At 65.1% G+C, this 57,671-nt stretch carries 47 protein-coding genes and 3 pseudogenes (1 of these 50 running past the window's edge); 31 read left to right on the top strand and 19 right to left on the bottom strand.

Annotation, left to right across the window (positions count from 1 at the left end; all coding sequences use genetic code 11):
- Together ACV22Z_RS33220 and ACV22Z_RS33225 are read left to right on the top strand one after the other, a co-directional pair.
- Nucleotides 1-211, top strand: a 211-nt coding sequence (locus tag ACV22Z_RS33220) for a hypothetical protein (RefSeq protein ID WP_448080488.1), incomplete at its 5' end; no start/stop codon positions are given.
- Nucleotides 212-303: 92 nt separating this feature from the next.
- Nucleotides 304-1,236 (top strand): LysR family transcriptional regulator, encoded by a 933-nt coding sequence (locus ACV22Z_RS33225; RefSeq protein WP_448080489.1) that lies wholly within the window; start codon nt 304-306, stop codon nt 1,234-1,236.
- A 23-nt stretch (nt 1,237-1,259) separates the two neighbouring features.
- Here ACV22Z_RS33225 and ACV22Z_RS33230 read toward each other — a convergent pair whose 3' ends face one another.
- From ACV22Z_RS33230 to ACV22Z_RS33245, 4 genes are all read right to left on the bottom strand, one after another.
- Nucleotides 1,260-2,351 (bottom strand): porin, encoded by a 1,092-nt coding sequence (locus ACV22Z_RS33230; RefSeq protein ID WP_448080490.1) that lies wholly within the window; start codon nt 2,349-2,351, stop codon nt 1,260-1,262.
- A 50-nt stretch (nt 2,352-2,401) separates the two neighbouring features.
- Nucleotides 2,402-3,718 carry an MFS transporter gene (locus ACV22Z_RS33235; protein WP_448080491.1) on the bottom strand — a complete coding sequence of 439 codons (1,317 nt, stop codon included), beginning with the start codon at nt 3,716-3,718 and terminating at the stop codon, nt 2,402-2,404.
- A gap of 134 nt (nt 3,719-3,852) precedes the next feature.
- Nucleotides 3,853-5,244, bottom strand: coding sequence for an amidase (locus ACV22Z_RS33240; RefSeq protein ID WP_448080492.1), 1,392 nt, complete (start codon nt 5,242-5,244; stop codon nt 3,853-3,855).
- Nucleotides 5,245-5,642: 398 nt separating this feature from the next.
- On the bottom strand, nt 5,643-6,347 hold the full coding sequence (locus ACV22Z_RS33245; protein ID WP_448080493.1) for an IclR family transcriptional regulator: 705 nt from the start codon (nt 6,345-6,347) through the stop codon (nt 5,643-5,645).
- Between ACV22Z_RS33245 and ACV22Z_RS33250 the strand changes: the two genes are divergently transcribed.
- From ACV22Z_RS33250 to ACV22Z_RS33290, 9 genes are all read left to right on the top strand, one after another.
- Nucleotides 6,279-7,361, top strand: a complete 1,083-nt coding sequence (locus tag ACV22Z_RS33250) for an enoyl-CoA hydratase/isomerase family protein (protein ID WP_448080494.1) — start codon at nt 6,279-6,281, stop codon at nt 7,359-7,361. The two genes, ACV22Z_RS33245 and ACV22Z_RS33250, sit on opposite strands and share 69 nt — an antisense overlap.
- Nucleotides 7,358-8,998, top strand: coding sequence for an acyl-CoA mutase large subunit family protein (locus tag ACV22Z_RS33255; protein WP_448080495.1), 1,641 nt, complete (start codon nt 7,358-7,360; stop codon nt 8,996-8,998). The genes ACV22Z_RS33250 and ACV22Z_RS33255 overlap by 4 nt, the downstream gene beginning before the upstream one ends.
- Entirely contained in the window at nt 8,995-9,411 is a 417-nt protein-coding gene (locus ACV22Z_RS33260; protein ID WP_448080496.1) for a cobalamin B12-binding domain-containing protein, read from the top strand. Before ACV22Z_RS33255 ends, ACV22Z_RS33260 begins: the two co-directional genes overlap by 4 nt.
- The gene (locus ACV22Z_RS33265; protein WP_448080497.1) at nt 9,408-10,535 is read left to right on the top strand and encodes a CaiB/BaiF CoA transferase family protein; all 1,128 of its coding nucleotides are present in this window, start codon (nt 9,408-9,410) and stop codon (nt 10,533-10,535) included. Before ACV22Z_RS33260 ends, ACV22Z_RS33265 begins: the two co-directional genes overlap by 4 nt.
- Nucleotides 10,536-10,606: 71 nt before the next feature.
- Nucleotides 10,607-11,497, top strand: coding sequence for an ArgK/MeaB family GTPase (locus ACV22Z_RS33270; RefSeq protein WP_448080549.1), 891 nt, complete (start codon nt 10,607-10,609; stop codon nt 11,495-11,497).
- A gap of 40 nt (nt 11,498-11,537) precedes the next feature.
- On the top strand, nt 11,538-11,807 hold the full coding sequence (locus ACV22Z_RS33275; RefSeq protein ID WP_448080498.1) for a hypothetical protein: 270 nt from the start codon (nt 11,538-11,540) through the stop codon (nt 11,805-11,807).
- A 112-nt stretch (nt 11,808-11,919) separates the two neighbouring features.
- Nucleotides 11,920-13,020: an isopenicillin N synthase family dioxygenase gene (locus tag ACV22Z_RS33280; RefSeq protein WP_448080499.1), complete on the top strand. Its 1,101-nt coding sequence runs from the start codon at nt 11,920-11,922 to the stop codon at nt 13,018-13,020.
- A 38-nt stretch (nt 13,021-13,058) separates the two neighbouring features.
- Nucleotides 13,059-14,492 (top strand): aldehyde dehydrogenase family protein, encoded by a 1,434-nt coding sequence (locus tag ACV22Z_RS33285; RefSeq protein WP_448080500.1) that lies wholly within the window; start codon nt 13,059-13,061, stop codon nt 14,490-14,492.
- Between the two features lie 9 nt (nt 14,493-14,501).
- Complete coding sequence (locus ACV22Z_RS33290) at nt 14,502-15,254, top strand: SDR family oxidoreductase (protein WP_448080501.1); 753 nt, start codon at nt 14,502-14,504, stop codon at nt 15,252-15,254.
- Nucleotides 15,255-15,309: 55 nt separating this feature from the next.
- On the opposite strand, the gene ACV22Z_RS33295 is transcribed toward ACV22Z_RS33290, so the two are convergent.
- On the bottom strand, nt 15,310-16,008 hold the full coding sequence (locus tag ACV22Z_RS33295) for a TetR family transcriptional regulator C-terminal domain-containing protein (RefSeq protein ID WP_448080502.1): 699 nt from the start codon (nt 16,006-16,008) through the stop codon (nt 15,310-15,312).
- Between the two features lie 354 nt (nt 16,009-16,362).
- Between ACV22Z_RS33295 and ACV22Z_RS33300 the strand changes: the two genes are divergently transcribed.
- The 5 genes from ACV22Z_RS33300 (at nt 16,363) to hydA (ending at nt 23,505) form a co-directional block, all read left to right on the top strand.
- Nucleotides 16,363-17,643 (top strand): allantoate amidohydrolase, encoded by a 1,281-nt coding sequence (locus ACV22Z_RS33300; RefSeq protein ID WP_448080503.1) that lies wholly within the window; start codon nt 16,363-16,365, stop codon nt 17,641-17,643.
- 126 nt (nt 17,644-17,769) lie between these two features.
- Nucleotides 17,770-19,107: an NAD(P)-dependent oxidoreductase gene (locus ACV22Z_RS33305; protein WP_448080504.1), complete on the top strand. Its 1,338-nt coding sequence runs from the start codon at nt 17,770-17,772 to the stop codon at nt 19,105-19,107.
- Between the two features lie 83 nt (nt 19,108-19,190).
- Nucleotides 19,191-20,492 carry an NAD-dependent dihydropyrimidine dehydrogenase subunit PreA gene (gene preA / locus ACV22Z_RS33310; protein ID WP_448080505.1) on the top strand — a complete coding sequence of 434 codons (1,302 nt, stop codon included), beginning with the start codon at nt 19,191-19,193 and terminating at the stop codon, nt 20,490-20,492.
- Entirely contained in the window at nt 20,489-21,997 is a 1,509-nt protein-coding gene (locus ACV22Z_RS33315) for an NCS1 family nucleobase:cation symporter-1 (RefSeq protein ID WP_448080506.1), read from the top strand. Before preA ends, ACV22Z_RS33315 begins: the two co-directional genes overlap by 4 nt.
- 50 nt (nt 21,998-22,047) lie before the next feature.
- Complete coding sequence (gene hydA, locus ACV22Z_RS33320) at nt 22,048-23,505, top strand: dihydropyrimidinase (protein WP_448080507.1); 1,458 nt, start codon at nt 22,048-22,050, stop codon at nt 23,503-23,505.
- A gap of 160 nt (nt 23,506-23,665) precedes the next feature.
- On the opposite strand, the gene ACV22Z_RS33325 is transcribed toward hydA, so the two are convergent.
- From ACV22Z_RS33325 to msrB, 4 genes are all read right to left on the bottom strand, one after another.
- The gene (locus ACV22Z_RS33325; RefSeq protein WP_448080508.1) at nt 23,666-24,799 is read right to left on the bottom strand and encodes a Rieske 2Fe-2S domain-containing protein; all 1,134 of its coding nucleotides are present in this window, start codon (nt 24,797-24,799) and stop codon (nt 23,666-23,668) included.
- Between the two features lie 334 nt (nt 24,800-25,133).
- Nucleotides 25,134-25,877, bottom strand: coding sequence for a peptide-methionine (S)-S-oxide reductase MsrA (gene msrA, locus ACV22Z_RS33330; RefSeq protein ID WP_448080509.1), 744 nt, complete (start codon nt 25,875-25,877; stop codon nt 25,134-25,136).
- A gap of 63 nt (nt 25,878-25,940) precedes the next feature.
- Complete coding sequence (locus ACV22Z_RS33335; RefSeq protein WP_448080510.1) at nt 25,941-27,854, bottom strand: cytochrome c biogenesis protein DipZ; 1,914 nt, start codon at nt 27,852-27,854, stop codon at nt 25,941-25,943.
- Nucleotides 27,855-27,884: 30 nt separating this feature from the next.
- Nucleotides 27,885-28,400: a peptide-methionine (R)-S-oxide reductase MsrB gene (msrB, locus tag ACV22Z_RS33340; protein WP_448080511.1), complete on the bottom strand. Its 516-nt coding sequence runs from the start codon at nt 28,398-28,400 to the stop codon at nt 27,885-27,887.
- Nucleotides 28,401-28,521: 121 nt separating this feature from the next.
- Here msrB and ACV22Z_RS33345 point away from each other — a divergent pair.
- Nucleotides 28,522-28,908 (top strand): annotated as a pseudogene (locus ACV22Z_RS33345) (acyl-CoA dehydrogenase family protein); the annotation flags it as partial.
- Nucleotides 28,909-29,528: 620 nt separating this feature from the next.
- On the opposite strand, the pseudogene ACV22Z_RS33350 reads toward ACV22Z_RS33345, so the two are convergent.
- Nucleotides 29,529-29,755: pseudogene (locus ACV22Z_RS33350) on the bottom strand (IS630 family transposase); the annotation flags it as partial.
- A gap of 302 nt (nt 29,756-30,057) precedes the next feature.
- On the opposite strand from ACV22Z_RS33350, the gene ACV22Z_RS33355 reads away from it, so the two are divergent.
- From ACV22Z_RS33355 to pqqA, 3 genes are all read left to right on the top strand, one after another.
- On the top strand, nt 30,058-31,662 hold the full coding sequence (locus ACV22Z_RS33355; protein WP_448080512.1) for a Re/Si-specific NAD(P)(+) transhydrogenase subunit alpha: 1,605 nt from the start codon (nt 30,058-30,060) through the stop codon (nt 31,660-31,662).
- A 13-nt stretch (nt 31,663-31,675) separates the two neighbouring features.
- Nucleotides 31,676-33,088, top strand: a complete 1,413-nt coding sequence (gene pntB / locus ACV22Z_RS33360; RefSeq protein ID WP_448080513.1) for a Re/Si-specific NAD(P)(+) transhydrogenase subunit beta — start codon at nt 31,676-31,678, stop codon at nt 33,086-33,088.
- Nucleotides 33,089-33,454: 366 nt separating this feature from the next.
- Nucleotides 33,455-33,529: a pyrroloquinoline quinone precursor peptide PqqA gene (gene pqqA, locus ACV22Z_RS33365; RefSeq protein WP_448080550.1), complete on the top strand. Its 75-nt coding sequence runs from the start codon at nt 33,455-33,457 to the stop codon at nt 33,527-33,529.
- Nucleotides 33,530-33,666: 137 nt separating this feature from the next.
- On the opposite strand, the gene ACV22Z_RS33370 is transcribed toward pqqA, so the two are convergent.
- Both ACV22Z_RS33370 and ACV22Z_RS33375 read right to left on the bottom strand, forming a co-directional pair.
- On the bottom strand, nt 33,667-34,212 hold the full coding sequence (locus tag ACV22Z_RS33370; RefSeq protein WP_448080514.1) for a dioxygenase family protein: 546 nt from the start codon (nt 34,210-34,212) through the stop codon (nt 33,667-33,669).
- A gap of 742 nt (nt 34,213-34,954) precedes the next feature.
- Nucleotides 34,955-35,746, bottom strand: coding sequence for a hypothetical protein (locus ACV22Z_RS33375; protein WP_448080515.1), 792 nt, complete (start codon nt 35,744-35,746; stop codon nt 34,955-34,957).
- Between the two features lie 700 nt (nt 35,747-36,446).
- Between ACV22Z_RS33375 and ACV22Z_RS33380 the strand changes: the two genes are divergently transcribed.
- Together ACV22Z_RS33380 and ACV22Z_RS33385 are read left to right on the top strand one after the other, a co-directional pair.
- Nucleotides 36,447-37,271, top strand: a complete 825-nt coding sequence (locus tag ACV22Z_RS33380; protein ID WP_448080516.1) for an alpha/beta fold hydrolase — start codon at nt 36,447-36,449, stop codon at nt 37,269-37,271.
- Nucleotides 37,272-37,571: 300 nt separating this feature from the next.
- The gene (locus ACV22Z_RS33385; protein WP_448080517.1) at nt 37,572-38,813 is read left to right on the top strand and encodes a cystathionine gamma-synthase family protein; all 1,242 of its coding nucleotides are present in this window, start codon (nt 37,572-37,574) and stop codon (nt 38,811-38,813) included.
- A 186-nt stretch (nt 38,814-38,999) separates the two neighbouring features.
- On the opposite strand, the gene ACV22Z_RS33390 is transcribed toward ACV22Z_RS33385, so the two are convergent.
- The 3 genes from ACV22Z_RS33390 to ACV22Z_RS33400 form a co-directional block, all read right to left on the bottom strand.
- Nucleotides 39,000-39,404: a cupin domain-containing protein gene (locus ACV22Z_RS33390; protein ID WP_448080518.1), complete on the bottom strand. Its 405-nt coding sequence runs from the start codon at nt 39,402-39,404 to the stop codon at nt 39,000-39,002.
- A 4-nt stretch (nt 39,405-39,408) separates the two neighbouring features.
- Entirely contained in the window at nt 39,409-39,888 is a 480-nt protein-coding gene (locus tag ACV22Z_RS33395; RefSeq protein WP_448080519.1) for a carboxymuconolactone decarboxylase family protein, read from the bottom strand.
- 193 nt (nt 39,889-40,081) lie between these two features.
- On the bottom strand, nt 40,082-40,582 hold the full coding sequence (locus ACV22Z_RS33400) for an Ohr family peroxiredoxin (protein ID WP_448080520.1): 501 nt from the start codon (nt 40,580-40,582) through the stop codon (nt 40,082-40,084).
- A 623-nt stretch (nt 40,583-41,205) separates the two neighbouring features.
- On the opposite strand from ACV22Z_RS33400, the gene ACV22Z_RS33405 reads away from it, so the two are divergent.
- The 4 genes and pseudogenes from ACV22Z_RS33405 to ACV22Z_RS33420 form a co-directional block, all read left to right on the top strand.
- A complete protein-coding gene (locus ACV22Z_RS33405; protein ID WP_448080521.1) occupies nt 41,206-43,314 on the top strand; it encodes an efflux transporter outer membrane subunit in 2,109 nt (702 codons plus the stop codon).
- Between the two features lie 34 nt (nt 43,315-43,348).
- Nucleotides 43,349-44,665 carry an HlyD family secretion protein gene (locus ACV22Z_RS33410; protein ID WP_448080522.1) on the top strand — a complete coding sequence of 439 codons (1,317 nt, stop codon included), beginning with the start codon at nt 43,349-43,351 and terminating at the stop codon, nt 44,663-44,665.
- A 104-nt stretch (nt 44,666-44,769) separates the two neighbouring features.
- Complete coding sequence (locus tag ACV22Z_RS33415) at nt 44,770-46,323, top strand: DHA2 family efflux MFS transporter permease subunit (protein ID WP_448080523.1); 1,554 nt, start codon at nt 44,770-44,772, stop codon at nt 46,321-46,323.
- Nucleotides 46,324-46,518: 195 nt separating this feature from the next.
- Nucleotides 46,519-46,686, top strand: a pseudogene (locus ACV22Z_RS33420) (NAD(P)/FAD-dependent oxidoreductase); the annotation flags it as partial.
- 116 nt (nt 46,687-46,802) lie between these two features.
- Here the strand turns inward: ACV22Z_RS33420 and ACV22Z_RS33425 are convergent.
- Both ACV22Z_RS33425 and pdxR read right to left on the bottom strand, forming a co-directional pair.
- Nucleotides 46,803-47,303 carry an Ohr family peroxiredoxin gene (locus ACV22Z_RS33425; protein ID WP_448080524.1) on the bottom strand — a complete coding sequence of 167 codons (501 nt, stop codon included), beginning with the start codon at nt 47,301-47,303 and terminating at the stop codon, nt 46,803-46,805.
- A gap of 367 nt (nt 47,304-47,670) precedes the next feature.
- A complete protein-coding gene (gene pdxR, locus ACV22Z_RS33430; RefSeq protein ID WP_448080525.1) occupies nt 47,671-49,191 on the bottom strand; it encodes a MocR-like pyridoxine biosynthesis transcription factor PdxR in 1,521 nt (506 codons plus the stop codon).
- A gap of 194 nt (nt 49,192-49,385) precedes the next feature.
- On the opposite strand from pdxR, the gene ACV22Z_RS33435 reads away from it, so the two are divergent.
- The 4 genes from ACV22Z_RS33435 (at nt 49,386) to ACV22Z_RS33450 (ending at nt 53,633) form a co-directional block, all read left to right on the top strand.
- Complete coding sequence (locus tag ACV22Z_RS33435; RefSeq protein ID WP_448080526.1) at nt 49,386-50,129, top strand: SDR family oxidoreductase; 744 nt, start codon at nt 49,386-49,388, stop codon at nt 50,127-50,129.
- A gap of 83 nt (nt 50,130-50,212) precedes the next feature.
- Nucleotides 50,213-51,250 (top strand): LysR family transcriptional regulator, encoded by a 1,038-nt coding sequence (locus tag ACV22Z_RS33440; RefSeq protein WP_448080527.1) that lies wholly within the window; start codon nt 50,213-50,215, stop codon nt 51,248-51,250.
- Nucleotides 51,251-51,399: 149 nt separating this feature from the next.
- The gene (locus ACV22Z_RS33445) at nt 51,400-52,122 is read left to right on the top strand and encodes a response regulator transcription factor (RefSeq protein WP_448080528.1); all 723 of its coding nucleotides are present in this window, start codon (nt 51,400-51,402) and stop codon (nt 52,120-52,122) included.
- On the top strand, nt 52,119-53,633 hold the full coding sequence (locus ACV22Z_RS33450; protein ID WP_448080529.1) for a HAMP domain-containing sensor histidine kinase: 1,515 nt from the start codon (nt 52,119-52,121) through the stop codon (nt 53,631-53,633). Before ACV22Z_RS33445 ends, ACV22Z_RS33450 begins: the two co-directional genes overlap by 4 nt.
- Before the next feature lie 55 nt (nt 53,634-53,688).
- On the opposite strand, the gene ACV22Z_RS33455 is transcribed toward ACV22Z_RS33450, so the two are convergent.
- Nucleotides 53,689-54,795 carry an AraC family transcriptional regulator gene (locus ACV22Z_RS33455; RefSeq protein ID WP_448080530.1) on the bottom strand — a complete coding sequence of 369 codons (1,107 nt, stop codon included), beginning with the start codon at nt 54,793-54,795 and terminating at the stop codon, nt 53,689-53,691.
- Nucleotides 54,796-54,884: 89 nt separating this feature from the next.
- Complete coding sequence (gene glyA, locus ACV22Z_RS33460; RefSeq protein ID WP_448080531.1) at nt 54,885-56,132, bottom strand: serine hydroxymethyltransferase; 1,248 nt, start codon at nt 56,130-56,132, stop codon at nt 54,885-54,887.
- Between the two features lie 608 nt (nt 56,133-56,740).
- Between glyA and ACV22Z_RS33465 the strand changes: the two genes are divergently transcribed.
- On the top strand, nt 56,741-57,671 hold the 5' portion of the coding sequence (locus tag ACV22Z_RS33465) for a quaternary amine ABC transporter ATP-binding protein (protein ID WP_448080551.1). The gene runs 359 nt beyond the window's last position; 931 of the gene's 1,290 nt are visible here — the first part of the coding sequence; it begins with the start codon at nt 56,741-56,743; the stop codon falls past the right edge of the window.

A 57,671-nucleotide genomic window follows, 5' to 3' on the forward strand; every position in this document is an offset into this window, starting at 1 on the left:
CGGGAAATATATGGCGGTGTGTTCATGCGCCAACGACAGTTGGCATCCGCATGCGACGTCCATTTGCGTGCGCAAGAAAACCCAAGCTGATCATAAGTGCCGCATGGCTCTCGACACGCGAAAGCGAGGCGGATTCGGGGCGTCGATCGACACTCTGGTCATTCCTGATGGACATCCGGCGCGCCGCACGGCGATGATCGGTGGCACCTGATCCTTGCGTCAGCCGGCAATACTGTCTTCCATGCTTGTCCGGCATGCGCTCCCTCCGCTTACTTGAAATTCGAGCCGATGCAACTTCGCACCTTGCGCTACTTCAAGGAACTGGCAAACAGCACGTCGTTGCGCAAAGCGTCCGAGCGGCTTCATGTCGCGCCGACGGCGATCAGTCGGCAGATCGAATTGCTCGAACATCATTTCGGTGTGCAGCTGTTCGAACGCGGACCGCGCGGCATCCGTCTGACCGCGGAGGGGGAGTTCCTGGCAGAACGGGTCGACACGGTGCTGCAGGAGCTCGATCTCGTCAAAACTCTGATCTCGGAACGCCGTAACCTTGATGTCGGCACGGTTGCCGTGTTCACGACCGAGGGTGTCGTGTCAGGTCTCCTTGCGCCGGTGCTCGCCGCGTTCACGCGCCAATATCCACGCATTCAGTTCGATATTTCGGTGGCGACGGCGCGCGAGACGCTCGATGCGCTGAGCCAGGGGCATGCGGATCTTGCGATCGGATACTACCTGCCGCATCGCGATGACATCGAGAAGATCGCGCATGTCGACGTATGGCACCACGTGCTTGTGCGGGCGGGGCATCCTTTGTGTTCGCGATCGAGCGTCACGCTCGCCGAACTGATCAATGAGCCGCTCGTCATGCCGAATGCCGCGTTCGGTACGAGGCAGGCGCTCGATCGCGTCGCCAGGCAGTGCGGCATCACGCTCAAGCCGACGTTTACGACGGGCTCCCTCGAAACGCAGCATGCGCTCGCCCGCCAAGGCGCCGCGTTGCTGATTCGTCCCAGCTTCCCGCCGCGTGCCGACGACGCGGGCTGCGGATCTCCCGAGGCTGCGCAGCTCGACGACAGCGGGCTTTACGCCATACGCATCGCCGACGCCGAACTGCAGCAGGTGCGCGTGGAGTTGTGCGCCTACCGGTACCGCACCCAGACGCTTGCCGCGCACCGCTGCGCGGAAATGCTCAAGGCCGAAATGGCGCGCCATCGCGTGCAATCCTCCGGGCAGTGACGGCCACGCGAAGGCGGCCGGCGTCAGAATCTCACGACGAGCCCGGCGGCAGCGCCCAGTTGCGAGATATTGGCGACCGGAGTCGTCGTGTAGTTCGTTACGCCGAAGTTGCTGCCGCCGCCATTCACCATATAACCCGCCGTCGCGTATACGTTCGTTCGCTTGGATAGCCAATAGAACACGGACAGATTCGCGAGCGTCGGCCGTGCGCCGCTACCCTTGACGACGTAGCGTCCGCCTTCGGCCGCGATCTTCAGGAACGGCGTCGGCATGTATTGCGCGGCAAGCCAGTAGACGTTGCCGTCTGGCGACGCCTGCAGGTTTCCGCGAATCAGCACGACACCACCGGAGACGTTGAACGGGTCGAACGCATAGCGGGCCGCGAAGCTCGTGCGCCGGTCGACGTCGGATGACCGGTCGACGCTGCCCGATATCGTTCCGTTGACTTGTTCGTATCCCGCGCGCAGCCACAGGTCGCCCGGCTTGTACTCCGCTGCGATGCCCCAGTAGCGCCCCGCGTCGGCATGGCCGGGCAACTGCTGCCCAAAGCCGAACATGCCCTCGACCGACAGCCCGCGGAATTCCGGCGACAGGTATTTGACCGAGTTGTCGAGCCGCACGGTTGCAGGCGGGATGATGTTGAGCGAGTAGATCGAGTAATTGTTGAAAAGCGTTGGATCGTACAGCACGGTCTTGTCGTACTGCACACTGTATTGGTGGCCGAACGTCAGTGTGCCGAGCCGGTCGCTGCGCAGACCAACGAGCGCGATCCGGTTGAACATCGTATCGGCCGATGCGAGCGCGCCGGTGCTGAGCGAGAAGCCGTTTTCGAGCTGGGCGATCACCTGCATGCCGCCGCCGAGGTCTTCCGCGATCCGCAGCCCGAAGCGCGACGGATACGCTGCGTTCGCGTTGGTGGACGTGACGACGCTGTTGCCAGCCGCATTCGCCTGGGTCTTGTACTGGATGCCGGCGTCGAGCAAGCCGTACAGCGTGACGCTGCCTTGCGCCGATGCCGTGGAGCCGAAGGCGGCGCACCCGGCGGCGATGACGAATGCTGCGGCAAGCCGGTGCTCGTCCGGTTGCGTCGCACCGCACGGTACGCGGCTCTTCATGAAAGTGTCCCGCATCATGGATGGTTGTGAAGGTCGAATGGGGTGGGAGGTCAACGCGTTGCGCGATGCATCGGAGAAGTCTCCGACGCGAGGAAGCTGGCGATGATGCTGACGAGATTGGTGGCGAGCAGATATCCGGTCGGTGACATCGGATCGCCGGTGGTACCGATCAGCCAGGTCACGATGCTTTGCGCGGTGCCGCCGAATAACGACACGGCGACCGCGTAGACGATCGAGAATCCGGTCGAACGGACGCGACGCGGAAAGCTCTCGGCGATCAGCACGATGACGGCTGACGCGCTGATGCCGTGCAGTGCGGTCAGCAACGCGAGCGCGACGAGCAGTACGGCCGGCGTCGGATGAGCGACGATCAGCTTCATCGCCGGAACGATCAGGAGCAGTAGCGCGACCCGCGGCCAGATGAGCACGGGGCGACGACCGTACCTGTCGCAGAGGCGCCCGCCGATCAGCGCGAACACGGCGAGCACGGAACCGGTCGTCAGCGTGGCGAGCATGGCGACGCTTTCGGGCAGATGCAGGTCCGTCAGCGCGAACGTGGTCATGTAGTTCAGGAAGTACTGCGTGATCGTGATGCCGAAAATCATCATCAGGCCGAGTGCAATACGTCCGCGATGGCCACGGTTCAGCTCGCGCAGGATCTCCCCTGTCGATGCGTGGGCATCGTCCGTATCGACCGTGTCAGACAGCCTGCGGCGGATGTAGACGCCGATCGGCAGGACCAGCAGGCCGAACGCGAACGGCACCCGCCAGCCCCAGGCGTACAGGTCTGCCTCGGACAGCGAAACCGTCAGCAGATAGCCGCACACGCCCGCGGCGATCGTCGCGAAGCCCTGCGTCGCGAGCTGCCAGCAAGCATAGGTTCCGCGCTGGCCGGATGGTGCCGATTCGAGCATGTACGTCGTTGCGGGACCCGCTTCACCGCCCCATGCGAGCCCCTGGACGAGTCGCGTGCACACGAGCAGGATCGGAGCGGCGATGCCGATCGTCTGGTAACCCGGCAACACGGCCATCGCGGCGGTGCCGACTGCCATCATCACGAGCGTCAGCATCATCGCCGGCTTGCGGCCGACCCGGTCCGCATAGGCGCCGATCAGCACGGCGCCGAGCGGGCGGACGACGAAGCCGAGTCCGAACACGGACACCGACAGCAGCAGCCGCATGAACGCGTTCTGCGTCGGAAAGAACGTGTGGCCGATCATGACGGCGAAGGTGGCGTAGGTGCCGAAGTCAAAGTACTCGACGGCATTGCCGAGTGCGACCGCAGCAACGTTGCGGCGTATGTTCGCGGTCGGCGTGAGCGGCGTGGCGTTCGACGCGCGATACGCCGGATCCAGCATGTCTTCCATGACGGCTTCCCCGATAAGGACGAGCGATTCCCGCCGGCATGACGACGCAGTCTGGTCATGCCGGAGCAGGATGGCGGATGAGACGGATGTCGGCGTCGCGGGCCGGCATCCAGACGGACGGCGAGACGCGCCGGTCAGTGGGGGGGCGACGGCCACGACGGCATCGCACCGCGCCAGGTTTCGTAAGCCTTCCCGAGCTGCAGGACCCACCGGTCCGCAAAGCGCGGGCCGACGATCTGGAGGCCGATTGGCGCGCCGCTGGCGGTAAATCCGCAGTTGATCGAGAGCGCCGGCTGCTCGCCCATGTTCCAGCCGACGGTCAATGCAATCGGATCCAGCGCGCGTGTCGGGTCATTGGTCGGGCTTGCCCATTCCGCTGGATAGGACGCGACCGGCGTGGTCGGCGACAGCAACGCGTCGACGTTCTGGAACACACGTGCCGCCGCTGCACGCATCTCGAACGTACGCGTGAAACCGCGTACGGCCTCGACACCGGAGACGCTCGCACCCTGGCGTCCCCACGCGACGACATAAGGCAACACGCGCTCGCGCGCATCGTCAGACAGGCGCTCGAGTTCGGCCCACATGCGCGCCTGCCAGAAGCGATCGAGGCCATCGAGCATCGCCTGGTTCAGCATGGGCGGCAACGGGACGATCACGGCGCCATGCGCGCGAAACGTTTCGGCGGCCGCTTCGACCGCGCGGACGATTTCCACGTCGGGCGCCAGCCCGCAGCCCATGTCCAGCAGCAGGCCGATCCGCTTGCCGCGAACGTCGGCGGCGGCAATCGACCAGTCAATCGGATCGGGCGGCAAACTGGTCGCATCGCGCCAGTCCGGTTGCGCGATATGACGCATCAGCAGCGCGGCGTCGTCGATCGTGCGTGTCATCGGTCCGGCGCAGCGACCCGTGTAGTACGGATCGATCGGCACGCGTCCGAGCGATGGCTTGAATCCGACGAGGCCGCACAGTGCGGACGGAATGCGGATCGAGCCGCCGATGTCCGTGCCGACGTGCAGCGGACCATATCCAGCCGCGGCGGCAGCAGCTGTGCCGCTGCTCGAACCGCCCGTATTGTTGTCGACGCACCATGGGTTGCGCGTCACGCCATACAAGCTCGAAGCGCCGGACGCGAGCATGCTGTAGTCGGGTACGGTCGTCTTGCCGAGCAGCACCGCACCGGCCTCGCGCAAGCGCATCGCGATGGGGGCGTCGACGCTTGCCGGGGTCGACCGGGTCGCGGTTGTCCCCTGTCGTATCCGGTCGCCTTCGGTCGCGATCAGTTCCTTGAGCGTGACCGGCACGCCGTCGATGTCGCTGAGCGGCTGGCCGGCAGCCCAGCGTTGCGTGGATGCAGCCGCCTGCGCGCGAACGCGAGCCGGCTCGAATTGCGCAAGCGCATTGATGTGCGGTTCCCAGCGGACGACGTGATCGAGCAGCGCGTTCGCGAAGTCGGTTGGCGTCAGGCTGCGTGACCGAAAGCGTGTCGATAGTTCTGTTGCGGACAGTTCGTGAAGCTCGGGCATGGTTTGGGACCTGAGAAGGTTGGGGATACGCGAGGGCGCCCGATCCGTTCGCGCATCCCTTCGCTGGAAGCCAACATAGCAATCCAGAACCGCCGGCTGATAGCGTGATTACTGAAGTACGGTGCACACAATTTCGTTGCACCCGTGCGCATGCTTTCGTGGATGCTTGCGAGGGGCTGGCGCGAGCGGATCGTGCTCGCAGACGGTGTCGCGTGGCGCCACCGGGCGCCGGCGGATTCACGCGGACGAATCGGAGGCGCATGCTGCGATGGGAACGCCCGGTTGCCGGGCAAAGTGATGCGTTGTCGTCCGGGGCCGCCGCGCGTGCGGCCGTGAGCGCGACGATCCGTCGTTCGGCCGCGCGTTTCGGCGCGCGCCCGATACTCGATCCGATGCGCTTATGCGGGGATGCCGGTGCCGGCCAACTGGCGCGTGAGAAGACTGCACGTCGCTACGAGGACCTTCGCGCATTCGGTCACGCAGCCTTCCATGCGATTGCGCGGGCCTGCGACTGCGATCGCGAGCGTTTCGTGGTTGAGCGTGAGATAGGCCGCGACCGCCCAGACGTCGCATACGTTCTCGCCGCGCGTGACGAAATAGCCGGCACGACGGCTGTCCTGCAGTTCCCGGACAAGCGCTTCATGATCCGTTTGCGTCGCCGTCGTGATGGCCGGCAATTGTCGGCCGTCGAGCCACGCACGCAGCTCCGTCTCCTTGAGACCGCCGAGCAGTGCCTTGCCGATCGAGCTCGAATGCAGCGGCTTGAACTCACCCGGTTTCGCCGAATAGCGGATCGCATGAAGTCCTTCGACGACCTGCAGGTAAATCACGGCGTTCCCCTGGCGCTTGCCGAGGATGACGGTCTCGCGCGTCGTATCGCGCAGACGCTCGAGTACCGGCGTCGCGCGTTCGATGAACGGGTCCTTGGCGGCAATGTCGCGCGTCACGTCGTAGATGCGTCGCGTCGGATACAGCGAGCGCGGGCGCGTCAACGTATACAGATAGCCGCGCGCCATCAGCGTCTGCACGATCGCATGGCAGGTGCTTTTCGGAATGTCGACCGCTTCGGCGAGCTCAGTCAGCGACAGCGGCCGCTGGTGCACCTGGAATGCTTCGAGAATGTCGATGACCCGCTCGACCGCCGTTACCGAGATTCCGCTCATCGCTTTGTCTCCCCCTTTGCCGGAAGTTGTGTTCAGCCCGCTGAACAAACGGCGTCGCATCTCGCGAATTGCTCGATTCAGTCGCCGTTTGTTCGACATGCTGAATTCGGTTTCTTGTTCGTGAACAAGTCAGATACTAGCATCGACTCAAACACAAACCGGAGACAAAACGGCGTGCAGACAGGTAACGAAATCATCGTGGAGATGCGTGTCGACGGTGCGCTCTGGATCACGATCGATCGCGCGCACAAGCACAACGCGCTGGCGCGCCACGTGCTGTCGGCAATTGCACGGGCCGTCGATGACGCGGCTGCGCGCGTCGACTTGCGCTGCATCGTGCTGACGGGGGCAGGCGATCGATTCTTCGCTGCGGGTGGCGACCTGCGGGATTTGTCCGGCGTGCGCGATGCCGACGCGACGCTGGCGATGAGCGAGCAGGCGCGTGGCGCGCTCGATGCGCTGCGCCATTGTCCGGTGCCGGTGATCGCCATGCTCAACGGCGATGCGATCGGCGGTGGCGCCGAACTGGCGCTCGCGTGCGACATGCGGATGCAGGCGGCGCATGCGCGTATCGGATTCGTGCAGGCGAGGCTCGCGATCACTTCCGCCTGGGGCGGCGGCCCAGACCTTTGCCGCACGGTGGGCGGCGCGCGCGCGATGCGAATGATGAGCCGCTGCGAAATGGTCGATGCGGCATGCGCGCTGTCATGGGGACTCGCCGATGCCGTGATCGCGGACGGGCCGCATGGCGCCGACGTTCGAGATTTTCTTGCGCCGTTGCTCGCCTGTGCGCCGCAAGTGCTGCGCGGCATCAAGGCGCAGGTCATCGCGTGGCGCGAGGGTGCGTCCGGCGATGCTGCACGGCGTGTCGAACAGCAGCAGTTGCTGACGACATGGCTCCACGACGATCACTGGCGCGCGTCGGACACATTTCTCGACAAGGGCACGAAATGAGCAAAGGCGAGAACGCTGCGGTGGCGGATCCTTCCGGCCTCGCCGAACCCCTGCTGCGCCCGGTCAGCCCGAGCGGCATCGACGTTCCGACGAGCGTGACAGGCCCGGCCGACGGCGCGGACGGCGCGCGCATCGGCATGCCGGGCGAATTTCCGTTCACTCGCGGCATTTTCCCGGACGGCTATCAGGGAAGGTTGTGGACGATCCGCCAGTATTCCGGCTTCGGGACCGCCGAGGAATCCAACGAGCGCTACAAGTTCCTGCTTGCCCAGGGCCAGACCGGACTGTCGGTCGCACTCGACCTGCCGACGCAGTGTGGTTTCGATCCGACGCATCCGATGGCGCGGCCGGAAATCGGCAAGGTGGGTGTGTCGCTGTCGAACCTGAGCGAGGCGGAAATCCTGTTCGACGGACTCGATCTTTCGAAGATCTCGACGTCGTTCACGATCAACGGCACGGCCGCCATCATCTATGCGATGTACCTCGCGGTCGCCGACAAGCAGAACGTGCCGCGCAGCCAGCTGACAGGTACGATCCAGAACGACATCCTCAAGGAATATGTCGCACGCGGCACATGGATCTTCCCGGTGCGGCCGTCGATGCGACTCATCGCCGATACGATCCTGTACTCGAACGAAGTGTCGCCACGCTTCAATCCGATCAGTATCGCGGGTGCGCATGTGCGGGATGCCGGCGCGACGGCGGCCGAGGAAATGGCCTATACGCTGGCGAACGGCCTCGCGTATGTCGACGAGCTGCGCGCGCGTGGCGGTGACATCGAGAAGTTCGCAAAGCGCCTGTCGTTCTTTTTCTACGTGCACATGGATTTCTTCGACGAGATCGCGAAATTTCGCGCGGGACGGCGGCTGTGGGCGCGTTTCATGAAGGATCGATACGGCGCGCTGGATCCGCGCGCACAACATTTCCGGTTCGGCGTCGTGTGCGGCGGCTCGTCGCTCGTCGCACCACAGCCGTACAACAATGTGGTACGCGTGGCGGTCGAGACGATGGCGGCCGTGTTCGGCGGCGCGCAGTCGATCTTCACGTGCGCATTCGACGAGGCATTCCAGATCCCGACCGAGTTCTCGGCGGAACTTGCCGTCCGCACACAGCAGATCATTGCCTACGAGAGCGGTATCGGCCGCACGGTCGATCCGCTCGGCGGCAGCTATTTCCTCGAGCAGCACACCGACCGCATGGAGCAGCAGATCCTCGATGTCATGGCGGAGATCGACGCGTATGGCGGGGTCGTGCGCGCCATCGAGGACGGCTGGATTCAGCTCCGGCTCGCGGAGCGCGGCCTCGAGCGCAAGCTCGATACCGACGGCGGGCTCAACGTGATCGTGGGCCAGAACCACTTCAGGAAAGCCGGCGAGGAGGTCCGGGTCGGTGAAGTGTTCACGCTGGATCCGACCGTCGCGCAGCGTGCGCTCGAGAAATTTCAGCGCACGCTCGATACGCGCCGGCAGGCGGCCGTGGACCGGTCGCTCGCGCGCCTCGCCGCTGCTGCCGCCCGTGACGACGGGAACGTGATGCCCTATCTGGTCGATTGCTGTCATGCGTATGCAACGGTCGGCGAGATGGTCTCGTGCCTGAAGCAAGTGTGGGGCGAATTCAAGGAGCCCGTGAGTCTATGAGCAACGTTCAAGCGACCGCCGCGCTGGCCGGCAAGCGGATTCTGATCGGGAAGCCCGGGCTGGACGGCCACGATATCGGCGCGAAGATCATCGCGCTCACGTTACGCAACGCAGGCGCCGAAGTGATCTATACGGGGCTGCGGCGCAGCCCGCTGCAGATCGCTCAGGTTGCGGTCGACGAAGGTGTCGATGCGGTCGGTCTGAGCATCCTGTCGGGCAGCCACAAGGAGCTTGTGCGCGATGTCATTGCGCAGTTGCGGGCAAGCGGCGCACCCGATGTGAAGGTGTTCGTAGGCGGTACCATTCCGGCCGAGGATCATCCGTACCTTCGCGAACTCGGCGTGGCCGGCGTATTCACTGCCGACATGCCGCTCGAGCGGGTCGTCGCGACGCTTGCGGAGCGCCTGTCGTGAGCGCGCCGCTTGCAGGTGTCCGCGTCATCGAGGTCGCGCACATGCTCGCCGGCCCGTACTGTACGCTGATGCTCGCCGACATGGGTGCCGAGATCATCAAGATCGAGACGCCGGATGGCGACATCGGCCGCACGGTCAGTCCGCATTTCATCGGCCCGCACAACGCGTACTTTGCGAGCCTGAACCGCAACAAGAAGAGCGTGGTGCTCGATCTCGCGAGCGGCGACGGGCGCGCGGCCCTCGAGCACCTCGCGGGTTCCGCTCACGCGCTCGTGACCAATCTGCGGCCGTCTGCGATCCGCAAGCTCGGCCTCACATACGATGCGCTGCGGCGCCGGAACGAGCGTCTCGTGTGCGTCGCGCTGACCGGCTACGGGCTTGACGGCCCGTTTTCCGATAGTCCCGCGTACGACTACGTGATCCAGGCGATGACCGGGATCATGGCACTGACCGGCGACCCGAACGCGCCGCCGACCAAGGCGGGCTATTCCGCTGTCGACAACTCGGCCGGGCTGGTTGCCGCCGTCGGCCTGCTGGCGAAGCTTGTGCAGGGGGAGGGCGGGCAGGTCGACGTCGCGATGTACGACGTGATGCTGTCGCAGCTGAACTACCTGGCGAGCGCTGCGTTGAACGCCGGGGAAACCGTCGAGCGGCTCGCGCATTCGTCGCACCCGTATCTCGTGCCGGCGCAGATTTTCCCGACAGCAGACGGCTGGCTCACGCTGTTCATCAGCCACGACCGCTTCTGGCGGATTTTCTGCAACGAGATCGCGCAGCCCGCGTGGCTCACCGACCCGAGGTTTGCGACGATGGCGGCGCGGCGCGTGCACCGCGACGTGGTTGTCGCCGCGATTGCCGATGTGTTGCGAACGGCGCCGGCGGCGCAATGGGTGCGGCGGCTCACGCCGCGCGGTGTTGTCGTGTCGGAGATCGGCACGCTGAACGATGCGTTGCGCAGCGAGATCGCCGCCGCCCGCGGCCTCGTCGTGCCGCTCGGCGACGGGCGCTTGCCGCTGCGGGGCGTCGCGAGTCCGATTCGCTTCTCGGGTTTTCGTCCTGCGTACGGCCTGCCGCCGCTCCTCGACGAGCATCGCGACGACGTGCTGGGCAAGGTGGCTACATGACGCTGCCGCCGCTTGACCGACACGCGCTCGGCCGCACGCTCACGCGCATCGCGAATGCCGACGTGTGCGACATGCCAACGCCGCCGGCGACGGGCGCCACGTCGCAGCCGGCGCGCCGCATCGGTATCACGGGCGCGCCCGGCGCGGGCAAGAGCACGCTGCTCGGCCGCCTTGCGCTCGAGCGAGCCACGCGTGGCCGCATCGGCGTGCTGGCCGTCGATCCGAGCAGCCCGACGAGCGGGGGCGCCATTCTTGGCGACCGGATCCGGATGGACGAACTCGACGGCAGCGCCGACCTCTATATCCGCTCGCTCGGCTCGCGCGGCACATCCGACGGGCTCGCCGACAACATGCCCGAGATGCTCGATGCGATGGATGCGTTCGGCTTTGCCGAGGTGCTGCTCGAGACGGTGGGCGTCGGCCAGGCCGAGTACGCGGCGCGCCAGCAGGTGGACACGCTGGTCCTGCTGCTCTTGCCCGACAGCGGCGACATCGTGCAGGCCATGAAGGCCGGGATCATGGAGATGGCCGATATCTTCGTCGTCAACAAGGCGGATTTGCAGGGCGCGCAGCGAATGGCCACCGACATCCGGCGCATTGCCGCTGTCACCCGGCGTCCCGACGGCGCATGGGTTCCGCCCGTGCTGCTGACTGCAGCCAGCCAGCCGGCATCGATCCGCGCGCTGTCCGACGCGATCGACGCGCATCAGGCCTGGCTTCGTATCAATCTGCAGTACGACGCATTGTGCGATGCGCGCGCCCGCTATCGGCTGAAGCGGCTGTTCGACGCGCGCGTCGTTCGCGCGATCGCGCGTCAGGAAGAGGGTTTTTTTTCGCTACCGGTGAGCGAGCAGATGCGGCGTATCGCGGCATGCGTGTGCGCGCGCGACGAGCGTGCCGAATGCGTAGCCGGTCCCGGTCCCGGCGCCGGCCGGCAATCGAATGACCGGATCGGGAGATAAGCCAATGCCACGTGAGCAGATCAGGTCGCTAAAGAAAACCATGCGCGTGGGGATGCGCGAGTCGGCGTCCGATGCGGACACCTGCAGCGCTCGCGACGCAGCGCTGCAATTGCTGCGTCATAGCGTGAAGCTCGGGCATCCGCGTCTCGTGGTTGTCCGGTTGCTCGATGCCGCGAAGCTTGGCGCACCCATCGATGACGAACTGTGGGACGCGCTCGCGCGCTTGCGGAACGTCGCTGCGGACCCGGCGCGGCGCGCGACGTTGCTCGCGCTGTGTGCGGCTCAGCGTCGCGGTCCGGAATATTCGTGATACGCCGAACGTCGTTTCGAGGTTCGATCGAGTCGAGAGCCGGACGCAGAAGCCGGCAGGCAGTGTATTGCCATCCACCTTTCCAGATAGACGAAACACTCAGGAGACAATCATGACGACTTCGCATGCGCAAGCCGGCAAGCAGCCGCTACAGGCCGATCCGTCGGCCGGAGCCCTCGACGCGATCCGGCGTGGCACCAACATTCCGGTCCTGGATGTCGGTCCCTGGCTGGCCGGTGAACAGGGGGCGCTCGAGCAGCTCGGCGCCGATGTCAAGATGATCCAGGAGAACCTCGGCTTCTTCGCGATCGTCAATCACGGCATCCCGCGCTCGCTCATCGACGATTCGTTCGCCCAGACCGCCGCGCTGTTCGAGATTCCGATGGAAGAGAAACTCAGGCATCGCGTCGGCTATCACCACCAGGGCTACCTGCCGCCGAAGGCGTCGATCCTGCAGTCGCGGGCGATCATGGAAAAGATCGCGCTCAACACGAAGAAGGACACCAATGCCGCGTGGCTCTTCATGCGCGAGCGGACCGCCGACGATCCGAAAGTGCGTGAGAACGTGCGCCATCGCGGGCTCAATCAGTGGCCGGACAGTCTGCCGGAATTCAGAAAGACGCTGCTCTCATACCAGTTGTCGATGGAGCGGCTCGCACTAAGGTTGTTGCCGATCTATGCGCGCGCACTCGAATTGCCGGCCGGTTATTTCGACAATATGTTCAAGATGCCTGAATACTATCAACGGTGCGCGTATTACCACCCCGAGGAAAAGATGGAGGAAGGGCAATATGCGCTTGCCCCGCACTCGGACGGCAGCTTCCTGACGCTCCTGCCGATGACGCCGGTTCCCGGCCTGCAGGTCATGAAGCCGTCGCGCGAGTGGCTCGACGTCGAGTATGTCGAGCACGCGCTGATCGTGAACACGGGGCAGGTTTTGAATCGGCTCTCGAACGACCGCTTCATTGCGACGCCGCATCGCGTCGTCAATCCGCCGACCAAGCGCTATGCGCTCACATTCTTCTTCTATCCGGACGACGACGCGAGCGTCGCGCCGATTCCGGCCTGTGTCGGGCCGGGCGAATCGCCGAAGTACGACTCGCGTACCTTCTACGAGTTCTTCGTGCCGTACCTCGATGATTTGTACCACTACAACGACAAGGTGTTCATGAAGGAAGTCGAGGCGGTCGACTCGCAGCCAGGCAACCAGTAAGCCGCGGGCGTACCGATGAACTGGACGGAGGAGGGGCGATGAAGACGATACTGATTGGCGGCAAATGGCTCGACGCGGCGGATGGGCGCTGCATCGACGTCGTCGATCCTTGCACGGGTGTGTCGTTCGCGCAGATCAGTCGCGGCGCGGCTGCAGACGTCGATTGCGCGGTGAGGGCGGCGCGCGCGGCGCTCGACGGCGAATGGGGTGCGACGAGCGCGGTCGAACGTGGCCGGATCATGCAGCGGCTCGCGGGGTTGATCCTGGACAACCGCGAAGCGCTTGCACGGATCGAGGCGCGTGACACGGGCAAGCCGATGTCGGCCGCGCGTGCCGATGCGAACGCGGTTGCGCGCTACTTCGAGTTCTACGGTGGCGCCGCCGACAAGGTTCACGGTCAGACGATCCCGTACCTCGACGGCTACAACGTCAGTGTCGTGCGGGAGCCGCTTGGCGTGACGGCCCATATCATCCCGTGGAACTATCCGGCGCAGATGATGGGGCGGACACTCGCGCCTGCGCTCGCGATGGGCAATGCGGCCATCGTCAAGCCGTCGGAAGACGCGTGCCAGAGTGCGATACGGCTTGCCGAACTGGCCATCGAGGCGGGCTTGCCGCCGGGCGCACTGAACCTCGTCACCGGCTACGGGGCCGAGGCCGGCGCAGCGCTGGCCTCGCACCGCGGTATCGACTTCGCGACATTCACCGGCTCGCCTGAGGTCGGCGCGCAGATCCAGCGCGCAACGGCGGACAACCACGTGCGCTGCGCGCTCGAACTCGGCGGAAAGTCGCCGCAGATCGTGTTCGACGACGCGGACATCGATCGCGCGGTGCCGGCGATCGTCAAGGCGATCGTGCAGAACGCCGGACAGACGTGTTCGGCCGGCAGCCGGCTGCTGGTGCAACGGGGGATCTACGACCGTCTGGTCGGCCGGGTCGCGGAAGCCTTTGCGGCAACGCGGGTCGGCACGCCGGATATGGATCTCGACTGCGGACCGATCATCAACGCGCGCCAGTATCGGCGGGTTCGGACCTGCATCGACGACGCGCTGGCCGGGGGCGTGCCGGTGATCGCGCGAGGCGGGCTGGCGCAGGGGCTGGCAGACGGCGGCTGGTTCGTGGCGCCCGTGCTGCTCGGGCCGGTACCTCGCGATCACCCGCTTGCGCGCCGTGAGGTATTCGGCCCGGTGCTTGCCGTGATGCCCTTTACCGACGAGGACGATGCGATCGGTCTGGCGAACGACACGGAATACGGTCTCGTCGCGGGCGTGTGGACCGAGAACGGCAGTCGTCAGGCCCGCGTCAGCCGGCGCGTGCGCAGCGGCCAGGTTTTCATCAACTGCTATGGCGCCGGCGGCGGGGTCGAGCTTCCGTTCGGCGGGGTGAAGCATAGCGGCCACGGGCGCGAGAAGGGCATGATCGCGCTCGACGAAATGAGCACGGTCAAGACGATTGTCCAGCAATTTCAATAGGAGACGGATATGTCCAGACTGGAGAACCGCGTTGCAATCGTGACGGGTGCGGGAAGCGGCTTCGGTGCCGCAATCGCGCGCGCGTATGTGGAAGAGAACGCACGTGTCGTGCTGGCCGATATCAACGGCGACGCGGTGCAGCGGCTTGCCGGAGAGCTTGGCGAAAACGCGAGCGGCATCGCTTGCGACGTGACGCAGGCGGACCACGTCGGGGCTGCCGTTCGGCACTGCGTCGACACGTTCGGCGTGCCCGACATCGTGGTCAACAACGCGGGCACGACCCATCGGAACGGATCGATGCTCGAAGTCGACGAGGCGATCTTCGATCGGGTGTTTGCCGTCAATGTAAAGTCGATATTTCACATGACGCGTGCGGTGGTGCCGCTGATGAAGGCGAGGAAAACGGGCGTGATCCTCAATGTCGGGTCGGTCGGCAGCCACCGTCCGCGGCCCGGGCTGACCTGGTACAACAGCTCGAAGGGTGCCGTGAGCGTGATGTCGAAGTCGATGGCCGTCGAATTGGCCGCCGACGGTATTCGCGTCAATCTGATCTCGCCGGTCATGGCGGCGACCGCGCTGCTGCAGGAATTCATGGGCGTACCCGATACGCCCGAGAACCGCTCGCGTTTTATCTCGACGATTCCGCTTGGCCGAATGTGCGATCCCGCCGATGTCGGCAACGTGGCGGTGTTTCTCGCGAGCGACGACGCACGGTTTCTGACGGGGATCGATGTACCCGTAGACGGCGGGCGTTCGGTGTGACGATCCAGCGCGGGTGCGCATTGCATCCGCGCCCGTTCACATCCACTGCGACTTTTCAGGCCTGTCGCTTCGCGTTCGGTGAAACTGCCCCGCATGCGCGAATCACAAGCTCCACGACCTGTTCCGTCTTCTCGGCAAACGCCTTCTGCGTCAGCGCCCGCTTCCCGCTCAACGCGCGGATCTGCGCGTCGAAATCCGCATAGTGCTGCGTCGTCGCCCAGATCATGTACATCAGCGCCTGTGGGTCGACCGGCGCGACCAGCCCGCGCGCGATCCAGTCGTCGATCACGGTCACGCGCGTGTCGAGCCACGGCTTGACGCGCTGCGAGAGGATGTCCTGCATGTGCTCGGCACCCTGGATGATCTCGTTGGCCCAGACCTTCGAACCGAGCGGCCGCCGGCGCGACAGCTCCATCTTCACGCGCACGTAGCCGCCGATCGCGGCCACCGGATCGTCACTGCCTTCGAACGTGTTGGCGGCACGATGCCAGTCCTCGAACACATCCTCGAGCACGCGACGATACAGCGCAAGCTTCGTCGGGAAGTAGTAGTGCAGGTTGGCTTTCGGCAATCCGGCGCGTTCCGCGATCATCGCGGTGCTCGCACCTTCGAGCCCGCGTTCGGCAAAGACGGCCTCCGCACACGCGAGCAGATGTGCCTCGTTCGACTCGCGGATGTGCGCCTTGCGCCGCCGCAAAGGCGGGGACGTTGCGGCGCTATCCGTCATGTCGGCTACGGCTTCGTCATGTTTCATCGTTGGCCTCGCGCGGCACGCATGCCGCATCGCGCTTCATTCTAGCCTCTGAACCGCAGGATGACACGCGCGCGGAATGCATGGCCACTCCCCGATGCTGCGATGCGATGGCACGCTTCTCGCTATATCCGTTCACGCAAGAAAGACGTTGATTTGGCGGACGGTTTCGCCTAAAACCTGTCCAATCGGACAGGATTCGGAGAGCGGCGGATGATGCGGGTGAAACGCCCGGTCATGCGGCGGACGACAGCCGGAAACGTGCACCGTGCGCGTGCGGACATGCACCGGAATGCATCCCGCGTGCACCGGTATCGATTGAACCGACAGCAGGACTGATCCAGAGGAGCGACGCGAATGAGCGCAGTATCGGAAACAGTGAAGCGGGCAGATATCGATCCGTCGATCAAGGTCGACGGCAAGCGTTTGTGGGACAGCCTGATGTCGATGGCGACCATCGGCGCGACACCGAAGGGCGGCGTTTGCCGTCTTGCGCTCACGGATCTCGACAAGGCCGGCCGCGACCGGATCGTCGGATGGGCGAAAGCGGCCGGCTGCACGGTGACGGTCGACCGGATGGGGAATGTCTTCATGCGTCGCGAAGGACGCGTGCCGGACGCGGCGCCCGTCGTCACCGGCTCGCATGCGGATTCGCAACCGACCGGCGGCCGCTTCGACGGCATCTACGGCGTGCTCGGCGGCCTCGAAGTGATCCGCAGCCTCAACGATCACGGGATCGAGACCGAGCATCCGATCGAACTGGTGATCTGGACCAACGAGGAAGGCTCGCGCTTCGCGCCCGCGATGGTCGCATCGGGCGTGTTTGCAGGCGTGTTCTCGCTCGAGTACGGGCTGTCGCGCAAGGACGTCGACGGCAAGACGATCGGCGACGAGCTGGCCCGCATCGGCTATGCGGGCGATGTGCCGTGCGGCGGGCGGCCGCTGCATGCGGCGTTCGAGCTGCATATCGAGCAGGGACCGATTCTCGAAGCGGAGCAGAAGACGATCGGCGTCGTCACCGACGCGCAGGGGCAGCGCTGGTATGAAATCACGCTGACGGGACAGGAGGCGCACGCGGGCCCGACGCCGATGCCGCGCCGTCGCGATGCGCTGCTGGGCGCGTCGCGCGTGGTCGACCTCGTCAACCGGATCGGGCTCGATCATGCGCCGTTCGCCTGCGCGACGGTGGGCATGATGCAGGTTCATCCGAATTCGCGGAACGTGATTCCGGGGCGCGTGTTCTTTACCGTCGACTTTCGGCATCCTGATGATGCGGTGCTCGCGCAAATGGACGCTGCGCTGCGCGACGCCGTGGCGCGCATCGCGGCCGGCATCGGCCTCGATACGCAGCTCGAGCAGATCTTCTACTACGAGCCGGTGGCGTTCGACGCCGATTGCGTGAAGGCCGTGCGCGCGGCGGCCGAACGATTCGGTTATTCGCATCGCGACATGGTCTCGGGCGCAGGCCACGATGCGTGTTATCTCGCGCAGGTCGCGCCGACGTCGATGGTGTTCGTGCCCTGCGTCGACGGCATCAGCCACAACGAAATCGAGGACGCGACGCCCGAATGGATCGAGGCGGGCGCAAACGTCCTGCTGCACGCGATGCTGTCGCGCGCGTGCGAACCCGTTTCATGACGATGCAACCATAGCCGGACTTCCCGCTATCGACTGACCGCGGCACCCCAAAAATACGCTGTCCCGGCTCCGCGTCCGCGCAGCCGGCAGGCACGGCTTTGTCCTCACCTTGACGAAGGAACGTGTATGGCCACCCAGCAAACCGGCGACATCGCCGCGCATCGCCTGTCGTCCACGCAACTCTCGTGTGAATTCGCGGATATCGCACCGCTGCTCGATCCGACTGCCGCAGCGGCCGCGGCGAGCCGCTGCCATTACTGCTACGACGCGCCGTGCGTGCAGGCGTGCCCGACGCAGATCGACATTCCCGGCTTCATCCGCAAGATCGGCAACGGCAACCTGAAAGGCGCGGCGACGGACATCCTGTCCGCGAATCCGCTCGGCGGCATGTGCGCGCGCGTATGCCCGACCGAGATCCTGTGCGAAGGCGCATGCGTGCGCAATCACCAGGACGCGCAGCCCGTCGCGATCGGCGCGCTGCAGCGGCATGCGACCGACTGGGCGATGGCATCGGGCGCCGTATCGCTTCGGCGGGCGCCGGACACGGGGCGTCATGTGGCGGTGGTCGGCGCGGGGCCGGCAGGGCTCGCGTGTGCGCATCGGCTTGCGCTGGCCGGCCATCGCGTGACGCTGTTCGACGCACGTGCGAAGGCGGGCGGGCTCAATGAATACGGCATTGCCGCGTACAAGACCGTCGACGACTTCGCGCAGCGCGAGGTCGACTGGCTGCTGTCGGTCGGCGGCATCGAGCTGAAGACGGGCGTCGCACTCGGGCACGACGTGACGCTCGACGCGCTGCGCCAGCAGCACGACGCGGTGTTTCTTGCGATCGGCCTCGGCGGAGTTCGCGCGCTCGCGATCGAAGGCGACGACCTTGCCGGCGTGATGAATGCGGTCGACTTCATCGAACAGGTGCGGCAGGCCGATGCGCTCGAGAACGTGCCGGTCGGGCGCCGCGTCGTCGTGATCGGCGGCGGCAACACGGCGGTCGATGCGGCCGTGCAGAGCCGCAAGCTCGGCGCCGAGCGCGTCACGATGGTGTATCGGCGCGGCGTCGAATCGATGAGCGCGACCTGGGCGGAACACGAGTTCGCGCAGAAGAACGGCGTCACGCTCGTCACGCATGCGAAGCCGGTGCGTCTGATCGGCGACGATGGGCAGGTGACGGGCGTGGAATTCGAGGCTGCTTCCGGCGAGCGGTTCACGGTCGACGCTGACATGGTGCTGAAGGCAATCGGCCAGACGCTCGTGCCGGTCGGCGTCGCGCGCGAGCTGCTGACACTCGACGGCAGCCGGATCGCGGTCGACGCGAACGGGCGGACCACGTTGCCGGACGTCTGGGCGGGCGGCGATTGCGCGGCGACGAACGGTGTCGATCTGACGGTCCAGGCGGTCCAGGACGGCAAGGTCGCCGCCGCGTCGATCGATGCCGCGCTCGCACGGCGCGACGTTCGGGCGGCCTGACCCGGCGCCGAGCACGCCCATCGCACGCGTCACCGATCACCGATCACGATAGCGACAACGACCCCACCCTCACGGAGCCGAACATGGCCGACCTTCGCTGCACCATCGCGGGCATCACTTCGCCGAACCCCTTCTGGCTCGCGTCCGCGCCGCCGACCGACAAAGCATACAACGTGAACCGCGCGTTCGAAGCGGGCTGGGGCGGCGTCGTGTGGAAGACGCTCGGGCTCGATCCGCACGTCGTCAACGTCAGCTCGCGCTATGGCGCCGTCCAGTGGAACGGGCAACGTATCGCAGGACTGAACAACATCGAGCTGATCACCGACCGACCGCTCGACGTCAATCTGCGCGAGATCGCGCAGGTGAAGCGCGACTGGCCGGACCGTGCGCTGATCGTCTCGTTGATGGTGCCGTGCAACGAACGCGACTGGAAATGGATCCTGCCGCTCGTCGAGGATACGGGCGCCGATGCGGTCGAACTCAATTTCGGGTGCCCGCACGGGATGAGCGAGCGCGGGATGGGCGCGGCGGTCGGGCAGGTGCCCGAGTATGTCGAGATGGTCACGCGCTGGGTGAAGGAAGGCACTAAGCTGCCATGTCTCGTGAAGCTGACGCCGAACATCAGCGATATCCGGATGGGCTCGCGCGCCGCGTACAAAGGTGGCGCCGACGGCGTGTCGCTGATCAACACGATCAACTCGATCGTCGCGGTCGATCTCGACCAGATGGCGCCGATCCCGACGGTTGACGGCAAGGGCACGCACGGCGGCTACTGCGGCCCGGCGGTCAAGCCGATCGCGCTGAACATGGTCGCGGAAATCGCGCGCGACCCGGAGACACCGAACCTGCCGATCTCCGGCATCGGCGGCATTTCGACCTGGCGCGATGCGGCCGAATTCATCGTGCTCGGCGCGGGCAGCGTGCAGGTGTGCACGGCGGCGATGCATTACGGCTTCCGGATCTTGTCGGATCTCGCCGACGGGCTGTCCAACTGGATGGACGAGAAAGGCTATGCAACGCTCGACGACGTGCGCGGCCGCGCGGTGCCGAACGTGACCGACTGGAAGTACCTGAACCTGAACTACGACATCAAGGCGCGCATCGACCAGGATCGCTGCATCCAGTGCGGGCTGTGCCACATCGCATGCGAGGACACGTCGCACCAGGCAATCACGTGCGAGAAGGACGGCGTGCGCCACTTCGAGGTGATCGACGCCGAATGCGTCGGGTGCAATTTATGCATGCATGTATGTCCGGTCGAGCAATGCATCACGATGGAGCGCGTCGACTCGGGCGGCTATGCGAACTGGACCACGCATCCGAACAATCCGGCGCGCGTTGACGCAGGCACGGGCGCGGAAGATACCGTGGAGTGCTTTCGATGAAGCTGACAGCGACCCCCGCCGATCCTCATGGCGCAGCCGCGCATGGCGGCAGTCTGTATAACGACGACCTCGCGCCGACCACGGCCACGCAGCGCACGTGGAAGTGGTATCACTTCGCGGCGCTGTGGGTCGGGATGGTGATGAACATCGCGTCGTACATGCTCGCGGCCGGCCTGACCGAAGAAGGCATGTCGCCGTGGCAGGCGGTGCTGACCGTGCTGCTCGGCAACCTGATCGTGCTCGTGCCGATGCTGCTGATCGGTCATGCGGGCGCGAAGCACGGCATCCCGTACGCGGTGCTCGTACGTTCGTCGTTCGGCACGCAGGGCGCGAAGCTGCCGGCGCTGCTGCGTGCGATCGTCGCGTGCGGCTGGTACGGGATCCAGACCTGGCTCGGCGGCAGTGCGATCTACACGCTGCTCAACATCATGACGGGCAACGCGCTGCATGGCGCCGCGCTGCCGCTGGTCGGGATCTCGGCCGGGCAGCTCGCGTGCTTTCTCGTGTTCTGGGCGCTGCAGCTCTACTTCATCCTGCACGGCACCGATTCGATCCGCTGGCTCGAAAGCTGGTCGGCGCCGATCAAGGTCGTGATGTGCGTCGCGCTCGTCTGGTGGGCGACGTCGAAGGCGGGCGGATTCGGCTCGATGCTGTCGGCGCCGTCGCAGTTCGCGGCGGGCGGCAAGAAGGAAGGGCTGTTCTGGGCGACGTTCTGGCCGGGCCTGACCGCGATGGTCGGCTTCTGGGCGACGCTCGCGCTCAACATCCCCGATTTCACGCGCTTCGCGCATTCGCAGCGCGACCAGATGATCGGGCAATCGGTCGGGCTGCCGGTGCCGATGGCGCTGCTGTCGGTCGTGTCGGTGGTCGTCACGTCGGCGACCGTCGTGATCTACGGCAAGGCGATCTGGGATCCGATCGACCTGACGAGCCGGATGACCGGCATCGGTGTGGGCGTCGCGCTCGTGATCCTCACGCTCGACACGATGTGCTGCAACCTCGCCGCGAATCTCGTCGGCCCCGCGTACGACTTCTCGAGCCTGTGGCCGAAACGGATCTCGTATCGCACGGGCGGCCTGATTACCGCGACGATCGCGATCGTGATGATGCCGTGGAAGATCCTCGCGACCACCGACGGGTACATCTTCACGTGGCTCGTCGGCTACTCGGCGCTGCTCGGGCCGGTCGCGGGCATCCTGATGGTCGACTACTTCCTGATCCGCGGCACGCAGCTCGACACGCGCTCGCTGTTCGACGAGAACGGCCGCTTCAGCTACACGCGCGGCTGGAATCCCGCGGCACTCGCCGCGCTCGCGGTCGGCGTGCTGCCCAATCTGCCGGGCTTCCTGCATACCGCGTTTCCCGCAGCGTTCCCGAACGTGCCGGCGTTCTTCAACATGCTCTACACGTATGCGTGGTTCGTCGGCCTCGTGCTGGCGTCGGCCGTGTACGCGGCGTGGATGAAATGGCGGGCCGGGCAAGGCGCGCAGGTCGCGAGCGCGTAAGCGGCACCGCACGCGGCTCAAATACTGACAGTCAACGAGGAGGCAGCAAGATGGCAATCCTGATTCGTGGCGGCACCGTGGTCGATGCGGACCGCACCTGGCGCGCGGACGTGCTGTGCGCCGACCCGCAGGACGGCGGCACGATCCTGCAGATCGCCGACGCGATCGATGCGCCTGCGGGCGCGACGATCGTCGACGCGCATGGGCAATACGTGATGCCCGGCGGCATCGATCCGCATACGCACATGGAGTTGCCGTTCATGGGCACGACGGCGAGCGACGATTTCTACACGGGCACCGCGGCCGGGCTCGCGGGCGGCACGACGAGCATCATCGACTTCGTGATTCCGAGCCCGAAGCAGCCGCTGATGGACGCGTTTCGCGAGTGGCGCGGCTGGGCGGAAAAGGCGGCGGCCGACTACGGTTTTCACGTCGCGGTGACGTGGTGGGACGAGACCGTGCATCGCGACATGGGCACGCTCGTGCACGATCACGGCGTGTCGAGCTTCAAGCATTTCATGGCGTACAAGAACGCGATCATGGCCGACGACGAGATCCTCGTGAACAGCTTCTCGCGCTCGCTCGAACTCGGCGCGCTGCCGACCGTGCATGCGGAAAACGGCGAACTCGTGTTCCGCCTGCAGCAGGCGCTGCTCGCGCGCGGGATGACGGGGCCGGAGGCGCATCCGCTGTCGCGTCCGCCCGAGGTCGAAGGCGAGGCCGCGAATCGCGCGATCCGCATCGCGCAAGTGCTCGGCGCGCCGGTCTATATCGTGCACGTATCGTCAAAGGACGCGGTGGACGCGATCGCGCGTGCGCGCATCGAAGGCCTGCGCGTGTTCGGCGAAGTGCTGCCGGGGCATCTGGTGATCGACGAGGCCGTGTATCGCGATCCCGACTGGACCCGCGCGGCCGCGCACGTGATGAGCCCGCCGTTCCGCGCGGCCGAGCATCGCGAGGCGCTGTGGCGCGGGCTGCAATCCGGGCAGCTGCATACGACAGCGACCGATCACTGCGTATTCTGCGCGTCGCAGAAGGCGATGGGCCGCGACGATTTCACGAAGATCCCGAATGGCTGCGGCGGCGTCGAGGACCGGATGTCGGTGCTGTGGCATCACGGCGTCAATCAAGGCCGCATTACGCCGAACGAGTTCGTGCGGATCACGTCGACGAATGCCGCGCAGATCTTCAACCTGTATTCGCGCAAGGGCGCGGTGCAGGTCGGGGCCGACGCCGATCTGGTGGTGTGGGATCCGGCCGCGACGAAGACGATCTCGGTGAACACGCACCATCAGAAGGTCGATTTCAACGTGTTCGAGGGGATGACGGTGCTGGGCGTCGCAACGCATACGCTCACGCGCGGCGCGCTCGCGTGGGCCGACGGCGACCTGCGGGCGGTGCGCGGCGCGGGACGGTACCTGAAGCGGCCGCCGAATGCCGCCTATTACGAGGCGGCGCGGGTCGCGAACCGGCTCAGGGAACCGCACCCGGTCGAGCGCAACGGGTGAAGCGAAGGTGTAGCGCGCGTGCCCGTTTGCGTCTGACGTTTCGGGCGCGCGCGATATCAAGGTCAACCTGAGCAACCTGAAAGGGGGCGTCGACGTCACGACCGCGCAAGCGTTGCTGCGCGGCGTGTTTCGTCGGTAGCGCCGCCGTCGGATGACGGTGTCACGCGCGCTCGTCTGCGTCGCGAGGCGGGACGTGATTCGGGGCGTGAAGTGGGATCACCGTGCGGCCGCCGCAGTTGCGCAGCAGGTCGCGCAATTCGTTGATCACCGGAAACACCTCGTGATTCCAGTCGGCACCCTGCCGGTCGTGCGCCTCCTGTTCGCGCTCGACGATCCAGCGGTCTTCCTTGAAGATGCGCTCGGTGAACCAGACCAGCAGCGGCCATGCGAGATCGAGCGCGAACGGCACGCCGGGCTTGCGGATCGACAGCAGGCCGAACGTGCGGTTGGTGCGCTGCGCCGCATCGAGCGGCACGTAGACGATCCACAGATCCATCACCAGCGTGCCTTCGCTCGAGAGGATCTGCAGCGTCTGGTACGGATAGCCGGTGCGCACCGTCATCACGCTCTTGTTGGCCTGGCTGCCGGGCTTCTTGCTCGCGCCGAACACGAGCGCTTCGGCGACGGGTTGCTTGCCTTCCATCCGCGCGAACGTGTAATCCACTTCGACCCAGTCGTCGCCGCGCCGGCGGCCGACGGAGCGCGCGCGCATCTGTCCCATCTGCCGCCGGTGCAGGAACTGGTGGTTCATGTCCATCAGGTTCTCGTGCATGAACGAGTAGTGGCACTTGACCTCGCGGCCGAGACGGCGCGTCTTGTACGCGCGGTCGTCCGCGGACGCCAGTGCGGGAACCGGACGCTGATCGGCGAGCGCCGCATCGCCGGGAAATACGAAGATCAGCCCGTGCGCTTCGCGGCACGGATAGCTGCGCACGCCGTTCGGCAGGCGCTCGCGCCCGAGATAGGGCACGTCGACGCAGCGGCCGCTGCAGTCGTAAGTCCAGCCGTGATAGCAGCAGCGGATCGACTCGCCGGTCACGACGCCCGCATGCAGCGGCACCTGGCGGTGCGCGCAGCGGTCTTCGAGGGCGAAGACCGCACCGGACTCGGTACGCACGAGCACGATCGGATCGCCGGCAAAGCGCGCGCCGAGCGTCTTGCCGCGCTTGAGCTCGTGCGACCACGCGAGCGGATACCAGTGGTCGGGATGGATGGGCACCCGGCGCAGGTCGCGCACGGGCGCGCTGGCGGGTGGTTCGATAGCGCGGTTGTCCGGCAAGGGCACTGCACGCATGCGCGACGCCTCCTTCCATGACGGGAGAATCGACCGCCGCCGAAAGCGGGCGGTGAATCTGATCCAGTCTACGCGAAGTCGGACGAAACGGTTCGCCGGATCCGGGAACGTCGGGATGCGCAGATACGTCGCGGCTTGATCCCGATCAATGCCGCGCCAGCTCGTTCGCGGCATCCGCTGCAATGCGGCACGGCGCACGCGCGCGCCGTGGGGCGCGGCGCCGTGCGCGATACGCATCGTCGTGCGCGTGCCGGTTTTCCGTGCCGCAGCGAACCGGCTGGCCGCTCCCGCAGCGGGCAGCCGGCTGCCGGCCCGTCGAGCGCGGCTCCGGCCGCTACAGGTGCGCCTGCCGCCAGAGCACCGCGTCGGGCCGGTAGATCGACGGGAACAGCCGCTTCAACCCGGCGACCTTCGGCAGATCGTTGTACGCGATGTACGGCGCGTCCGGGTGCAGCTCGAGGTAGTTCTGGTGATAGGTCTCGGCCGGATAGAACCCGCCGAACGTCTCGACGCGCGTGACGATCGGCGCGGGAAACACGTGTGCGCGGCCGAGCTGCGCGATGTAGGCGGTCGCGACCGTGCGCTGCTGCGCGTTGGTCGGGAAGATCGCCGACCGGTACTGCGTGCCGTCGTCGGGCCCCTGGCGGTTCAGCTCGGTCGGGTCGTGCACGACCGAGAAGAAGATCTGCAGCAGCCGGCCGTAGGTGATCTGCGCGGGATCGTAGACGATGCTGACCGATTCCGCATGCCCCGTCATCCCGGTGCCGACGAGCGTGTAGTGCGCGGTGGCCGCCACGCCGCCCGCGTAGCCGGCGGTGACCTGCTTCACGCCCTTCACGTGCTCGAACACGCCCTGCACACCCCAGAAACAGCCGCCCGCGAGGACGGCGGTTTCGTCGTGCGATGCAGCAGGCGATTCGTCGAGCGCGGGCGCGGGCATGATTGCGGCCGACTCGGCCGGGCTGGCGATGCGCTGGTAGCCGAACGCGGCTGCGGCGGCCAATGCGAGAACGCCGAGGCGATGCCGGAGAGGTGACCCGCGCCGGGATGCGGGCCGTTGCGATGGTGTGGTGTTCACGATGTGCTCCTGTGTCGAACCGGACGATGCGAAACCGGGTATTGGTCGAGGCTCCGCATTCGCTCAGCCGAACGTGAACGAATACGCGTGCACGCCGGGGTCGAGAAACTCGATCGAGAACGTGCGGTCTGCAACCGGGCCGCGCTGGCGGACGAGCTGATACAGGCGCTGTCCCGTCACGGTGCCGTAGCCTTGCGCGTCGACGTCGGTGCCGTGCGCGTCGCCGGGCGCCGCGCCGTCGAGCGCGATCCGGAAGCGGATCGGCTTGCCGCTCGCGTCGGGCCCGAGCACGAGGTGCAGGTCGCGCGCATGAAAGCGGTAGACGATCCGGCCGGCGGGCGCGGCGAGCGTCGCGTCTTCCGCACCGACGTTCCAGCTGCCGGCGAGCCCCCAGTCGTTGAGGCCGGGGTGCGCCGGCGCGTCGTAGCGGTGCGCGGCATTGCGAGCGACGCCGCCGGGCGACGCGAAATCTTCCGCACGAGCATAGCCGACGTAGGTCTCGGGCGACTTGACGTCCGCGTTGTCGGCTGCAGCCATCGCGCCGTGCGCGCTCGCGCCCGCGAGTCCGACGGGCACGTTGAGCGCGTCCGGATGGCCCGCTTCCGCGAGCAGTGCCTGGATCGCGCGCTCCGATTCCACATATTCGCCTTCGCCGAAGTGATGGCGGCGAATCCGGCCTTGCGCGTCGACGAAGTAGTGCGCGGGCCAGTATTCGTTGCCGAACGCGCGCCAGATCGCGTAGTTGTTGTCGATCGCGACCGGGTAGCTGATGCCGAGATCGTGCACGGCCTTGCGGACGTTGCCGAGATCCCGCTCGAATGCGAATTCAGGCGCGTGCACGCCGATCACGACGAGCCCGTACGGCGCGTACTTGTGCGCCCACGACTGGAGGTACGGCAGCGTGCGCAGGCAGTTGATGCACGAGTAGGTCCAGAAATCGACGAGCACGACCTTGCCGCGCAGGCCGGCCGCGGTGAGCGGCGGCGAATTCAGCCACTGCACGGCGCCGTCGAGCGCGGGCAGCGTGCCTTCGACCGGCAGCGATGCGGCCGCGGCGACGCGCACCGGCTGCATCGCGGTTTGCGGCGACGTGTCGGCCGCGCGCATCATCGCGCCGCCTGCCGTGGCGCCACCGTCCGGTTGCGTGGGCGCGCCCGCTGCGGTCATCACGCCGTCGGTCGGGGCACTGCCGGTCGTGTTCGCTACGTTCACCGCGTTCACTGCGGCCATCGCCGGCTGCGCGCCGGGCGCACGGCCGCCGAGGCGGTCGACGAGCTTCGCCTCGAGGCCGCCCGTGGTGACCGTCGACAACTGCGCGAGGGCGCCCGTATCGAGCCCGAACGCGATCGCGCCGACCCCGGCCAGCAGCGCGGCGCCGATCCCGCGCCGGATCCATTCGCCCGCGCCGAGCGAGCGCTTCATCGCGGCGAACACCTTGCCGCCGATCACGAGCGCGACGCCGAGCGACGTCGCCGCGCCCGCCGCGTATGCGACGAGCAGCAGCGTCGTGCCGACGTTCGCCCCGTGCAGCGCGGCGCCGGTCAGCACGAGCCCGAGGATCGGCCCGGCGCACGGCGCCCACAGCAGGCCGGTCGCGATGCCGAGCAGCAGCGACGAGCCGGGGCCGGCCGGGCGGCCGTCGCGCTGCGCGAGACCGGTAAGCCGGTTGCCGGTGGCGACGAGCGGGCGGGTCAGGTGTTCCGCGACGCGCGGCATCAGCAGCGTCAGCCCGAACACCGCGAGCAGCGCGAGTGCGGCCCAGCGGCCGGCCTGGTTGGCCTGCGCGGCCCAGCCGCCGCCGACGGCGGCGAGCGTCGCGACGACGGCGAACGTGAGCGCCATGCCGGCGAGGAGCGGCAGGCCGGTACGCACGAACGGCTGGTCGGCGCGCGCGAAGACGAACGGCAGCACGGGCAGGATGCACGGGCTCAGGATTGTGAGCACGCCGCCGAGGTAGGCGAGGACGATGAGCAACATGAGGCGATCTCCAGTCGTTTCGGGGCCGGATCAGGCGGCAGTCGGATGGAAGGCGAGCGCGAGCCCGTTCATGCAGTAGCGCAGGCCGGTCGGCTTGGGCCCGTCGTCGAACACATGGCCGAGATGGCCGCCGCAGCGGCGGCACAGCACCTCGGTGCGGATCATCCCGAACGACAGGTCGGTCTTCGTCGCGACCGCGTGGTCGAGCGGCGCCCAGAAGCTCGGCCAGCCGGTGTGGCTGTCGAACTTCGTCGTCGACGAGAACAGCGGGAGCTGGCAGCCCGCGCACGCGAACGTGCCGTGCCGGTGCTCGTCGTTGAGCGGACTGCTGTACGGCGGCTCGGTGCCGGCTTCACGCAGGATCTCGTACTGCGCGGGCGTCAGCATCCGGTGCCATTCGGCGTTGCTGTGGACGACTTCGAAGCCGCCTGCGGGCGGGGCGGCCACCGCGCTGCGGAACATCGCGCGCCGGCCGGCGGAGGTCAGCGCGGCGAGCGCCGCGAGGCCGGTAGCGCCGGCAAACAGAAAGCGTCTGCGGGTGTGCATGATGGGCTCCTCGGTGCGGGTCCTGAAAACATGCGCACATCGTAGGGACGGGCCGGTACCGAAGTCCTCACGGAAAGTTAAATGAATTGTGATGATTGTCCGGGTGTTGCGGCGAGTACGCTGGAATCCGATCGCGCAGCACAGCGTCTGGCATGAACGCATCGCGGAAGCTCGCTGCATGATCGAGCAGGCGCGGCTGCTGACGCTGAAGGCCGCCTACATGATGGACACGGTCGGTAACAAGGTCGCAAAGGCCGAGATTGCGATGATCAAGGTGGTGGCGCCGAACGTCGCGTGCCAGATCATCGACTGGGCCAGCCAGGCGCATGGCGGCGGTGGCGTGTCCGGCGACTTTTCGCTGGCGGCCGCATACGCGCACCAGCGCACACTGCGTTTCGCCGACGGCCCGGACGAAGTGCACCGGGCGGCAATCGCCAAGCTCGAGCCCGCGAGACACCTGCACACGCTGGGCGATGTGGCCGAGATGCCGATCACGTGCGGCGCGTAACGTCGGGCGCGATGCAGCCGGATGGCGACCTCTCGATGCCGCCCGTGGGCGTCGCGCCAGGTTTTGTTTTCATATCGATGTAAAACCACCGGCACGGGGCATGCCGTAGCAGGCGTATGGCAAAGGGTTGAACTCGGTTGTATTTGGTCTCCTCATCAACTGCGACCCGCTTTCGCCAACACGTGCGGATTTTTGTGCGCTCAGTCCGATGTGCGTGCAGGTTTTGTCGGTGCCGTAGATTTGGCATCCGAAATTCAGGATTGAAATCCATGTTCCATTTCTGCAATGAAATGCATTTCCACAAGGTGAAATTGTCCAATCAAAACAAAGAGATGCGCCAGTAAATTGCTGATGGCCTACTTTTTGCTACGAATCATTCAATTCCGCTCTTTTCACCTATGGAGTGCTGCAATGACTGACGACTGCAAACAAGACGAAGTGCATCGGGACGGAGAGGATCGTGCCGTGCGGGAGGGGGCCGCAGACATCGACCGATCGGCAACGAGGCATCGGGCAAACGGTATGCGGTGTAATGAGCCGAACTGGGCGTGGGCGCGAGGCAGCGCCCGCTACGACTGGATGGATCACACACCGCTGTTCGCCTTTCACGAGTGATCCCGCTTCGGGCGGGCTGCGAGCCATTCTTTGACCTTCGGATGCTGGTGAGTGCCGTCGTCGTCGACGATGCAGTGCACGTCGAACTCGGCCGGGGCGGCCTGTCGGTTTCGCGCAGAAACGACAGGAATTCCTGATGCCGATGTTGCAGCTTGCACGCAGCGAGCACGACGCCGTTGAGCACGTTCAGCGCAGCCAACAACGTCGTGGTGCCGTGTCGAACGTAATCGTGCGGACACCTTCGGATATCGACTACCGAGATACGATCGCGGCGATTCGCGCCGCGCTGCTGCCGGTATCGCTCGCACGCCGATGAAGCGCAATGGCACTGCGTAAGAGGTGGCTTATGCAATAGCGTTCTTCACTTCGCCCGAGGCGAGCTTCGTCACGGGACAAGCGAAGTTCGTGTGCGGCGGTCTGTCAATTGGCGTTTAACTCTAGCGCAAGCTCATGCCACAAAACACACGCATGCATCTGGTAACGTGACGAACCGGCCCGAGATCCTTGCGACGGCCAATACAAACGATTCTCAATATGACACTACTGATTGGAATTCCTCTGGAGACAGCCATTGGGGAGCGGCGCGTAGCGACCGTGCCCGAAGTGGTCGAGAAACTGATCAAGCTGGGGTTCGCGGTGGCGGTGCAAAGCGGCGCCGGCGCAGGTGCGAACTTTGGCGATGACGACTATCGCGCGGTCGGTGCCGAAGTGGTCGCTTCGGCCACCGAACTGTGGACTCGCAGTGATATCGTTTTCAAGGTGCGCCCCCCGAGCAGCGACGAAGTGGCGCTGATGCGCGAGGGCGGCATGCTGATCGGCTTTGTCTGGCCGGCGCAGAACCCCGAGCTGATGCAGCAGCTGGCCGGGAAGCAGGCCACGGTGCTGGCGATCGATTCGCTGCCGCGCACGCTGTCGCGCGCGCAGAAGATGGACGCGCTCACGTCGATGGCCGGTATCAGCGGCTACCGCGCGGTGATCGAGGCCGCGCATGCGTTCGGCCGCTTCCTGAACGGCCAGGTGACCGCCGCCGGCAAGGTGCCGCCGGCCAAGGTGTTCATCGCCGGGGCCGGCGTGGCGGGTCTGGCTGCCATCGGCACCGCGGCCAATCTCGGCGCGATCGTGCGCGCCAACGATACGCGCGCCGAGGTGGCCGACCAGGTCAAGTCGCTGGGCGGTGAGTTCGTCAAGGTCGACTACGAGGAAGAAGGCTCGGGCGGCGGCGGCTACGCGAAGGTCATGAGCGAGGGCTTCCAGCAGGCACAGCGCGCGATGTACGCGCAGCAGGCCAAGGACGCGGACATCATCATCACCACCGCGCTGATTCCCGGCAAGCCGGCGCCGAAGCTCATCACGGCCGAGATGGTGCAGTCGATGAAGCCGGGCAGCGTGATCGTGGACATGGCCGCCGAGCAAGGCGGCAACTGCGAGCTGACCGTGCCCGGCGAGGCGGTGGTGCGCCACGGCGTGACCATCGTCGGCTACACGGATCTCGCGTCGCGCCTCGCGCGGCAGTCGTCCACGTTGTATGCGAGCAACTTGCTGCGTGTGGTCGAGGAGCTGTGCAAGACCAAGGACGGCACGATCAATGTCGACTTCGACGACGACGCCATCCGCGGCCTCACGGTCATCAAGGAGGGCAGCGTCACCTGGCCGCCGCCGCCGATCAAGCAGCCGGCCGTCGCGCCGAAGCCGCAAGCGGCCGCGCCCGTAGCGGCAGCCGCGGCCAAGTCCAAGGGGCATGGCCACAGCGGCGAGCCGATGTCGGCCAAGGCGCTGGCCATCGTGTTCGCGATCGGCGCGCTGGCTTTCCTGCTGGTCGGCCAGTTTGCGCCGGCCACGTTCCTGTCGCACTTCACGGTGTTCGTGCTGGCCTGCTTCGTCGGCTACATGGTGATCTGGAACGTCACGCCGTCGCTGCACACGCCGCTGATGAGCGTGACCAACGCGATCTCGTCGATCATCGCGATCGGTGCGCTGGTGCAGGTCGCGCCGCCGCTGGGCGAACTGGCCGCAGGCGCGGGCGACCGGCCGTCGGGGCTGATCCTTGGCCTGGCAGTGGGCGCGCTGGCGCTCACGGCCGTCAACATGTTCGGCGGCTTCGCGGTGACGCGACGCATGCTGGCGATGTTCCGCAAATAAGGGGACGACAACAATGACTTCCAACCTGACTACCGTCTCCTACATCGGCGCGGCCATCCTCTTCATCCTCAGCCTCGGCGGGCTGGCCAATCCCGAAACCGCGCGCCGCGGCAACCTGCTCGGCATGATCGGCATGCTCATTGCCGTGCTGGCAACCGTGCTCGGTCCGCGCGTGTCGGCTGCGGGCATTCCGTACGTCATCGCTGCGCTGGTCGTCGGCGGTGCGGTCGGCCTGTTCGCTGCGAAGAAGGTGCAGATGACGCAGATGCCCGAACTGGTCGCGCTGATGCACAGCCTGGTCGGCCTCGCGGCGTGCCTGGTGGGCTTCGCCAGCTACATCGATACATCGGTGCAGTTCACCGGGGCCGAGAAGGCCATCCATGAAGTGGAGATCTACGTCGGCATCCTGATCGGCGCGGTGACCTTCGCGGGCTCGGTGATCGCGTTCGGCAAGCTGTCGGGCAAGATCGGCGGCAAGCCGCTGCTGCTGCCGGCGCGGCACTGGCTGAACCTGGCCGCGCTGCTGATCGTGATCTACTACGGCCGCGCGTTCCTGCATGCGGAAACCATCCAGGACGGCATGCTGCCGCTCGTCGTGATGACGGTGATCTCGCTGCTGTTCGGCGTGCACATGGTGATGGCGATCGGCGGCGCGGACATGCCAGTCGTGGTGTCGATGCTGAACAGCTACTCGGGCTGGGCGGCGGCGGCCACCGGCTTCATGCTCGGCAACGACCTGCTGATCGTGATCGGCGCGCTGGTGGGCTCGTCGGGTGCGATCCTGTCGTACATCATGTGCCGCGCGATGAACCGCAACTTCATCAGCGTGATCGCGGGCGGCTTCGGCAGCGGCGCGGGCGCACCGGCGGCAGCCAGCGGTGGCGCGCAGCCGGCCGGCGAGGCGGTCGCGGTGAGCGCCGCGGAAACGGCCGAGCTGCTGCGCGAAGCGAAGCGCGTGATCATCGTGCCGGGCTACGGGATGGCTGTGGCCCAAGCCCAGCACACGGTGTTCGAACTGACCAAGCTGCTGCGCGAAAAGGGCGTTGACGTGCGTTTCGCAATTCACCCGGTCGCGGGCCGCATGCCGGGCCACATGAACGTGCTGCTGGCCGAAGCGAAGGTGCCGTACGACATCGTGCTCGAAATGGACGAGATCAACGGCGACTTCCCCGAGGCCGACGTGTCGATGGTGATCGGCGCGAACGACATCGTGAACCCGGCGGCGCAGGACGATCCGGCGAGCCCGATCGCCGGCATGCCGGTGCTGGAAGTCTGGAAGGCGAAGACGTCGATCGTGATGAAGCGCAGCATGGCCTCGGGCTACGCCGGCGTGGACAACCCGCTCTTCTACAAGGACAACAACCGCATGTTGTTCGGCGACGCGAAGTCGATGTTGAGCGAGATCTTCGGGGCCCTGAAGGTCTGAACGTGGGGAAACGCTCGACGCGGATAGCAGGTCCGCTGTCGAGCGACCTGAGCCCGCGCGTCATTCGCCTGCAACGCATCGCACGATGCGCTTTGTAGCCCAGGACGCGCGCAACGGCTCAATGTAGTGTGTCACCGGAAATCAAAATCCTGTCACGTAAAGATAAGAGCCGACAGAGGCCGAAGCCTGGTATTAGCTGAACCGACGGCATGATCGGCCTGCCAAGGCAGGAGACAGCGCGCACGGACCATCCCGGAATCGGGTGGCGAACATTTCGACATCCTGAGCATATACGCGGGCATTCGGGGTCGGGCATGGGCAAGGGCAGCACGCTTCCGACTCACTTTTCAACCAAGGTGACACACCATGCAGTGGACGACCCCGTGTTACACCGATCTGCGCCTCGGCTTCGAAATCACGATGTACATCGCCAACCGCTGATTGCGACTTGACTCGCCGTCCGCCCCGCGCTTCCGGTCCACGTGGCCGACGTTAGCGAGTCGGGGCCGTAGCGCGATCGCTCGACGCGACTCCGGGCACCCACTACGGCAGCGCCGCCGCCGGCAGGAAGAATTGCACTACGTAAGCGCGAGCACGAAATCGAACCGGGCCGCCTTTTGCTCGCCGTGATCGTCGATCGCCATCAGCAGCCGGCGATCGAACAGGAAATCGCGAGCGTTGCGCGGCTCCCCGGGGAAGTACAGTTGAGTGGTGAGGATCGGTCCGTTCGGCGGCTGCACCGTCACGTGGAAGTGTCGCGTGCGTCCCGGATATAGACCCGGCACGATGGTCTCGAGGCGGTAGCGTCCCTCGCTGTCGGCGAATTGGTGGCCGCGCAGCCGGAACCCCTCGACGTCATACTCCCCGGCGTCATTGGCGTGCCAGAAATCGAGCAAAGCCCCGGACACCGCTGTGCATCGTGTCGACAGCACCCGCCCGGTCAGCACGATCTTCGTTCCATTGATCCCGGGTTCGAGCAGCGATGCCCGTTGCGGCGAGTGTGGCAGGAAGAACGGGCCTGCCGTCTGCCGCGGCGTTGGTTCGTGATCGTCGGTGCACGCGGGCGTAGCAGAAACCGTGCCGGCCCGGCCATGGTTGGCATTACCGAGGGCCAACAGCAGCAACGTGGACGGCACTACACCCGACCTGCGAAGAAAATTGCGCCGTCCCCGGCTCACACTTTGCGTCCTCATCGCGGAGGCTCCTTGCTTCCCGCTCGATCGTCACGCTGCGCGGTGCGCGCAGTGGAGCCGACGAGCGGCCGTGCGGACACCGTCAAGGTTACCGGAGCCTGCACCTGTGCCAACCATGGTAAGCCGAAACTTCAGGTCAGGTGAGCCTTCAGGGGCACAGCCGGTGAATGACCGGTCCTCGTCATAGAGGCGGATCTCGCCGGGTGTACCGGTGCGCGATTGTCTGTTTTAACCGTTCACGGAAACGGGTCAACCTCAGAGCGTATGGGCAATACACGGTCGCATCCGTCGCCGCGGTGTGGTTCGCTCCGGCCGCGTGGCTCGTCTCGCACGTCAAGCTCGCTCACGACACGGACACGTATTCACCAGACTCGTCGGGTGACTAGCTACGGCGACCGCCGCGCCCTGCTGCGCGGCGGCCAGCCGGAGCGACCGGTTGAATCCGCAGTCGATAGTGTTTGCAAGGACTTCCCCGTCCCGACGAGAAGCTGACGGAGCGCCTCCGAGCGGACAAATCACCGTCGAAGGCTCTGGTCGAACCACCGCTGTGGAGAAACACGCGCATCAGGCAGAAGTCGCGCTCAGAAGCCGCCATTACAGCAGCGTTAATTGTGCGCGAGGCGAGGGGCGCGAGACGCGTGACAGTTTGGTATTCCCTTGTCCCATCCAGGTTTCAGGCGCTTAACGGTTGCTTGAACGGCTGTGCGTCAGCTCGCCGCCCCACAGTGGACTCCGTTCGTCGCTCCAGCGACGCTTTGCGCTTTTCTTCGGCGCTCTTGATGAACTCGGACAATTCGCGCTCCATAGCTGAATCTTTGGCACCCGGTTTCCACGTCGCTGCTCCGTGCCGGCGGCGCGTGGCCCGAGCCAGTGCTAATGCGTAACTCGCAGCCTTGGCACACTCGTATTCAACCTGATCGCAAAGGTCTATTGCTTCACCGAATTCCCGAAATGCCTCCACATACTCTCGGGCCGAGTGCACTGTGGCGGGGTACTCGCGCAGTTCGGAAATCACCCTGCGGCTCAGAACATGCCAGCGCAGCTTGTCCGGATAGGCAAAGGCGGGGATGGATACACCCTTGCTGGCTTCACAGCTCATCGGGCCGAGCGGCAGTGCTGCCGCCCAAGCGGCCTTATGCATCACCGTCCGACAGGTTCGAGCGTAACTTTCCAGCGACAATGCGAGTTCCAACGCAGTTTCGCGTCGCTGACGCTTGCGCTCCCTGGCATCCCTTGCTGAGATCCACGCGAGCGTTATGACTGAGCCGACTGTCCCTGATGCCAGCGCCAGACTCAGTGGAGCATTCCAGCTGAGTCGTTGTAGAAATTGAAGCGATTCCTGCCACATGCGATGTGCCTCGGACAAAGAGGTGGACAGAGTATAAGCAATCGTTTGCGAAGTATTCGGGGCAAAAAAGACGGTGTGTGTTTTCGCCACAGGCACATCAGTTGGGCTGATGCCCATCTTGACAGACCGGGGCGAACCGCGGCAATCGTCCACCCAGTTCCAAAGGAGGACACGACAAAAGTTTGTGGCCGCCTCGCTTCGTAGACGGACTGCGTGACGACATTGGTCCGGACGGCGGGCAATGGGACCGCGTGCTGCCGCTTATGCGACGCGCCGTTAGATCTCGGGACGGGCACCGAACGGCTTCCGGCGTGCCCCGCGCGCGACCCGCGATTTCTGCCGAGGGGCTTGGGAATAAAGTTCTGCAGAATGCGGACACAGATACCGTGCCAACCCGTACAAACTAGCAACCGAAACTTGACATAATTGAATCTCGCGAACCTTTATAGGGGTCGGAGATAAAATTGGTATTGGGCCGTATGACCCCCAGTGTCGCTGGGTCTTCGATCAGCCCTCCTGGATGTCTGATCGGAGCCAGGCTACGCATGCGCTTGAGGCTGATATGACTCCCGGTTTCAGTTGGAAAATTCCGGCTCATGCGCCTGGACGTGCAGCGCGCCCATGACGCGCCTATCGCACTGGGGCAGCATGCATCGATCGACGCGATACGTGTCGCGCTCGGCAACACCGGCTCGAACTCTGCCAGCCCCGGTGCCGGGATGTGCCAAGGGATGACGTCTGGCATCGCAGTGCGTGGCTACGATCGGATGGCCGGATTCACGAAGGAAACCGTTTTTTTTTCAAACTCAGAGTTGAAATGCACACACGCGTTATTCAAGGCAGCACACTGCATTACCAGGAGCACGGCACCGGATTCCCGGTACTGCTCGCACACAGCTATTTGTGGGATGCCGCGATGTGGGCGCCGCAGATCGAGGCGCTGTCCCGCACATATCGGGTCATCGTGCCGGACTTGTGGGGACACGGGCTGTCGGGCGCGCTTCCCGACGGGACGCAGACGCTGGGCGATCTGGCGGCTCACGCGAGCGCACTGCTCGACGCGCTCGGGATCGAGCAATGCGCGATCGTCGGACTGAGCGTCGGCGGCATGTGGGGAGCGCAACTCGCGTTGCGCGAGCCCGAGCGCGTGCGCGCACTCGTCCTGATGGATACGTCGCTCGAGGCCGAGCCCGATGTGACGCGCACGCGCTATTTCCAGATGCTCGACGCGATCGAGGCCGCAGGCAGGATCGCGCCGCCGCTGCTCGATGCAATCGTGCCGCTGTTCTTCCGGCCCGGTGCAGACCTGACGGGCGCCGCGCCGGCCGCGTTCCGCGATGCGCTGGCGAATCTTTCGGCTGACCGGCTGAGGCAATCGATCGTGCCGCTCGGCCGGATCATCTTCGGCCGGCCGGACACGCTGTCGACGCTCGCCGCGCTGGACGGCGCGCGGACCCTGCTGATGTGCGGCGCTAACGACGTCGCGCGCCCGCCGGCCGAAACCGTGAAGATGGCCGGTGTGATCGGCTGCCGGCACGTGTTCGTGCCCGACGCGGGCCACATCTCCAATCTGGAGAATCCGGCGTTCGTCACGCAGAGGCTGCTCGAATGGCTCGGCGAGCAGGAGGTGTCGGCAGGTTGACGAGCGGGCAATCGGGCAGCGCTCAGTCAAACTGCGACAGTCGGCAAGCTAAAGGGAAGCGATGCAATGCTCACCGTGCTTTCCGAAGCGTCATCGGTGAAGGTCGAGGATGCGCCAGACCCAAGTCGCTAGAATCCGCGCATGACGCAGAATTCGTTGGCCGGGAGTGAGCGGCTATGCGATCAGTCGTGGAGAATGGCTGGATGGCGTGGGCGGCGTCGCGGCGCTGAGCAGTTCGCGGGCCCATGGATTGCCGGGGATAATCGGACGGCAGTAATCGACTTAGGAAGCGGAGAAGGAATGGACAAGCAAGGCTTCACCACGGGCATTGTTCACGGCGACAGAATCGCGGGCACTGAGCACGGTGGCGTGCATCAGCCGATTCATACGTCCGTGCAATATGGTTTCGAACGCGTCGAAGATCTGATCGGCGTGTTCCAGGGCACGAAGAAGGGCGGCTTCAATTACGCGCGGCAGGGCACCCCCACGACCGCAGCGCTCGAGCGCAAGATCACGAGCCTGGAAGAAGGTGTCGGCACGGTCTGTTTCAGTACCGGCATGGCCGCGATCACGGCGACGTTTCTCACGCTTTTGCGCGCGGGTGATCACCTCGTATCGAGCCGTTACGTGTTCGGCAACACCAACAGCTTGTTCGGCACATTGCGGATGCTCGGCATCGAAGTCACGACCGTCGATGCATCCGTCGCCGAGAACGTGAAGAACGCGATCCGACCGAATACGCGCATGGTGTTCGTCGAAACCATCGCAAATCCGGGCACACAGATCCCCGACTTGCAGGGTATCGGCGACGTGTGCCGCGAGCGTGGCATCGTGTATGTCGTCGATAATACGATTACCTCGCCCGCCTTGTTCAAGCCGAAGGCGGTCGGCGCGAATCTCGTCATCAACTCGCTGACGAAGACGATCGCGGGCCATGGTGCTGCGCTCGGCGGAGCGGTGACCGATACGGGCCTGTTCGACTGGAGCGCGTATCCGAACATCGCCGATGACTATCGGCGTTCGACGGCGAAGGAGCAGGGGCTTTTGCAGATCCGCAAGAAGGGCCTGCGCGACATGGGCGCGGCATTGTCGTCCGAGCAGGCGCATTCCATCGCGGTGGGCGCGGAAACACTCGCGTTGCGCGTGAAGCAAAGCAGCGACAACGCGCTCGCACTCGCGCAGTTTCTGGAGGGGCACAAAGCCGTCGGCAAGGTGTTCTATCCTGGCCTGAAGAGCCATCCGCAATACGCGATCGCACAAGCGCTGTTCAAGGGCGCGTCGTGGCTGCTGTCGTTCGAATTGCTTGACGCGGAGCGCATGATCGAAGTCGTCAACGCGCTTGAGCTGCCGATCAAGGCGACCGGTCTTGGTGACACGCGCACGCTGATCATTCCCGTTGCGCCGACGATCTTTTTCGAAGCTGGCCCGGAAACGCGCAAGGCGATGGGCATCTCCGACGGCATGCTGCGGCTGTCGGCCGGCATCGAGGATATCGACGATCTGATCGCGGATTTTTCGCAAGCGCTGAAGCTTGCGGCGTAACGTTCGGACCGTTGATATTGTGAACGAAGCCAGCGCGCTGGCTTCGCTCGCCCTGATCGTGCCAGCGCGGTCACCGCGATCGCTACACCGATCGCATGCAACGAGAGCAATGCACGTGTTCGATGGGGCGTGGTGGTCGAAACCGGCGAAGCGGCCCGGCGTTGCCGGGCCTCGACAACGGTTGTCCTACTTCACCGGCGTGAGGACCGGCGCGCCCTTGTTCTTGATCAGGAACACGACGAACTTTGCCGGCTTTGTGCTGCTGGCATTTCGCCCAACCGTATGCACGTCTTCCGGGCCTTCGTGGAACGTGTCACCAGCGTGGAGCGTGACCTCCTTGCCACCGTTCAGGCCCATCACGATACTGCCGTCGAGCACGTAGACAAAGGCGTGCGCATCGTGACGATGAACGGGATCGACACTGCCGGGCGGATAATCCACGACGATCATCTGGACTTCCTTGCCCGGATACTCGGGCAATGGCTCGGTGGTCAACGGCGTGACCTTGGCTTGCGGTGCGGCGGCGGCCGGCTGAACGACCATCAGCAGCGACGATACCAGCGGCGCAAGAACAAGCATGATGCGTTTCAAGTCGTCACTCCAGGTTGGCCTTGTCGAGCCCGAACATCTTGTCGAACGAGCCGGGCACGATGCGGAATGCGACGTTCAGCCGATTCCAGCTATTGATTGCACCCACAAGGAAGGTGAGATCCGACAGCTCCTTCTCGGAATAGTGCGCGCGCACGCGTTCGTAGAGGTCGTCCGGCACGCCATGCGGGGGAAGGTGGGTCAGTGCGTCGGTCCATTCCAGCGCGGCACGCTCGCGCGGCGAAAACAGGGTCGACTCGCGCCAGATCGCGACGTGATGCAGGCGCAGTTCGCGCTCGCCGTGGATTTTCGCCATCTTGATGTGCATGTCGACGCAGAACGCGCAGCCGTTGAGCTGCGATGCCCGAATCTCGACGAGTTCGCGGACCGGCGCCTCGATCGTCGTCTTTTGAAACAACCCGTCCAGTTCGACGAGCTTCTTCGTCAGTTCGGGCGATTGCTGAAAGTAGTTGATACGTTGTGTCATGATCCGTTCTCCTGATGTGTGGAAGCGGCACTATTGGCCCCGGGTATAACGATTCACCGCAGGACCTGCCTGACAACCATCGTAATCGCGAGCGTCGCGGGTCAGTAGTGCCGGGAACGTGCGCATTCTGTTGCCGCTTCGACACCAATCACCCGTCAGGTGTATCAGTCGACTGCGCCTCGTTGACGTTCATTCAGGCCGACAGCGCGACGACACTGAAGATTCCCTGTCGCGCCATCTTCGAATAGGGACACAGGCGTTCCGTGTCGCGGACAAGACCTTCCGCGACATGCCGGTCCACGCCCGGCATGCGGATGGTGACGTTGGCAATCAGCGCATATCCGCCATCTACCGGATCGCGACCGAACGATACTTCGACGACCACGGTCGTCTCTCGGATGTCGATCTGCCCGCGTTGCGCGAGCAGGCTCAGCGCGCCGTGAAAGCACGCTGCGTAGCCGGCGGCAAAGAGCTGTTCGGGATTGGTTGCGCCACCCGGGCCGCCGAGCTGTGTGGGCAAGCGCAGATCAAGGAGGAGACAACCGTCGTCGGATCTCGCGACGCCCGATGCACGGCCGTGCCCGGATTCGCCTCCAGAGACCGTGACGGTGGTCGTGTAGAGCGCGGCGAATTCCCGCCCTCGGTATTTGTCGAGCAATGTCAGCGGCGGAGGTTGCAACCTCTCGTTCTCCATATCCCTCCCTGTTGCTTGTATTGGTCAACGCGAGCGCTCTCGAACCTTGCGAATCGAGGCGGCGCGGTGTTGTTCGAAGCGAATCGGCGCGATGTCGCAAGTCTTGCCTGCAAGGCGATCCCCGTGACCTCCATCCGACAGATGGGCCAAACGCTCTTGCATGCTAGGCAAAGACGAGTCGCCGTGCCAGATCGACTCGGGATGCATGGTGTTGCCCACTCGGCACCAATTCGGTGAGAACGGCGTGCGACCGGCCGCATCAATCGCTCGATGAATGCGGCGACGGGGCGGATTGTTGCCGATGAGTAACGGGAAAGTGTTCCGATACAGGTCTACCTGCGCATGAGTCCGGCTCCTAGTATTACGGCACGGCACTGCGGCCGATCAGGATTGCAGACGAGCCGTCGATTTCGATAGCGCCCGGCATACGCGGCCTGAATCGTGATTTCCCGTCGTCAATGAAGTGCCGCGAATGCAACGGCAACCGTTCCCGAAACATGTACATCGGGCGGGAGCGGCTTTGTCGTCGATTCCGAAGACCGTGACCCACTTTTCGACTGGCGCGTGCAAGCGGCCCATCGGCGACGCGAAATGCGACGCACATACGAAATCGGAGGCTTGCGATGGAAACATTGAATATCGATTGGCTGATGACTTCGGTGGCGCCGATTCGAACGGAACCCGGCATCGAAGCAGGCGCTCATCTCGTCAGTGAGCGCGAAGGGTATGCGCACCACGGAATCTACGCGGGAAACGGACTGGTTATTCACTATGGCGGCTTTCATCGTTCCGCCAGGCGGTGCCCGGTGGAGTGCATCTCGCTGCGTCGCTTCGCGGCGAACAAAGGCGTCCGTGTTCAACCGGAACCGGATGCCGTCTATACCGGGATGACGGTTGTCGAGCGGGCCATGTCGCGCCTTGGTGAAGACCGATACCAGCTTCTGACGAACAACTGCGAACACTTCTGTACATGGTGCGTACAAGGTGTCGGGCGCAGTGAGCAGGTACGCCGTGGCTTGAGGAATCCATGGATTGGCATCAGAACATTGTTTGCGTTTGCGAACGAGATGCTTGCGTGTCGCGCACGCATGACGTCGCGTCGTCGCGATGAAAAGCGCTCGAGTCACGCTGCGCTGCTGCCAATACCGGACCGAGCCTGCATAGCGAATTATCTGCAAACGGTTTTCTTTGCCTACTACGTGACGAGATCAGCAATGAACATTTTTTCAATCGCCGGGCGACACATGTCACGCGTGTTCAAGGCGGGGCTGCCGGTGATCGTCGCGACCGGTTTGTCGGCGTGCGTGAATTACGCAGGCATTCATGGCGATGCAGCGATGGCTGATCCGCAGAAGTACGCGACGCAACAGAGTCTTCCGTTCGAGCGAGGCCACTGGCCTGCCGCCAATTGGGCCGATCAGTTCGGCGACGGCCAACTGAACGCACTGGTTGACGAGGCGCTGAGAAGCAGCCCGACGCTCGATCAGGCACGTGCGCGCGTGGCGGCCGCGCAGGCCTACAGCGAATCCGCGCATGCGGGAACGATGCCGCGCGTCGACGCCAGCTACGCGCTCACACGTCAGCAATTTTCAGGAACGGCGCTCGTTCCGCCGCCGTATGGCGGGTCATGGCAGACCGAGAACCAGGGCATCCTGAGCGCTTCGTATGAGCTCGACCTCTGGGGCAAGAAGCGCGAGGCGCTGAAGGCGTCGGTGTCCAGGCTTCAGACGAGCCGCGCTGACGAGGAATCGGTAAGGCTGACGCTCACGACGTCGATCGCGCGCACCTATAACCAGCTTGCGCGCCTGTACATGTTGCATGACATCGCGGAGCAGGAGATCGATCGGCGCGAGCAGATCGATCGCATCACTGCGGGCCGTATCGCGACAGGGCTCGATACGCAGGTCGAGCGCGAGACTGCGCGTGCGAATCTCGCGACGAGCCGCGCCGCGATGAAATTGCTCGACGGTCAGATTCTCGCGACGCGCTATCAGATCGCCGCGCTGCTTGGCGCCGGTCCCGACCGCGGCTTGCAGATCGCGCGCCCGGTGCTCGGCATGGGCGACGAGGTTCGTTTGCCCGGCAATCTGCCTGCGGATCTCGTGAGCCGGCGCCCCGACATCGTGGCCGCCCGGTGGAGCGTCGATGCGATCGCGCACGACGTGAAGGAAGCGAAAGCCGAGTTCTATCCCGACATCAACCTGAGCGCCGCGATCGGACTCGATGCGTTCGGCTTCGGTCGCTTCCTGACGGCGGCGAGCCGCACGGCATCGGTCGGCCCGGCAATTCACCTGCCGATCTTCGACGCGGGTGAACTCCGCGCGCAACTGAAGGGACGCTACGCCGACTTCGATTACGCCGTCGCGACCTATAACCAGGCGCTCGTGACCGCATTGAGCGAAGTCGCCACGCAGATTGCCGGCGTGCGTTCGACGGATGCGCAGCTTGTCGATGCGCAGACTGCGCAGCAAGCCGCACTGAAAGCCGCCGAACTGGCGCTCGCGCAGTACAAGGCCGGTCTCACGAATCAACTGACCGTGTTGAACGCCGACGTCAATGCGCTTTCCGCCAACCAGAGCGTCGCAAATCTGCACATGGATCGTCGCGATCGGCAGATTGCGCTGGCGTCAGCGCTGGGCGGCGGCTTCGTCGACACGTCGTTCGCGGATTCGGGGGCCGCGGCACGTGCCGATGTGTCGGCGTCCGACACGCGTGCCGTCGCCGCGCGCTGAGCGGTTACTCATCGAATCTGCCTGGAGAATTGAAATGAGCGAAATCAACCCGCCGGTTCGAAAGCCGGTCGATGCCGCCCGCGTGAATCATGACCCGTCGCCTTCGGGAGGAGACGATGTCGCAAGCGAATCCGCTACGCGGCGGCGCAGGCAACTGCTGGCGCTGCTCGGCATGGCGATCGTTGCGTCGTCGGTCGCGTATGGCGCGTACTACCTGACGTATGCGCGCTACCACGAATCCACTGACGACGCGTACGTCAGCGGCAATCTCGTGCAGTTGACTCCACAGGTGGCGGGTACCGTCGTCGGCGTGAATGCCGACGATACGCAGATCGTGAAGGCGGGCGATCCCGTCGTCACGCTCGACAACGCAGATGCGAAAGTCGCGCTCGGCAACGCTGAAGCGACGCTGGGTCAGACCGTGCGGCAGGTGAGCAGTCTTTACGTGAACAACGATCTGTATGCCGCGAACGTTGCCCAGAAGCAGTCCGATCTGGCGCGCGCTCAGGACGATCTGCGCCGCCGCCAGGCCGTTGCCGATACGGGCGCCGTGTCGGCCGAAGACATCGCCCACGCGCGCGACACGGTGGCGGCCGCGCGGGCCGCGCTCGACGCCGCGCGTCAACAGGCGGAGGCTAACCGCGCATTGACCGGCCGCACGACGATCGACCAGCATCCGAACGTGCAAGCCGCCGCGTCGAAAGTGCGCGACGCCTATCTTGCCTACGCGCGCAACGTCCTGCCTGCGCCCGTCACGGGTTATGTCGCGAAGCGTTCGGTTCAGGTCGGCCAGCGTGTGTCGCCGGGCACGCCATTGATGGCGATCGTGCCGCTCGACGGCGTGTGGATCGATGCGAACTTCAAGGAAAGCCAGTTGCGCAACATGCGCATCGGTCAGCCCGTCACGCTGACGGCTGATGTGTATGGCGGCAAGGTGAAATACCACGGCCGCGTCGTCGGCTTCTCGGCAGGCACGGGCAGCGCATTCGCGAGCTTGCCGGCGCAGAACGCGACGGGCAACTGGATCAAGATCGTTCAGCGTCTGCCCGCGCGCATCCAGCTCGACCAGAAGGAACTGGAAGCGCATCCGCTGCGTATCGGCCTGTCGATGGACGTCGATGTGGATACGCGCGACAACACGGGCCCGCAGCTCGGCGCGGCGATGAATACGTCGTATCGCACGGACGTGTTTGCCGAATACGGCGCGCAGGCCGATGCCGAGATCGAGAAGATCATCGCTCAAAACGTCGTCACCGAGCATGCGGGGCCAACGGGGCACGTCGTATCGTCGACGACTTCGGCACAGCGCGACGCAAGAGACACGCGCGGCACAAAACCGCGCGCAAGCTGAATCGCCCCCCGGAGCGTGCGCCGCAGTCGCGTTCCGGGCGATTCAATCATCTGACTGGCCGGATCGATACGCCGGGCCTGTCGAACCTTCAGAGTGGAAGCGAGATGAATTCCTCAATGCAACTTGCACCGCCGCCGCTGACGGGCGGAAAGCTGGTTCTTGCGACAATCGCAGTCGCACTCGCGACGTTCATGAACGTGCTCGATTCATCGATTGCCAACGTTGCGATTCCGACCATCTCGGGAAACCTGGGCGTATCCGTCGACGAAGGCACGTGGGTGATCACGCTGTTCTCGGCGGCCAATGCAGTCGCGATTCCTTTGACGGGCTGGCTCACGCAGCGCGTCGGGCAGATCAGGCTGTTCGTGGCCGCCATTGTGCTTTTCGTGTTTTCGTCATGGTTGTGCGGCGTCGCGCCGAACCTGCTCGTGCTGCTCGCCGCGCGCGTATTGCAGGGGGTCGTCGCAGGGCCTCTGATTCCACTTTCGCAAGCGATCCTGTTGGGCTCGTATCCGAAGGAGAAAAGCTCGACCGCGCTGGCGCTATGGTCGATGACCGCGACAGTCGGCCCGATCGCCGGTCCCGCGCTGGGCGGCTGGATCACCGACAGCTACAGCTGGTCGTGGATCTTTTACATCAACATTCCCGTTGGCCTGTTCGCGGCCGGCGTGACGTGGATGATCTATCGTGACCGGGAGACGCCGGTGCGCAGGCTTCCCATCGACAAGGTCGGCCTGATGTCACTCATCGTGTGGGTCGCGTCGCTGCAGATCATGCTCGACAAGGGCAAGGATCTCGATTGGTTCAATTCGCCCGTGATCTGCACGCTTGCCGTCGTCGCCGCCATCGGCTTCTTGTTCTTCCTGATCTGGGAATTCACGGAGAAGAACCCGATCGTGGATATTCGCCTCTTCGCGGTGCGCAATTTCCGCGGCGGCACGATTGCGATTTCGGTTGCGTATGCGGTGTTCTTCTCGAACCTCGTGATCCTGCCGCAATGGATTCAGGGCTATCTGGGCTATCGTTCGGTGGACGCCGGACTCGTGACGGCGCCGCTCGGAATCTTCGCCGTGCTGCTTGCACCATTGATGGCGAAGATCATGCCGAAGTCCGATGCACGGGTGCTCGCGACGCTGGCCTTCCTTGGCTTTGCGGGCGTGTTCTTCATGCGCTCGCATTACACGACGAGCGTCGACCCCTATACCCTGGTGCTGCCGACACTGTTGCAAGGTATTCCGATGGCGCTCTTTTTTACGCCGCTTACCGCGATCATCCTGTCGGGGTTGACGCCCGACAGGATTCCGGCGGCCGCCGGCCTGTCCAATTTCGTGCGTGTGTTCGCGGGCGGCGTCGGCACGTCGTTGATCTCGACCGGGTGGAACGACCGGACGATCCTGCACCATGCCCGACTCGCCGAGCAGTCGAGCATCAACAACCCCGACTATATGAGCGCGATCGCGCAGCTCCACGCGACGCTCGGCGGCGGTATGGATCAGGCCGCGACGTTCTTCGAACGCGCGCTGAATGCGCAGGCAGCCATGCTCGCGCTGAACGATATCTTCTGGCTGTCGTCGATCATCTTCATCGTAATCATCCCGCTGGTCTGGCTCACCAAGCCCGGCAAGGGCGGTGCTGGGGTAGCGGCAGGGGCGCACTGAGTGAGGTCACTTCGAATCGCACGGTGATGATCGCTCGTACGCCGTCGAGCCAGAATGCGCCAAACCCGTGAGGATCGATCCCAAGGTGATGTCCAACATTTTCAGATTGATGGGCACCACTTGGTGAGAGTCGATGGAGAAGCCGGGCAGCCTCAAACGACGCCCAACTCACGATCCGGAATTTCGGCGTCGTCTGGCCATTGGGGCGCCGTCTACTCGGAGGGCTGGGATCGGCAGATCAAACTGACGCATGCGGAAGGAAAGGCGCGCAAGCAGATGATCAACACGCAGTGGATCTACCCGCCGGCGCCGAATCGTACCGAAGCTCTGGCAGCGGGTAATCCGCAAGCATCCTTCGACTGACCTGTCGGTTCCCCCACACGCGTCGCCAGGTGCGCGGTGGGGCGGTCACGCACGGCGGCAGCAGCAATGAACGTTTTCAACGGACAAGACGCTGCTGCCGCGCGACAGGCGTTGGGTCAGTCAACGACGGTCACGATATTGACGGTGCCTTGTCTGGCCATCTTTGCATACGGGCACAGGCGTTCCGCAGTGCGAACCATCTCTTCCGCGGTGCTGCGATCGACGCCAGGCATCCGGACCCGGACATCGACGAGCAATGCATAGCCACCGTCCATGGGATCGCGGCCGAACGAAACCTGCACCTCCACGACTGTATCGGTGATCTCCATTTCGGCGCGTTTCTCGAGCAGGTTCAGTGCACCGTGGAAGCACGCTGCAAAGCCCGCCGCGAACAGCTGCTCCGGATTGGTCCCGTTGCCGGGCCCGCCGAACTCGGTGGGCAGCCGCAGATCGACAGCGAGATTTCCGTCATCCGAGCGGACCACGCCGGATGCGCGGCCGTGCCCCGTCTCGCCGCCGGACACGGTGACGGTCGTCGTATAAAGAGGTTGAAAATCCCGGCCCCGATACCTGTCGAGGAGCGAAAGCGGAGGGGCCTGCAGCTTCTTGTCATCCATGATGCATGCTCGAGTTCAGAGACGCGCTCCGACCCTCAGTCATTCATTCGTCGAAGCGTCTTGCGAACGGAGGCTGCACTGCCCGGGCATATGGCGTCTTCGAGAAATGCTGCGGAGCGAACGATCGTATGAGGAGTTCGGCAATCTTCCGGTGCAGCCCGATTCCTGGTTCGTCTACGGGAGAAAGACGCCTCCATGCTAGAGAAGCGCGAGCGGCGGAGGTATAGCCGTTCGGGGCGATTGTATGTTTCCCGTTGGACACCAATCCGGACCCCGGCGCGATGATCGCCGACACGAATTCCACGCGGCGCTCGGCGGCTGCGGCTGCCGGCGCGCACTGACGCACGCAGTTGCCGCGTGCCGCGCGTCAGCGGCCCAGGCACGCGCGCAGCGTTTGCGCGTGACGGTGCGCTTCGGCCGCATCGGCGATGTTCGCGAACCCGATGATGAGGCCGCGCGGCGTTTGCTGCGTGTGACTGTTCGTGTACCAGATCGACAGCGGCACGACCGCGAGTCCCGCGTCGCGGGCACGCGCGGCAACCGCGATGTCGTCGACCGGCTCTTCGGGCCCCTCTGCGAACCGCACCGCGAACTGGATGCCGCCGGGCGGCAATTCGACGATCAGCCGCTCGCCGAACGCCTGCCGCAATGCGTGCACGATCAGCGTGCGTCGCTCACCGTACAGCGTACGCATCCGCTTCAGATGCCGGGCAAAGTGCCCCTGTTCGATGAAATCCGCCAACGCAGCCTGCAAGAGTGTCGGCGAGCCGGCATTCATGCTGCATGCCACGCGTTCAACGCGCTCCACGGCTCGCTCTGGAATGACCGCGTACGCGAGCCGCAAACCGGGAAACATCACCTTGCTGAACGTGCTGCTGTAAATCACGTGATCGCGCCTGTCGAGACTCTTCAACGCCGGCAGCGGGCGGCCCAGATAACGAAACTCGCTGTCGTAGTCGTCCTCGACGATCCAGCCCGACGCTTTCTCGGCCCAATCCAGCAGCGCGATGCGCCGAGCGAGCGACAGCGTATACCCGAGCGGGGCTTGATGCGATGGCGTGACCAGTGCGAAGCGCGCCTGCGCGTCCAGTTGCATGCCGCGCGCGACGTCGATTCCTTCGGCGTCCACCGGCACCGGGACGAGTTGCACACCGGTCTCGGACAGGAAGCTGCGTGCGAGCAGATAGCCGGGATCCTCGAACCAGACACGGTCGTTCGGACGCGCGAGACTGCGCAGTACGAGTTCCAGCGTGGCGCGGTAGCCGCTGGTGATGAACACCTGTTCCGGCACGCAGGTGACGCCGCGCGACAGCGCCAGATAGGTGGCGATGTGTTCGCGCAGCGGCCGGTAACCGGCCGGATGCGGGTAGCCGAGCAGTGCGCGTTCGCCGCTGCGCGCGCGCAGCGATACGAGCCGGTGCCATACCTTGCGCGGAAATGCGTCGAGCGCCGGGACCCCGGGTTGCAACGGGCGCGGCTCGCCGCTCATCGCGACGGCGATTGGCTGCGGGCGCCGCGGAGGTGGACTGTCGCGCGACATGCCCGGCGCTTGGAGCAAGTCGGCGTTTTCGGTGCGCCGTGCCTGGTCGTCGGCGCGCGCGGGCGACGACCGCGTCAGCGATTTCGGCAGGGACGGCGATACGAATGTGCCTGCCGCGCCGCGCATTTGCAGATATCCCTCGTCGACCAGGATCGTGTAAGCCTGTTCGACGGTGCCGCGCGCCGTGTTCAGTTGTGTCGCGAGACCGCGCAGCGCGGGCACGCGATCGCCGGGACGCAGGTGGCCCGCGGCGATCGCGGTTCTGAACCGCTCGCAAATCTGCAGATAGACCGGCAACTGAAGTTGCCGGTCGATTTCGATGGTCAGTGTGGGCGTTTGCGCAGACATCACGGTCTCGTGGGTGACGGGAACAGACACGGCATGGACCAGTCCGATCGACGATTCTTGGCACTTATGGATAGGACATGATTCTTCCACAATTGCGGCACGCGATGCGACGGTCATGACCGCCTTCGTCGGATACGGCGCCCGTCATGTGCGTCACGCGTCCCAATGAAATCCTTTCGTCAGGAGATTTTGCGATGAAGATCGTTGTCATCGGTGGTTCGGGCCTGATCGGCTCGCGTGTCGTCACGCTGCTCGGCGAAGCCGGCCATCAGGCGCTTGCCGCCTCGCCGCGCACCGGCGTCAATACCATCACGGGCGAGGGCCTGACCGATGCATTGACGGACGCGGATGTCGTCGTGGACGTCGCGAATGCGCCGTCATGGGAACCGCAGGCGGTGCTGGACTTCTTCCGCACGTCTGCACGCAATCTGGGCAAGGCCGAAGTGGCCGCAGGCGTGCGCCATCATGTCGCGCTGTCGATCGTCGGCTGCGACCGGATGCCGGAGAACGGGTATTTCGAGGCCAAGGTCGCGCAGGAACAGGCGATCGAAGCGGCAGGCGTGCCGTACACGATCGTGCGCGCAACGCAATTCATGGAGTTCATCGGCGGCATTGCGGATTTCGGCACGGAAGGCGGCACGGTTCGCATCGGTGACGGACTGTTTCAGCCGATCGCCGCGGAAGACGTCGCGGCACTCGTCGCGCAGATCGCGCTCGCCGGGCCGCTGAACGGCACGGTCGAGATCGCGGGCCCGGATCGCGCACCGTTCGCGGAGATCGTCGCGCGCTATCTGAAGTCGGTCGGCGACACGCGCACGGTGGTGACCGATCGCGACGCCCGCTATTACGGCGGCCGCGTCGAGGAAAAATCGCTGGTGCCGCTCGGGCCTGCGCGACTTGGCCGCATCGGTCTCGACCAGTGGCTTGCTAGAAGCTGATTCGCGTTTGCACGTGTGGCGGTTCGCTGGCGCAGGCCAGCGACGGGAAATCGGGATGAGCGGCATGTCTGGGGGCAGCGAAAATGACTCAATCGGATACATCGGAGCATGGCGTTCGTTGCGACCTGGCCGGTCGCGCCGATGCGCTGTCGGCGAGCTTCGGTGCGAGCTATGCGGGCATCCTTGCATTCGTTGCAGTGGCGAGCGAGGGGAGTTTTACCAAGGCCGCCGAACTTCTCGGCGTCGGCCGGCCGGCCGTAAGCCGGAACGTTCAGAAGCTGGAGGCGCAGTTGAGTACGCGGCTGTTCCAGCGGACTACGCGCATGACCGAACTGACTTGCGAAGGCCAACGATTCTTCGAGAACTGCCACCAGGGCGTGGCGCAGATCGTGGAAGCCATGAACGACATGCTGGAGCTGCGTCAGGGGCCGCCGCGCGGCCTCATCCGGATCAGCTCGGCGGTGGGATTCGGCAGGAAAATCGTTGCGCCGCTGCTGGAAACGTTTGCGAAGGCCTACCCGGACATCGTCATCGATCTGCTGCTCGACGACCGGCCGATCGACCTGGTGTCGGAACGGATCGACGTGTCGTTCCGCAACGGACGCATCGAGGACTCCAGCATCATCGCCCGGCAACTGATTCCGATGCAGATGGCGCTCTGCGCGGCGCCGTCGTATGTGGCCAGGCACGGGCTTCCGCAGAGCCTGGAGGAACTGGGCCGGCACGAGTGCATCAATTTCCGTTTTGCCAGCGGTCGCATATTCGAATGGGAATTCAATGTCGATGGCCGCGTGCAAAAGTACCTGCCGACGTCGCGCCTCACGTTCAACGACGCGGATCTGGTGTTGCGTGCGGTTCTGAACGGGTCGGGCATTGCGCAGATGGCGGGCTATCAGATTCGCGACCATATCGCATCGAACGAGCTCGTTGTCGCGCTGGCGAAGCATGTGCCGGAAGATCGCGGCCACTATATCTGCTATCTCAGCCGGCAACATCTTCCGACGCGCATTCGTCTCTTCGTCGACTTCATGACCGAACAGATACGCGCACTCGACCTGAACTGCATGACGCGGTTCAACCCGGATATCACGGATGCTTCATCGGCAGGACTGGCGGCGTGAAGCGCACCATCCAAACATAAACGATTTGTGAACCCTTGCCGCCGCAAAATTTTGCACAATGGGGGGCAGGGCGGCATGCCGCCGCCATCCGGTCCCGACCCGGACCCCGACCCTGACCCCGAAGCGCCGCGCGGCGCCGCCGACCCGCCATGGACCACCCGAAACGCATCCTGATCGTCGAGGACGACGCCGACATCGCCGACGTGCTGAGCCTGCACCTGCGCGACGAGCGCTACGAGGTCGTGCACAGCGCGGACGGCGCCGAAGGCCTGCGGCTGCTCGAACAGGGCAACTGGGACGCGCTGATCCTCGACCTGATGCTGCCCGGCGTCGACGGCCTCGAGATCTGCCGGCGCGCGCGCGGGATGCAGCGCTATACGCCGATCATCATCACCAGCGCGCGGTCGAGCGAGGTGCACCGGATCCTCGGCCTCGAACTCGGCGCCGACGACTATCTGGCGAAGCCGTTCTCGGTGCTCGAGCTGGTCGCGCGCGTGAAGGCGCTGCTGCGCCGCGTCGACGCGCTCGCGCGGGATTCGCGGATCGAGGCCGGCACGCTCGACGTCGCGGGGCTGTCGATCGATCCGATCGCGCGCGAGGCAAGCGTCGACGGCGCGCGCATCGACCTGACGCCGCGCGAATTCGACCTGCTGTATTTCTTCGCGCGGCATCCGGGCAAGGTGTTCTCGCGGATGGACCTGCTGAACGCCGTATGGGGCTACCAGCACGAAGGCTACGAGCACACGGTCAACACGCACATCAACCGGCTGCGCGCGAAGATCGAGCCCGATCCGGCCGAGCCCGTGCGGATCCTCACCGTGTGGGGCCGCGGCTACAAGCTGGCCGCGCCGGACCAGCGGGACGCGCCATGAGGCTCACGCTCACGCAACGGCTGTCGCTCGTGTTCTCGGTGCTGCTGCTCGCCTGCTCCGGCGCGTCGGCATGGCTGCAGATCCGCGCGAACGACATGCGCGAAATGGAAGTCGTGCAGGGGCTGTCGCGCGATCTCGCCGCGCACATCGCGAACATCACGCCGCTGATGGACGCGAACGGCCTGCGACCGGACGCGGTGCGCACGCTGTTCGGCCAGCTGATGGGCGTGAACCCGAGCGTCGAGGTGTACCTGCTCGATAACGCGGGGCGGATCAAGGGCGACGATGCGCCGCCGGGGCACGTGAAGCGCGAGCGCGTCGATCTCGCGCCGGTGCAGCGCTTTCTCGCGGGTGAGCCGCTGCCGATCCTCGGCGACGATCCGCGCAGCCCGAGCGCGCGCAAGATCTTCAGCGCCGCGCCGCTGCGCCGCGCGGGCCAGGCGCCGGTGGGTTACATCTATGTGGTGCTGCTCGGCGAGGCGCACGACAGGCTGGCGGCGCGCTTTGACGCGGGCAACGTGCTGCGCACGACGCTGTGGTCGATGGCGGTCGTCGCGCTGCTCGGCCTGCTGGCGGGCCTGACTGCGTTCAGCTTCATCACGCGTCCGCTGCGGCGGCTGACCGATGCGATGCGCCGCTTCGATGCGAACGGCGAGCCCGACACGCAGCCACCGGTGCCGCGCTCGCCGCCGGGCCGGCGCGGCGACGACATCGTCGTGCTCGAATCGGCGTTCGCGCAGATGGCCGACCGGATCGGCGAGCAATGGCGCGCGCTGAGCCGGCAGGACCAGCAGCGGCGCGAGCTGATCACGAACATCTCGCACGATCTGCGCACACCGCTCACGTCGCTGCACGGCTATCTGGAGACGCTGTCGCTGAAGGCGGAATCGCTCGGCGACGCCGAACGCCAGCGCTACCTGTCGATCGCGCTCGTGCAGAGCGCGAAGGTCGGCCGGCTCGCGCAGGCGCTGTTCGAACTCGCGCGGCTCGAATCGGGCGGCGTGCAGCCCGTGCTGGAAGGCTTCTCGCTCGTCGATCTCGTGCAGGACGTGTTCCAGAAGTTCGAGCTGGCCGCGAAGGCGCGGCGGGTCGAGCTGCATGCGCAGATGCCGCCGCGCGTGCCGAACGTGTCGGCGGACCTGGGGATGATCGAGCGGGTGCTGACCAACCTGCTCGACAACGCGTTGCGGCATACGCCCGAGCATGGCAAGGTCGAGATCGCGCTCGAGCCGCGCGACGGCATGGTCGTGGTGACGGTTGCGGACACCGGCGCGGGGATTCCGCCGGAGCGCCGCGAAGGCCTGTTCCAGCGGCCGCAGCGGCCGATGAGCGCAGGCGGCGCGACGTTGAGCGGCGGGCTCGGGCTGTTGATCGTCCACCGGATGCTGCTGCTGCATGGCAGCACGATCCGCCTGGTCGATCGCGCGGGGCGGGGAGCCGTGTTCGAGTTCGCGTTGGCCGTGGCGAATGGGGCGGGCGACGCCGCGAATCGTTCCGCGGCCGCGCATTGAGCGTGACGGACTTGCCGCAAGGTGCGCGTGCTGCGCTCGCCTCCCGCCGCGCCGCTCACGCGCCCCGATTGCGCCGCACCTCGCTCGGCGTCTTGCCGGTCCAGCGCTTGAACGCGTGCCGGAAACCCACCGCATCGCTGAACCCGAGCGTGAGCGCGATGTCCTCGGTGCTGAGCGACGTCGTGCTCAGGTAGTCGATCGCAAGCGCCTTGCGCACGCTCGTCAGCATCTCGCTGTACGACGTGCCTTCGGTCTCGAGCTTGCGCCGCAGCGTGCGCGCGGTCATGCACAGGCTTTCCGCGATCGCGTCGATGTCCGGAAACTGTCCCGGCGTACGCGTGAGTTCCTCGTAGACGCGGCGCGTGACGCCCGACTGGGTGCGGAGTTCGTCGAGCAGGCGCGCGCAATGCGACGACACCTGCGCGGCGGTGATCGGATTCGCGAGCTGCGGCGCGCGTGCGAGCCACGCGGCCGGGTAGTCGAGCACGTTGCGCGGCTGGCCGAACGCGAGCGGGCATTCGAGCGCGTCGGACAGCATCGCCGCATGCGGCGGCTCCGGCTGCGTGAACTGCGCGCGCGCCGGCACGCACCATGCGCCCATCACGTCCTTGATGATCGTCACGTGCAACGCGAACTGCATGTCGATCAGGAAGCGGTACAACGGCTCGTCGAGACAGGGCAGCCGCGCCTCGTCCTGGTTCGGAAACAGCCACGATACCGTGTCGCCCTGCACGACCCAGTGGATCTCGAGCGCACGATTCGCGAGCTGGTGATATTTGACGGCCGAGTCGAACGCGTGGGCCATCGACTCCGAGCACAGCATCGCGTAGCCGTACATCCCGTAGCTCGACGCATGCAGCCGATGCCCGACCCGCACGCCGAGGTCCGGATCGCCGTACAGGCGGATCGCATTGCCTGCGGCCGTCAGGAACTGTTGCGACGAGGTCAGCGTGAACGCATCGGCGACGGCGGCGGGATCGAGGCCGGTCCCGGCCAGCACCGACCCCGCGTCGAGCCCGAGGTCCGATGCGACCTGGAGCAGGACCGCGAGCTTCGACGGCGAGAAGCGCTTTTCGCGCAGCAGGGCGGACAGCGTGGCGTCGGGCAACCGATCGCCGGGCGGCTGTGTGTCCGTCGGTTTCATCAGCGCGTCGCGCGGCATGACTGAGTCCTGAGTCTGATTCGATACCGGTTCCGGGCCCGCGATTCTGCGCCCGAACGCACGGTTTCGCCACAGGGTTCACCCTGAGATCAGCGATAGACCGGGAATCGCCTGGTCAGCTCGGCCACTTGCGTGCGCACGCGCTCGATCGTCGCCGTGTCTTCCGGGCTCTCGAGCACATCGGCGATCAGGTTGCCGACCAGCTCGGCTTCCGCCGGGCCGAAACCGCGCGTCGTCATCGCCGGCGAACCGAGGCGCACGCCGCTCGTCACGAACGGCTTCTCCGGATCGTTCGGGATCGCGTTCTTGTTCACCGTGATGTGCGCAGCACCGAGCGCCGCTTCAGCCGCCTTGCCGGTGATGTGCTTCGCGCGCAGGTCGACCAGCATCACGTGGCTTTCGGTGCGGCCCGACACGATGCGCAGGCCACGCTTCACGAGCGTTTCCGCCAGCACGCGTGCGTTCTCGACCACCTTCTGCTGGTAGGCCTTGAACTCCGGCGACAGCGCTTCCTTGAACGCGACGGCCTTCGCGGCAATCACGTGCATCAGCGGACCGCCCTGGATGCCCGGGAAGATCGCCGAGTTGATCTGCTTCTCGTATTCGGCCTTCATCAGGATCACGCCGCCACGCGGGCCGCGCAGGCTCTTGTGCGTCGTGGTCGTGACGAAATCGGCGTGCGGCACCGGGTTCGGGTAGACGCCCGCGGCGATCAGGCCTGCGTAGTGCGCCATGTCGACCATCAGGTACGCGCCGACCGACTTCGCGATCTTCGCGAGACGCTCGAAGTCGATCTTCAGCGCGAACGCCGACGCGCCTGCGACGATCAGCTTCGGCTTGTGTTCCTGCGCGAGCTGCTCGGCGGCTTCGTAGTCGATGTCTTCGCTTTCGTTCAGGCCGTAGCTCACGACGTCGAACCACTTGCCCGACATGTTCACCGGCGAGCCGTGCGTCAGGTGGCCGCCGTGCGCGAGGCTCATGCCCATGATCGTGTCGCCCGGCTTGAGCATCGCGAAGAACACGCCCTGGTTCGCCTGCGAACCCGAGTTCGGCTGGACGTTCGCGGCCTCGGCGCCGAACAGCGCCTTCACGCGGTCGATCGCGAGCTGCTCGACGATGTCGACGTATTCGCAGCCGCCGTAGTAGCGCTTGCCCGGATACCCTTCGGCGTACTTGTTCGTCAGCTGCGAGCCCTGCGCGGCCATCACGGCCGGGCTCGTGTAGTTTTCCGAGGCGATCAGCTCGATGTGATCTTCCTGACGGCGATTTTCCTGCTCGATCGCTGCAAAGACTTCGGGATCGACGTTTTCGACGGTACGGGTGGCACGAATGAACATGTCGTTTTCCAATGGCGAGTGAAGAAGTGTCCTGTTTGATGGGCAGGCGGCCCCACTGCGCTATTTGAAAAGACAGGCGGCGCTTGCGCTAGAACGATTGCGACACATCGGTAGGACATTGTGAGAATCGGCGGCTTCCCTGGGTAAACAGACCTTGGGACTTTCCCCTAAAGCGCATGCTTCCGTCGATTTTCCGTTCGGGTTGCCGAGGGTAGTCCGCCGGCGCGCTTTTCGCCGCAGCGCCCCGTCGGTATTGGCGTTGCTCGTCGACTGCCTGGCGGGGCGCCGTCCGGGCGACCGCAGCCCGCGTCGCATTCATTACCAAAGGTATGGGAAAGGGTGGAGAAAATGTCGCTGGATGCTTCTATTTGGCTTGATACGCTGCAATCAATGCATTAACCACCTTTTGAAAGCGCAATCTCTGACCGAATATTCCAATAATCGGCAGATTGTCGGTGATTCGTGCGGTCTTGCGATCGACGGTGTTCGATTTCGGCGCAAGCGGCGCGATCCCCCCGATACAGGCGAACGACGGTCGGCTGATGAACGCAACCGCGATCGCCGACCGAGCGCTTCAATTTCCTGAAACAGCCAGTTGGGATGACAGAATGACCCCGAATCTGACATACACGCCGGGCGATGTGATACCGCAACGCGCAATCGATACAGGCGCCGCGCCATCGGTGTCCCGGCCCGTTGCCGTGTCCGGAACCGACGTTCTGACGGTCAAGAACCTGTCGAAGATCTTCGGCCCGAAACCAGAACGGGCGGCCGAGCTGATGAAGCAGGGCCTCGGCCGGAACGAGATTTTCGCCGAGACCGGCAACATGGTCGCGGTCAACGACGTCAGCCTGAGCGTCAGGGCCGGCGAGATTTTCGTCATCATGGGACTGTCGGGCTCGGGGAAGTCGACGCTCGTTCGACTGCTCAACCGCCTGATCGAACCGACGTCCGGTCAGGTCGTGCTTGAAGGCCGCGACGTCGCGCCCATGTCGACGCCGGAGTTGCGAGCCGTTCGCCGGCAGAAAATGGCCATGGTGTTCCAGTCGTTCGCGCTGCTGCCGAACCGCACCGTGCTCGACAACATTGCGTACGGACTCGAAGTCGCGGGCGTCAAGAAGGCCGAGCGGTACGACATCGCGCGCGCCGCATTGAAGCGCGTCGGTCTCGGATCGTACGAGGAGCTGCTGCCGAGCGAGCTCTCCGGCGGCATGCAGCAACGGGTGGGCCTTGCCCGTGCGCTTGCCGTCAATCCATCGGTACTGTTGATGGACGAAGCCTTTTCGGCGCTCGACCCGCTGATTCGATTCGAAATGCAGAACGAGCTGTTGCGCCTTCAAAAGGAAGAGCAGCGGACGATCGTCTTCATTTCCCACGACATAGAGGAAGCGGTCAAGATCGGCGGCCGGATCGGCATCATGAAGGACGGTTGCCTGATTCAGGTCGGCACGCCTTCCGAACTCATTCAATCGCCGGCGGACGAGTACGTGCGGGACTTTTTCCGCAACGTCGACGTGTCGCGCTTCCTCAAGGCATCCA

Source organism: Burkholderia sp. PU8-34 (assembly GCF_053427725.1).

Coding starts and splice junctions, on each gene's coding strand:
- ACV22Z_RS33230 (WP_448080490.1), bottom strand. CDS start 2,351: ATGAAGAGCCGCGTACCGTGCGGTGCGACGCAACCGGACGAGCACCGG.
- ACV22Z_RS33235 (WP_448080491.1), bottom strand. CDS start 3,718: ATGGAAGACATGCTGGATCCGGCGTATCGCGCGTCGAACGCCACGCCG.
- ACV22Z_RS33240 (WP_448080492.1), bottom strand. CDS start 5,244: ATGCCCGAGCTTCACGAACTGTCCGCAACAGAACTATCGACACGCTTT.
- ACV22Z_RS33250 (WP_448080494.1), top strand. CDS start 6,279: ATGGCAGGTGCTTTTCGGAATGTCGACCGCTTCGGCGAGCTCAGTCAG.
- ACV22Z_RS33255 (WP_448080495.1), top strand. CDS start 7,358: ATGAGCAAAGGCGAGAACGCTGCGGTGGCGGATCCTTCCGGCCTCGCC.
- ACV22Z_RS33260 (WP_448080496.1), top strand. CDS start 8,995: ATGAGCAACGTTCAAGCGACCGCCGCGCTGGCCGGCAAGCGGATTCTG.
- ACV22Z_RS33270 (WP_448080549.1), top strand. CDS start 10,607: ATGCCAACGCCGCCGGCGACGGGCGCCACGTCGCAGCCGGCGCGCCGC.
- ACV22Z_RS33275 (WP_448080498.1), top strand. CDS start 11,538: ATGCGCGTGGGGATGCGCGAGTCGGCGTCCGATGCGGACACCTGCAGC.
- ACV22Z_RS33280 (WP_448080499.1), top strand. CDS start 11,920: ATGACGACTTCGCATGCGCAAGCCGGCAAGCAGCCGCTACAGGCCGAT.
- ACV22Z_RS33285 (WP_448080500.1), top strand. CDS start 13,059: ATGAAGACGATACTGATTGGCGGCAAATGGCTCGACGCGGCGGATGGG.
- ACV22Z_RS33290 (WP_448080501.1), top strand. CDS start 14,502: ATGTCCAGACTGGAGAACCGCGTTGCAATCGTGACGGGTGCGGGAAGC.
- ACV22Z_RS33295 (WP_448080502.1), bottom strand. CDS start 16,008: ATGAAACATGACGAAGCCGTAGCCGACATGACGGATAGCGCCGCAACG.
- ACV22Z_RS33300 (WP_448080503.1), top strand. CDS start 16,363: ATGAGCGCAGTATCGGAAACAGTGAAGCGGGCAGATATCGATCCGTCG.
- ACV22Z_RS33305 (WP_448080504.1), top strand. CDS start 17,770: ATGGCCACCCAGCAAACCGGCGACATCGCCGCGCATCGCCTGTCGTCC.
- preA (WP_448080505.1), top strand. CDS start 19,191: ATGGCCGACCTTCGCTGCACCATCGCGGGCATCACTTCGCCGAACCCC.
- ACV22Z_RS33315 (WP_448080506.1), top strand. CDS start 20,489: ATGAAGCTGACAGCGACCCCCGCCGATCCTCATGGCGCAGCCGCGCAT.
- hydA (WP_448080507.1), top strand. CDS start 22,048: ATGGCAATCCTGATTCGTGGCGGCACCGTGGTCGATGCGGACCGCACC.
- ACV22Z_RS33325 (WP_448080508.1), bottom strand. CDS start 24,799: ATGCGTGCAGTGCCCTTGCCGGACAACCGCGCTATCGAACCACCCGCC.
- ACV22Z_RS33335 (WP_448080510.1), bottom strand. CDS start 27,854: ATGTTGCTCATCGTCCTCGCCTACCTCGGCGGCGTGCTCACAATCCTG.
- msrB (WP_448080511.1), bottom strand. CDS start 28,400: ATGCACACCCGCAGACGCTTTCTGTTTGCCGGCGCTACCGGCCTCGCG.
- ACV22Z_RS33355 (WP_448080512.1), top strand. CDS start 30,058: ATGACACTACTGATTGGAATTCCTCTGGAGACAGCCATTGGGGAGCGG.
- pntB (WP_448080513.1), top strand. CDS start 31,676: ATGACTTCCAACCTGACTACCGTCTCCTACATCGGCGCGGCCATCCTC.
- ACV22Z_RS33375 (WP_448080515.1), bottom strand. CDS start 35,746: ATGGGCATCAGCCCAACTGATGTGCCTGTGGCGAAAACACACACCGTC.
- ACV22Z_RS33380 (WP_448080516.1), top strand. CDS start 36,447: ATGCACACACGCGTTATTCAAGGCAGCACACTGCATTACCAGGAGCAC.
- ACV22Z_RS33385 (WP_448080517.1), top strand. CDS start 37,572: ATGGACAAGCAAGGCTTCACCACGGGCATTGTTCACGGCGACAGAATC.
- ACV22Z_RS33395 (WP_448080519.1), bottom strand. CDS start 39,888: ATGACACAACGTATCAACTACTTTCAGCAATCGCCCGAACTGACGAAG.
- ACV22Z_RS33400 (WP_448080520.1), bottom strand. CDS start 40,582: ATGGAGAACGAGAGGTTGCAACCTCCGCCGCTGACATTGCTCGACAAA.
- ACV22Z_RS33405 (WP_448080521.1), top strand. CDS start 41,206: ATGGAAACATTGAATATCGATTGGCTGATGACTTCGGTGGCGCCGATT.
- ACV22Z_RS33410 (WP_448080522.1), top strand. CDS start 43,349: ATGAGCGAAATCAACCCGCCGGTTCGAAAGCCGGTCGATGCCGCCCGC.
- ACV22Z_RS33415 (WP_448080523.1), top strand. CDS start 44,770: ATGAATTCCTCAATGCAACTTGCACCGCCGCCGCTGACGGGCGGAAAG.
- ACV22Z_RS33425 (WP_448080524.1), bottom strand. CDS start 47,303: ATGGATGACAAGAAGCTGCAGGCCCCTCCGCTTTCGCTCCTCGACAGG.
- pdxR (WP_448080525.1), bottom strand. CDS start 49,191: ATGTCTGCGCAAACGCCCACACTGACCATCGAAATCGACCGGCAACTT.
- ACV22Z_RS33435 (WP_448080526.1), top strand. CDS start 49,386: ATGAAGATCGTTGTCATCGGTGGTTCGGGCCTGATCGGCTCGCGTGTC.
- ACV22Z_RS33440 (WP_448080527.1), top strand. CDS start 50,213: ATGACTCAATCGGATACATCGGAGCATGGCGTTCGTTGCGACCTGGCC.
- ACV22Z_RS33445 (WP_448080528.1), top strand. CDS start 51,400: ATGGACCACCCGAAACGCATCCTGATCGTCGAGGACGACGCCGACATC.
- ACV22Z_RS33450 (WP_448080529.1), top strand. CDS start 52,119: ATGAGGCTCACGCTCACGCAACGGCTGTCGCTCGTGTTCTCGGTGCTG.
- ACV22Z_RS33455 (WP_448080530.1), bottom strand. CDS start 54,795: ATGCCGCGCGACGCGCTGATGAAACCGACGGACACACAGCCGCCCGGC.
- glyA (WP_448080531.1), bottom strand. CDS start 56,132: ATGTTCATTCGTGCCACCCGTACCGTCGAAAACGTCGATCCCGAAGTC.